Source organism: Halomonas borealis (genome assembly GCF_004798905.1).
Lineage (GTDB): Bacteria > Pseudomonadota > Gammaproteobacteria > Pseudomonadales > Halomonadaceae > Halomonas > Halomonas borealis.
Genome location: NZ_SDMO01000012.1, coordinates 1 through 57,671 on the forward strand (window position 1 = coordinate 1; position 57,671 = coordinate 57,671).

Consider the following 57,671-nt stretch of genomic DNA (forward strand, 5'->3'; position numbering starts at 1 on the left):
ATCTGGGTGCACGCCCAGAAGGACCTGGAACTGCTCACCGAGAACGACCGCACCGAGGAGATCCGCCGCGACAGCGATCTCAAGATCAAGCGCGACCGCATCGCAGAGATCGACCGCGACGACCATCTCAGCGTGCACGGCGAGCGGCGTACGAAGATCGACGGCGACGATCACCTGAGTGTCGGCCAGACCCGCCACGAGAAGATCGGCCGCTCCCAGCTCGTCGAGGCCGGCAGCGAGGTACACCACAAGGCCGGCATGAAGGTGGTGATCGAAGCCGGCGCCGAGATCACCCTCGAAGCCGGCGGCAGCTTCGTGAAGCTCGATCCCAGTGGCGTGACCATCGTCGGGCCCAGCGTGAAGATCAACTCCGGCGGCAGCCCCGGCAGCGGCACCGGGCAGAGCGTTCAGGCACCGAAGTTGCCGGGGGAGGCGACGGAGGAGCGTCACAAGGTGGTGGCGCCCATTCGGCGTCGTGCCCAGCTCACGTCGTTGCTGAAACAGCCGGCCAGCTGCGAGATTTGTGAGGAGACCAGCGGCCAGGGGAGTAGCGAGTGAGCGCGCCAAGTCACATCACCCATGTACTGGTGGATGGGGCGCGCTATCCGGATGCGCTCAGGCGTCTCTATGCGCGAGACGACCTGGCCGAGATCGAACCGCTCTATCTGCTGACGCGCTTCAAGGACCTTGCGGAGCAAGGCCCCATCCTGGTGGCGCCACGGGACCGGCGTTTCGTTGACGAGATCCTGGCCGAAGGCGACGGCGAGCGGACGCGTGCCATGTCATTACTCTCGAGCCCGGCTTCCACGGGATCCCTGAGCGACCACTTGTTGGGTTTTGTGGAGATCGAAAGCGAGGGGGCGCCCCGGCTGCTGAGATTTGCCGACCCCTTGGTGCTACGGCATTGGTTGGCGAGTCATGGGGAACGCGTGCCGGTCGATATAATGGGCCCCATCCGTTCCTGGCGCGTGGCGCATTGGGCGCCGGCCTGGAACGAAGAGGGCGAGCCGGCCTGGCAAGCGTTCGAGGCGGCCGAGCACCCGACGCCGGGAAAAGAGCAAGCATCGAAGGCGCCCGCCATGCTGGCGGCGCCTCAGCGCGATGCCCTCGACGCGGTGGCCCGTTGGCAGTTCAAGGAACGTTTGTCGGCACATTTCGAGCGGAATGCGGCGGTGCCATGGTCGAGATTGGCTTCTGCCATGCGCGGTGACTGGCTGGAGGCCCGCCTGGATGATGCGCTCGTCTGGGGGGCGCAGACGGAGCGGCAACTCGCTATTTGGGCAGAGCTGGCTCTGCATTGGGGGGCCGATTTCGTAACGGCGACGGATGGTCCTTATGCCCGCTGGGTGGCGGGTGACGCCTCCCGTGGCAGGCTGCCACGCCAGCAACAGTTGTATACACTCGATGACTGGTGCCGCTCGGGTAAGGCGCACCAGGAGAATGGACACCGGACCACAAGGACGTCATCCCATGTCTGATCGACACGCCCAGCAGGATGCGCGTGATGCCGAGTTCGACGAGACGCCGTTCAGCTCGGCCGGCATGTGCCCGTTGAATATCGAAGCCGCCATCTTTCCGGTGCGCTACGCGATTGATGAAAGTGCCGGTAAACAAGGTGCTGACACACGGGGGGCCGATGACCCGAGTACACCCGACGAGGAAAAGGCGCAGGGGCCGCATCCCTTGCCGGAAAGCTGGCAGGGGGCTTCACATCCCGAGCTCCATACTCGCGATTATTGCCTGCGCCAACTGCGTGATGGCTGGCTGTACGTCTGGGACGAGACCGACGAAACCTTTCATGAATACCGTATCGAGGGGCATCAGTTTACTCGTATCTCCTGGTCAGGAGACGTGGGCACGCAACAGCCCGATGAACGGACTGACGAGGGCGAGACCAGGCCTTATCTGCTTTATCCGTGCCGTAACCGCCTCTGGCTCGCTTATTCATGCGTCCAGTGGACATGGCGCATCTGTGAACACATGCGCTCGAGTGCGTCTTCCCGAGACCGCTTCATGCGGCCACTCAGTGTTCGTGCGGCCATCGAAGCTCCCGAGTCCACGTCCCATGTCGGCCCACTGACCGAACTGGGCTCGCACGTGGCCGACATCAGCCCTCAAGGGGTGGTTCGCGACTTCGAATCCACCACGGTGATGACGCGCGCACTGACCGAAGAAGAGCAGGAAGGGGGCGAGACGTCGGCCTACACCACTCTGGCCTTTAAGCCCGAGATCAGCCAGGACGCGGTGCTGGCCAAGGTGCCCAACAAGGATGAGGCGCTGTTCGTGGCACTGGATGATGACCTGGGCATGGTCAATGACCTGACCATGCAACTACTGGGCATTGAGGCGGCTTACGAGATGTTCGAGGACGAGCATGGCCATCGCCTCAAGACCGCTCTGATGGTGCAGCGGCTGTGCGGCATCAGCGAAAGCGAGCTTCCCGCGGCGGTACGTGACGACCCGGATCAGCAACGTCAGGCCATCGAACGACTCGGCGATTACTACGATCTAACCCGGGCTAGCCGCACCAGTGGCATGGGCCCGGGGCCCAACCCTGTCCCTGAGCAACTGGACGCTCTGGAGGCCGAGCTCCGGGAGCTGGGGGTCGATCCCGAAGCGGATACAGACCTCGAGGCCTGGCAGGACAAACTGGTGTGGCGCAACGATGTACGGTATGACGAGGCGCTGGCCTATATCCAGACTCATCAGCCTGAACTCGAACGGCTGGAGCAGCAGCGCGAGCAATGCCGCGAAGACCTGACCACTTGGCTGGAACGTCTACCGCTCTCGGCTCAGGAACTGTGCTTCGATGGCTGCAATGTGCGCCAGACACAGGCGCTGATCGAGTTCTCCGAGCTGGTCGCCAACGCGCTGGGTGCCAGTGAGGCAGGACAGCAATGGCTCACCGAGCGTGGGCGCGAGCGAGACCATCTCGTCGGCCTGGCGTTGTTCAACTTTTCGCCCGAGTTGGCGGAAGCCCTGACCACTATCGCCGGCAACTTTATCGAGACCGGCCAGGCGGATGGACTGGAGGGGGCGAGCGCGACGAGCCTGGCCGCAAGGGCCAGCGAGGTCAAAGCGGTACTGGAGCTCGATCACGTCAAGGAAAGCCGTCTCTACCAGGCCCTGGCGCCCCACGTCAGAACCTTCCAGGATGTGTTGATCGCCGCCGTGAAAGAGCCAGCTAAGCTGGCCTGGGAGAAGGTGGCCTACCAACTGCTCGCGGCGACAGGGTCGGGGGCCAATGTGAGTGAAGCGCCTCTGGCACGCGGGATGTCTCAGAGCCTGCAGGTGGCGTTTCTCCACCCCGATAATGCCGCCCGTAGTACCCAGCTGGTGCGCACGGGCGGCTATGACACCCATCATCGCCAATGGCAGGGCAAGATGTTGCGCCTGCAGAATCGTATTGATGGGCTACGTCAGACGCTGCAGCGCCCGGCGTCGCCGCAGGATCGTGCCGCCCAGATCCGCAACCTCAACAAGGAGCAGCAAGCGCTGGAGGAGCTGACGACCCGCCTGCCCAAACGGATCGTGGCGCAACAGCCAGGCAGCCCTGGTGGCCCCGCCGAAACCCTGGGCTTGGATGAAATCCGCGAACAGAACCGCCTGAAGCTGGAGCAGGGCGCCGCTGCTGCCAAGGCCCGCATGAGTCACTGGATGAACCGCTACGGCGGCGGCTTACCGCTGCTGGTTGCCGGGCTCAACCTGCTGAACGTGGGTGCCACCGTGCTGACGATTGAGCGTGAGGGCCTGAATGACGACAACGCCCAATCGCTGACCAGCTCGCTGGCCTACACCACCAGCGCCGTGATAGCGCTCTGGGTGACGCCCTATTGGAATAAGCATGCAACGCGAGTGGGTTCCTTGGGTAAAGGAACGGCTGAGTTGGCTAGAAAAGGGGTCAGTGAATGGAGGGTGGCCAGTAATACTGCTTTCGCCCGCACCGCCGCCAAGCTCACCACCCGAGTGGCGGGAATGGCCGCCTTTGGTGCGATTGGGGGGGCAGTAGAGGCTTGGCAGGTTTTTGGTCAGTTAGGCAGTGCCACTAGCTCGCAAGAGCAAGCTGCGTTGATTAGTAAAGGTCTAGCTTCTGCGGTGCCAGCCGGGGTCTTTACCGCTCAAATGGGAGGTGCTCTGGTTGGTCGGCTTCTCAATTATGGTTTTGCCTGGATCATGGCGCCCTGGATTGCCTGGGTATTCTTCATTGCCGGGGTGGTTTATCTCTTTTCCTCCTACTTTGCAAGTTACTTTCACCGCGAGGGTATCCGTCTCTGGCTGTATCAATGCCATTGGGGCAATGCGCCAAGATGGCTGAAAACGGATGAAGGCCAAACCGATGAGTGGCGAGCCTTGATGGAAGCACTCAGCCAGCCTTCGGTCCGCCTCGAGCCGGTAACCAAGCTCGGATACGAAGGTCGGGCACAGACTCTGATCCATCAGGGGTATTGGCTCAAGATTGCGTTGCCTTCGATGCTGGCGGGAGAAACCATCCGGCTATCCACTAACGCGGGCCGTGGCTTCTGGGCGCCGGCGTCGAGTTTCACAGAGCGCGCCGTGCATTCCGCAGGCAAGCTGCCATCCTCGACAGCATATGAGGCGCAGGAGTCGCGTATATGGCAAGCTTGGCTACCTGCAGATGCACAAGCACCCGATGCACCTTTCTCACTATCGGTCGATTATCCAGACTCGTTTCTGGCGTCTCCCGGCAGTGCAGACTTTGTCTTTTATAAAGACGAGGCAGGTGAAGGCGATTATAGCCCTGATTTTTCGGAAGGTTTGTCAATTAGCCATCCAAAAAGCAGTTTTCTGAAGTTAACGGTTCCTGGATGATATCGCCGATTGTGATGTTTTGGAATGATGCTTTTCATATATAAGGTGTTGGAAGCGATGTGGTTTATACAGCCGGAAAAAAACTATGCTCCTGAAATGCCATGGGGGCGCACCGATGAGTCGGAGTGCATGAGCTGGCAGGTTCGGGTCAGGGATTATAACACAGCAGGAGCGAATGCTCTTTTTATTGTTGTTTTTTGTATTTATATGATTTTTTTTTATAGCCTTTTGTTTTTTGCTAGCGATTATTATAGTAATTGGCTGGCGGTGGCTACATGTATAGGTTTTTTTGTTTCGACTTTTGCGTTGATGGGTATGACCCACCAGACCTCCATTATCGTCTATCGCTTGACGGATAAAGGTTATGAGAAAATCTCGTGGAAGCCGCAGATTGATGCGGTAAAGCCGGTGATGAAATGGACCGCCATTGTGTCAGGCGTCGCGGTGTTTGTTGCCTCACTGTATGACCCTTCCTTCCTGCTCGGTTTGGTCGGTCCGGCTGGTTTTGGCTTGATGGCATTGTTGATGGGAAATTCCAAAGGGTACCAGGAATTAGTTCGTAATGCGCAACATGAGACTTACGATTGGGATGAGGTGGAGGAAATCGCATATTGGGGTAAACGCCGTCTCGTAGGGTTGAAAATGAGCTATGAAAGTGATGAAGGTGACCCATACTCCATTTATCAAAAGCTTTATTTTAAGCGTGATAACATGGCTGATTGCCTGAGTTTTATCCGCCAGAAGGCCTCTTCCGTTGAATATGTGGAAAGAAAACTCAATGTTTATGAATCCTTTGCTACCTGATCATCAATGATTCATCACGCTCCACTGTGACGTCACGGCAAGGACGCCGACTGACCATTTCTCACTGACTCCGCCAGGGAAGGCTTGCTGTGTCTTCCCCGGCGGTAGCGTGCTCAACAACCGGCTGAACGAACATGGCCACCGTCTCAAGACCGCCCTGGTGGTGCTGCGGTATCTAGGGCTCCTGAATATTCCTCTGGTGCAGGGTCCCGGATGATCGCCTCGCCTATAGAAATTATCCTCTTCTTTGGCCTGCGGTTGCCCGATAAGTGGCACCGTATGGGCGTGCCCACGGTACCAGGATTCGGCGATGTGCCCGCCGACTGGCTCGTGGCCAACCAGGCGGGTTTCCACCATGAACCGGACTTTCAACGCGCTTACCATCGCGGAGAGTCGCTGGTACGCCTGAGCCTGGAAGACGTCGAGGGTAAGGGCAGTATTGAGTACTGGGACTCCGCCGAGCGCAAGCATCGAGAATTGGATGGCCGGGTCAGCCTGCTGGCGCAGCCGGCGACCCTGACCTGGCCCTGGGACAAGCAAGGAGGCAGGATATGAGCGACGCTGCGAAGCTGGAAGATCAGGAGGGGTACGAGGAGACGGCCTTCACGGCCGAGAGTATCCCTCGCCAGGCGCCGCCGCCCCCCAAGGGCAAGCTCGGTAAGCTGGGTGACGCCTTCGATATGGCGCGCCTTCCATGGGGACATTATATTGGCGTCAACCCTTCTCAGTTCGAATATGAGTATTCGGAGTCCTGGTACATGCCTTATGAGTATATGGGGGGGGCTTTCATGACTACAATATGATCAACGAGCTGCGTTGGTCAAAGTTTGTCGATGAAGATATTAGTTTGATTTATCGATTCTTTCGTTTCTGGTTCGTTTTCTGGACGCATCTTTTAAGTTTTGTTGGGGGCGGGCTGGTTTGTTACTGGTGTAGTGGCTGTTTGTACTATCTTGTTTCTATTTGCCGCAGATACCATTCTGGCCGCGTTAACGCCTCTAGCCATCGTGGTGGGGGTTTGCGGAGTTTGTACTGTGCTGAGAAGGCTCTTCGAAACTCAAAGCATTCGTTTCTACAAGAGCAACAAGAACTGGTCGGACGATGTCGCCTTCTGTCGGCGTTCCGGCCTGGTCAAGAGCTTTCAGGGCAACTTCCCCTTCTATGAGTTCGATGCCTTTATCGAGATGGCGGCGGACATGAAGGGTAACCAGCGCCACACCCTCAAGGTGCGTCATCGCTATCCGCAGTTCAGCAAGGACAAGCGCAACGGCCTGCCGCTGGAATTCACCTTCCCCACCGGTACCGGCAGCATCGCCGAGCGCTATGCCATGTGGGACATGCTGGGCCGCTTCATGGATGTCAGCCAGCCGCTGCCGGACATTCCCCGGCTGGAGCCGTTTCGTCATCTCGACCCGACCACCCGGGCCTTCGACGAGGCCGGCAAGCGTGGCCGTCCGGCCACCTACTGGCGCGATCTCTACGCGAAGGTGGATGAGAAGGAACTGAATCGGCTTCGTGACGAACATCACGCGAAGGTGAACGCCGCCCCCTGGGGCAGCCGTCCTGACTTGATGGCCCAGTCGGTGCCGGGCTATGAGGACAGCTACACCGCCGAACCCGAAGACGTGAACGCCTACGCGCATGCGCCCACCAAGGATGTGCGCTTCGTGGAGCGGCCTCGTGCGGTCTCATCGAATGGCGCTGCAGAACAGCAGGATCATCGGGACTAGCGTACTTCTGTAACCAACGACGTCACCGGGCATGACACCATCAAGGGACAGGCACACCGTCCCCATATCACCTCGCCAGGGAAGGCGCGTCGTCGTCTCCTTGGCGGTAGCGTGCCAGAGAAGTCTTATGACCACCCAAGCCAAGGAACAGGACGCTGCCGCCATGGCGCTGCGCGCCGGTGAGCATCTGACGCGCGGCGCCAATGAGCTTTATGCCCTAAGCCCTAGGCCCATTCCCCTGGGGCCTACGGCGGGTGTCGGGGCGGATGTAGGCCGCCTGGTTTATCGTCGAGACAAGGCGACGCTGGACCTGCTGCATAACGTCAGCCGCAACGGCATGTTGGCTTGGGGGGGGGGAGTAGTAGGTATGTTCCTCTTCTTGATGTTTGTTTGGGCTTCGGCCGTCTTTATGGTCTTTTATGGGGGCTTTACTTGGGGTAATGCTTTGGGGATATGGGGGGGGGGGCTATGCGATGCTGTTGTTTTTTGGCGCCTTGCTTCTGCTTCCCGATCTCGCCATACGCAGCACTGCCCCGGTACGCTTCCATCGCCAGCGCCGCGAGGTGGCCTTCGTGGTGGAACACCCTGGACGTAGGGTCTTCTTGCCGTCCCCCAGCGCGGATTTGATGTATGGGTTCTGGTTTGCGCTGTTTTCCATTAGTGGTGCCGTCGCGTTAGTTGGTCTCGGCTTTTTGGAGGCAGAGGAGAAATTTCTGGGGCCAACTGGCATTACCTGGATGGCAATGCTTCACCTGGTGGTCTTGCCGGCTTTAGCCGTCGGCTATGTGGCGCTGTATCGCGGAATTCGCCGCCTGGCTGGCTGGCGCAAGGAAACCGTCTTCGTGCCCTGGGAGGACGTGGTGGCGGTGGCCACGCGCAATATGGCGGTGACGGTTGGTGGTCCGGCGGGTATCGGCTGGCAGCTGCATATCCTGCCGCCGGACCCGGAGCGCCCGGGCTATAGCCTGGCGGGGGCAGGCATCGAGGTCGGCGTGACCGGCCTGCAGATGGCCTTGATGCAATGGGAGCAGATTCGTCGCTATATGGAAGAAGGCTCTGAGGCGGTGCCCGAACGCGCCGATGACTACAGCGTGGCCTGGTACAAGGACGAGATGGCTCGGCAGAGGCGGCGCCACGAGCGGGAGGGCAAGCCGTTCTGGCGCTACCGCCTGGGCCGCTGGATGGAGCTTGGCTACTTCGCCAGCTGGTACACCGAGTACCGGGTCAACCACGTGCTGCCCAAGGCCATCCCCAAGGGGTGGATACAGGAGTGGTCCAAGTCGCTGCCCAAAGAGGACTGGGCGCAACCTTCCGAAGACCTTAGCGAACTGAGCCGTCAGGTAACGGCCGCCTACGAGCGTGGCGAGACCTTCCTCGACCTGGGACCGGTGGAGGAACGTTTCGGTCACGCGAATGCCGGCGAGACGCCTAAGCCCGCCTATCATAGCGTGCCTTTTGCCGCCCACGTGGGATGAAGCTTGGTTGGCGTGCTGGTGGAGGCATATGCGTGAGCTGCAGTGGTGTGGCGATCGTTTTCTCCTACGAGGAGGCGCCTCTCGCTGCGCCACAACTCTCGGATCTTCCAGCGCGTCTCGCCGCTGACCATCCTCAACACCCTGTGCGAGGAACGCGGCCTCACCGACGTGGCCTTCGCGGTGACCCGCGAGACCGACCTCGCGTTCGTCGAGCGGCTGGCCGCCGAGGAAGGGCTGTTCTACTTCCATGAGTTCGAGGACACCGAGCGCGGCGCCCACCGGCTGGTGTTCGCCGACGACCCGCAGGTGTTCATCGGGCTCGGCGAACGCGCCTACCAGCGACTCGAATCGATGCCGCCAGATGCATTCTTCCTTTAAGGATCGGAAGAAGTGCTCGACGAGCTCGTTTCGCTCTGGGGTGTAGGGCGTCGTGAACTCTTGGGTGAGACCGTAGGCCTACACCGTTGTCGTGTAGTGACGGCTGGGTGTCGTTTCGCCGAGGCCCTGAAGCATCGAAGGTGCATCGCGCCTTTCCTGGGGGCCTTGCCCGGGAAGGTGCGCTAATTCGCCCAGGTAGCCGCGCATGGAGGCCCCGGAATTAGCCAAGAGGCAGGCGTTGTGCAGCAGGCAAGCTGGGGGTGTTCGCCATCCTCATCGATAAGGCCGGGCACAAGTGCCTGCTGGGGGAGCTTCGCGGAAGAGTGCTTGCCGCTTTATCGCTCCGAGCGGGTCAGTTCTCTGCTGGGATCACCGAGCCGTTGATGCGAAAAGGCCGTTACAATGGGGCCGGTATTCATATCCTGGAAGGTGCATCATGAAAGATTCGGGTATCAAGGTCGCCACCTATACCTGCCCGGCCTGTGAGGAGCGGGTCGGCCTCCGGCATCGCCATGTGCAGCGGCTGTTGCGCGACGAGGCGGTCCAGTGCGCCAAGTGCGGCGCGGATGACCTCGTGGCGGGGGAGTCGCGGGAGACGCTGGGGCGCCACCTTGGCCAGATGGAGGAGGCGGCGAAGAAGTATTCTCGTGTGGTGCTGGTGACGGTGCCGATCATCCTGGCCACCCTGGCGCTGCACTTCTTCGGGAAGATTCCGACGTCGGTCTTCGCGGTGATCTTCCTGATCGCCATGGGCGTTCAGGTGCTGGGCAAGCCGAACAGGGCCGTGCGTGCACCGGTCGAGGTCGAGCTGGAACGCTCGAACTGAAACCGTGGCGGGCCTCGTTGGCTCGGCGGCCAGCTAGGCGCCGGCGATCACGGTACCCGCCGGCTCGCCTTGAGTCGCTCGACACACAAGGGCCCACTCCTCGGAGTGGGCCCTTCGCGTCTTACCGCAGCGCGCTGTGGCGGGTGAGCTTAATCGACATCGCCGAGCCGTTCGCCCATCTGCACTTTCTGCTCCGGCGTCAGGGCGTCGAAATCCATGGGCTCGGCGAAGGCCATCACCACGGTGGAACCGAGCTTGAAGCGGCCCATCTCCGCGCCTTTCTCGAGGAGCACCGGGGTGTCGAAGCGAATGCGCTGCACGCCGCCACGGGGCAGCGGCGTGATCTGGCCGGCCCATACGGTCTCGATGGCGGCGACGATCATGGCGCCGACCAGCACCAGTGCCATGGGGCCGTGTTCGGTATCGAAGTGGCAGACCAGTCGTTCGTTACGGGCGAACAGGTTGGGCACGTGGTGGGTGGTGGCGGCGTTGACCGAGAACAGCCGGCCCGGCACGTAGACCATCTCGCGGAGCGTGCCCGCCAGCGGCATGTGTACCCGGTGGTAGTCGCTGGGCGAGAGGTAGACGGTGGCGAAGCTGCCGTCCTGGTAGCGCTCGGCGGCCTCCGGGTCGCCACCCAGCAGGTCGGTGGCGCTGAAGTCGCGGCCCTTGGCCTGGATCAGCCGGCCATGCTCGAGGCGCCCGAACTGCGAGAGGGTGCCATCGGCCGGCGATACCAGGCCTTCGCCGATGGGACGGGCCGTGTCCTTCAGCGGGCGGGTGAAGAACGCGTTGAAGCTGGGGTAGTTGCTCGGGTCCGGATCGAGGGCCTCGCGCATGTCCACCCGGAACTGGCGGATGAAGGCGCGGATCAGGGCGTCCTTCAGCCATGGCAGGCGGCAGTCGGCGAGCCGGCCAACCAGCCGCGAGAGCAGGTGGTGGGGCAGGGGGTACTGGATCAGGGAGAACAGCTTGGCTAGGGTCACGAAGGAAGTGTTCCGGTCGGTGAAGGGAGGCACGGCTACGCCGCGATGAGAAGGAAGAGTGGTGCTTCGCACCCGGAAGAAGGAAGGCCGGCTTCGATCCTGGTCCTCCTTCTTCGCGCCTCCCTCCTTGTTCTTGCCGTCAGGGCTTCTCGACTGGCGTGTCGTCGCGGTTACCCCACTCCTTCCAGGAGCCGGCATAGGCGCGCATCTTCTCGAAGCCTAGCGCCTTGCCCACCAGCCAGGTGAAGCCGCTGCGGTGGTGGCTCTGGCAGTGGGTGGCCACCTCCATGTCCGGCGTCAGGCCCCGCGCTTCCAGTTCGGTGACCAGCTCCGCATAGTCGCGAAGGCGCAGGTCGCGCGCCTTGTCCATGGCGTCGGTCCACTCCAGGTTCACCGCGCCGGGAATATGGCCGAGGCGTCGATTGTCGCCCTTTTCACCGTCGTATTCGGCGCGGGAGCGAGCATCCCAGACCGCCAGCGTCGGGTCGTCCAGGCGTTCACTCAGCTCGAGGCGGTCGATGGCCACCTCGGGGTGGAGGATCTCGGCCTGATAGTCGCTGGGCGTGGGGGCTGTCGTCTCGGTGGAGGTCGGCAGCCCGGCGGCGCGCCAGGCGTGGATGCCCCCGTTGAGATAGGAATAACGGCGGTGGCCGATCAGTTCCAGGGTCCACAGCAGCCGGCCGGCCCAACCGCCGCCTTCGTCGTCGTAGGCCACCACATGGGTGTCACGGGTCAGCCCCAGCGATGAGAACAACGCCGACAACGCTTCGGTATCCGGCACCTCGTTGGGTACGTCGCCTGCGCCGTGCATCAGCCGCTTGAAGTCCAGGTAGACGGCACCGGGCACGTGGCCCTGTGCATGGCTCTCGGCCTTGAGCGGCACGTCGATGATCAGCAGCGACGGGGCCTCCCGCATCTCGGCGAGTCGTTCGGGCTCGACGATCAACGGCAGCAGATTATCTTCTGAACTCATGGGGCTCTCCTTGAATCCTGGCCTGAAGCGTTGTGGCCTGAATCATCCTGGCGCGGGAATTCCGTCGTTCTCTCAGCGCTCTTCGAGACTATCGACGATACGCCGGTAGCTGGTAAAGCGGTCGGCGTGGATATTGCCGTTATCCACCGCGGCGAGCAGCGCACAGCCCGGCTCGCGGCGGTGCCGGCAGTCGCGGAAGCGGCAGCGCCCCAGGTAGTCGCGAAACTCGATGAAGCCTTCGGTGACCTGCTGCTCGTCGAGGTGGGTCAGGCCGAATTCGCGGATGCCGGGGGAGTCGATCAACTCGCCGGGCTCGCTGCCCGTGTCGTTGGCGCGGGGCGCGAAGGCATAGAGCCTGGCGGTCGTGGTGGTGTGTCGGCCCTTGCGGGAATCCTCGGACAGCGCGCCGATGCGCAACGCCTCATCCGGCAACAGCCGGTCGATGAGTGAGGACTTACCCACGCCGCTTTGTCCGACGAAGGCCGAGGTGCGCCCGGCCAGTCGGCGATAGAGGGCATCCAGCCCGCCATCGTGGGCGGTGCTGGTGGTCACCACCGGATAGCCCAGCGCGGCGTAGCGTTCCAGCAGCGCGCGCAGGTCGCCGCCGCTGTCGGGCAGCAGGTCGGCCTTGTTGAGCACCAGCACCGGGGCGATGCCGGTGGCCTCGGCGGCTACCAGGTAGCGGTCGATGAGGTTGGCGTGGGGCTCGGGTTCCACGGCGAAGACGATCAGGATCTGGTCGATGTTGGCGGCCACCGGCTTGAGCTGGCCACGGGCGTCGGGGCGTTCGAGGACGCTTTCGCGCTCGCCGCGGGCCACCACCACGCCGCTGCCATCCTGGCCGGCGCGCCAGATCACTCGGTCGCCGGTGACCAGCCCTTCCAGGTTGGCGCGCAGATGGCAGCGCACCGGGGCGTCGTCGCCTTCGGGGCGCACGTCCAGGGTGCGGCCGAAGTGAGCGGTGACTCGCCCGGGCTGTTCGGCGCCGTACTCGCCGGCGTCGAGCTTGTCGGTATCCTGCTGGCCGCGTTTCTCGGCGCGCTGGGCCCGCTCGGCCTGGATCTTCTCGATGCGCCAGCGCTGCTGGCGACTCAACTTGCGTTTGCTCATGATGGCCCGAAGGTCGGTACAATGGCGGCATTGTACTCATCAACGGGGCCGGCTGTCGCCGGCCGCACGACGACCAAGGATTGTTCCCATGGCCACCAAGCAAGATGCCCAGGACCCCCGCACCCAGCGCCTGGTGTGGATCGACCTGGAAATGACCGGACTCGACCCCAACCGCGAACGCATCATCGAGGTGGCCACGCTGGTCACCGATGCCGAGCTCAACGTGGTCGCCGAGGGGCCGGTGATCGCCGTCCATCAGCCCGATGCCCTGCTCGAGCAGATGGACGACTGGAACCAGCAGACCCACGGCGCCTCGGGGCTGGTCGCGCGAATCAAGGCCAGCACCGTCGACACCGCCAGCGCCGAGCGCGAGACGCTGGCGTTCTTGCACGAGCACGTGGCGCCGGGCAGCTCGCCGATGTGCGGCAACAGCATCCATCAGGATCGCCGCTTCCTGGAGCGCGAGATGCCCGAGCTGCTGGCCTTCTTCCACTACCGCAACCTGGATGTCTCGACCGTCAAGGAACTGGCCAAGCGCTGGAATCCCGGGGCGCTGGTCGGCTTCAGCAAGCGCAATGCGCATCTGGCGATGGACGACATCAAGGAATCGATCGCCGAGCTGGCGCACTATCGTCAGACCTTCCTGCGCCTCGATGACGAGGACGGCGACGAGGAGGAATGACGCCGGTCGCCGGCGAGGCTAGGCCTCGACGGCGATCAGCCCGGCCCGCTTCTCTTCCTGCCGCGCCAGCGCCCAGCGTACGTGCTCGCGGACCAGGTCCGAGGGGTAGGCCAGCCGGGCGCGCAGCGCGGCTTCCACGGTCTCGCTCCAGGGGGCATTGCCGAGCCCTACCGCCAGGTTGCGCAACCAGCGTTCGTAACCGATCCGGCGGATGGGGCTGCCGGCGGTCTTGTCGAGAAACTCCTCCTCGCCCCAGGCGAACAGCGCGACCAGGTCGGCGCGGTCCAGGTCGTGGCGTGGCGCGAAATCGGCCTCGTTACTGGCCCGGGTGAAGCGGGTGAAGGGGCAGACCAGCTGGCAGTCGTCGCAGCCGAACACGCGGTTGCCCATGGCGGCGCGGAATTCCTCGGGAATCGCGCCGTGCAGCTCGATGGTCAGGTAGGAGATGCAGCGGCGGGCGTCGACCACCTTGTCCTCGACGATGGCATCGGTGGGGCAGGCGCTGCGGCAGGCGCTGCAACTGCCGCAGTGCTCCGCCTCGAAGGGCGCGTCGACCGGCAGCGGCAGGTCGGTGTAGAGCTCGCCGAGGAAGAACATCGAGCCGGCCTTGGGGTTGAGCAGCATGGCGTTCTTGCCGAACCAGCCGAGCCCGGCCTTGCGGGCCAGGGCGCGCTCCATCACCGGGGCGGAGTCGACGAAGGCACGATAACCGAAGGGCCCGACCTCGGTCTGGATCTGCTTGGCCAGCGTCGCCAGGCGCTTGCGCATCAGCTTGTGGTAGTCGCGCCCGGTGGCGTAGCGGGACACGTAGGCCTTCTCCGGCCGCGCCAGCATCTTGGTCGTCTCGACCTCCGGCGGCAGGTAGTCCAGGCGCACGCTGATCACGCGCACGGTGCCGGGCTCCAGCTCCGCGGGGCGGGTGCGCTTGGTGCCGTGCTTGGCCATGAAGCCCATCTCGCCGTGATGGCCGGCATCGAGCCAGCGCTGCAGGCGTGCCTCGTCCTCGGCCAGGTCGACGTCGGTGATGCCCACCTGCTGGAAGCCGAGCTCGCGGCCCCAAGTCTTGATGCGTTCGGCGAGCTGGGCGAGATCGGGGGTGTCACCCGTGGGAGACGGCTGGGTCATGATTGAGGAAACACCGTTCGGAAAGGGGCCGTGACGCTTGGCGTACGGCGGGGGACAGGACACACTCCATGGTAAAGCATCGTCTGCGAGGGAGACAGGGAATGACGGGATCGTTCGAGTCGTCCGGCCTCGCCGTGGGCCGCGCGCTGTATCGCGCCGAGCAGGTCCGCGAGCTGGATCGTCGTACCATCGCCGCCGGGACCGAGGGTTTCGCGCTGATGCAGCGCGCCGCGGCGGCGGCCTGGCGAGTACTGCGCGAGACCTGGCCTCAGGCACGCTCGCTGAGCGTGCTGTGCGGTGGCGGCAACAACGGCGGCGATGGCCATGTGTTGGCGGCGCTGGCCGCCGCCGAGGGTTGGACGGTACAGCGCGTGGCACTCAAGCCGGTAGAGAAACTCTCGGGCGATGCCCGCCGGGCCGCCGACATGGCTTCGGCGGCGGGCGTCGGCCTCGAGCCCTGGAATGAAGGGGTGCCGCTCGAGGGCGAGGTGGTGGTGGATGCGCTGCTCGGCACCGGGCTCGCCGGCGAGGTGTGCGGCGCCGTTCGCGAGGCCATCGCCGCGATCAACGCAAGCGCCCGGCCGGTGCTGGCCATCGACATCCCCTCCGGCATCCATGCCGACAGCGGCGCCGAGCTCGGCGTGGCGGTGCGGGCCACGCGGACCGTCACCTTCATCGGCGACAAGCTGGGGCTCTACACCGGCCGCGCCCCGGCGCTGACCGGCGAGGTGGTCCTGCGCGAGCTTGGCGCCCCCGAGGTGGCGAGCGACGAGTTGATGCCTGCGGCCGAGTTGCTGGACTCGACGCTGATCGCCGCGGCCCTGCCGCCACGCCCCCGGGATGCCCACAAGGGTGCCGCCGGGCATGCGCTGGTGCTCGGCGGAGCGCCGGGCTTCGGTGGGGCGGCGCTGCTGGCCGCCGAGCACGCCGCGCGGCTGGGCGCCGGCAAGGTCAGCCTGGCCACCGCGCCGGAGCATGTCACCGCCTGCCTGGTGCGTCGCCCCGAGATAATGGCGCATGGGGTGCGCGGCGCCGCCGATATCGACGGGCTGCCGAGCAAGGCCGATGTGCTCGTCGTCGGCCCGGGCCTGGGGCAGGGCAGCTGGGGCCAGGCGATGCTGCAGGCGGCGCTCGACGCCGGTCGGCCGCTGGTGGTCGACGCCGATGCCCTGAACCTGCTGGCCAGCCGCTTCGCCGGCCTGAAGCGGGACGACTGGCTGCTGACGCCGCACCCCGGCGAGGCCGCGCGCCTGCTGGGAATAGGCGCCGCCGAGGTCGAGGCCGATCGTCCGGCCGCCGCCGCCGAGCTTCGGCGCCGCTTCGGCGGGGTGGTGATCCTCAAGGGGGCCGGCAGCCTGGTGGCGGGGCCCTCGGGGTTGGCGGTCTGCCCCTACGGCAATCCGGGCATGGCCAGCGGCGGCATGGGCGATGCGCTATCCGGGCTGCTCGGCGCGTTGCTGGCCCAGGGGCTGTCGCCGGAAACCGCGGCCAGGGTCGGCGTCATGGTGCATGCCCTGGCCGCCGACGAGGCCGCGGCGGCGGGCGGTGAGCGTGGCCTGCTGGCCGGCGATCTGGCATCCTGTGCGCGAATTCTGGTCAACCCGACGATGGGCGAATGACGATGCAGCTGCGACTCGATGACGAAGACCGCCAGGTGGCCTTCGGCGAATCCCTCGGCCGGGCCCTCGACGGGCACGGCCGGCTTTATCTGGAGGGCGAGCTTGGGGCGGGCAAGACCACCCTGACCCGTGGCATCCTGCGCGCCTACGGGCATCGCGGTGCGGTCAAGAGTCCCACCTATACCCTGGTGGAGCCCTATGAGCTCGATGGTGTGCGGGTCAATCACTTCGACCTCTATCGGCTGGGAGACCCCGAGGAGCTCGAGTTCATCGGTGGCCGCGACCTGCTCGCCGACGATGCGCTGTGCGTGATCGAGTGGCCGGCGCGTGGCGAAGGCTGGCTGCCGGCCCCCGACCTGACGGTGAGCCTGACGCTGGACGGCACCGGCCGCCGGGCGAGCCTGAGTGCCGGCAGCGAGCATGGCCGCCGGGTGATCGAGTGCCTCGCCGCCGACGCATCGCTGGGCGTGGCGGCAAGCGGGCACGGTGGCGGCGCCTCATGAGCATCGGAATCTTGCCGCGCCGCCTGTTGGGCGGGCTATTGGCGTTGGGGATGCTGGCGCCGTCTTGTGCCCTGGCGGCCAGCGTCGACAACCTGCGCCTGTGGGCGGCGCCCGACCATGCGCGCCTGGTGTTCGACCTCTCGGCGTCGGCCGAGGCCGAGGTGTTCAGCCTCGACGATCCGCGTCGGTTGGTCATCGACCTCGCGGATACCCGGCTGAAGGCCGATGTCGATCGACTCAAGCTGGAAGGCAGCGCCATCCGCGAGGTGCGCACCGGCGTGCGCAACGGTGACGACCTGCGGGTGGTGCTCGAGCTCAACCGCGAGATCGAGCCCCGCGACTTCAGCCTGACGCCCAACGAACAGTATGGCCACCGCCTGGTGGTCGACCTCGAATACCCCGGCGAGAGTGCCGTGGAGGATCCGATCGATCCCATCGAGGCGATGATCCGCGATCAGGAGATCGCCGCCGACCGCGCCCAGGCCAAGGCCCAGGTGCAGGGCCAAGATCCGGCCGAGGTGACCCCGACCCGCGAACCTGCCCAGCCGCATCCCAGGCGCGACATCATCATCGCCGTGGATGCCGGCCACGGCGGTGAGGACCCTGGTGCCCTGGGCCCCAGCGGCGTGCGTGAGAAGGACGTGGTGCTGGAGATGGCTCAACGGCTGGCGCGCAAGGTCGATGCCACCGAGGGCTTCAAGGCGGTGATGATCCGCGACGACGACTACTACGTGGGGCTGCGCCAGCGCACCCGGATCGCCCGCGATCAGAAGGCCGACTTCTTCGTCTCGATCCACGCCGATGCCTTCCGTAGCCCGCGGCCCCACGGCAGCTCGGTTTTCGCGCTGTCCCAGAGCGGGGCGACCTCCGAGACCGCCCAGTGGCTGGCCGCGTCCGAGAACCGCGCCGACCTGATCGGCGGCGTGGACGGCAGCCTGTCGCTGGATGACAAGGACGAGGTGCTGCGCGGCGTGTTGCTCGACCTGACCATGACCGCGACCCTGAACGACTCGCTGACCATCGGCGGCCAGGTGCTCGATCGCATGGGGCGGGTCAACGACCTGCACAAGCCGCGGGTGGAGCAGGCCGGCTTCGTGGTGCTCAAGTCGCCGGACATTCCTTCGCTGCTGGTCGAGACCGGCTTCATCTCCAATCCCGACGAGGAGCGCCGGCTGCAAAGCTCGAGCTACCAGGACCGCATGATGAGCGCGGTGTTCGGTGGCATCCGGGCGCATTTCCAGCGCAATCCACCGCCGGCCAGCCTGCTGGCCTGGCAGCGCGACCAGGGCCGCGACACCGGCGGCGACGGATACCGCATCCAGCCCGGCGATACCCTGTCGGAGATCGCCGCCCGCCACGGCGTGCCGGTGGCCCAGCTACGTGCGGCCAACGAGCTCAACGGCGATGTGATTCGCGTCGGGCAGGTGCTGAAGATTCCCCATTCGTGAGCGGAGCACGGGAGCGTTATGAGCGATAGCCAGCATATCCACATCCTCGACCCGCGGCTGGCCAACCAGATCGCCGCCGGCGAGGTGGTGGAGCGTCCGTCCTCGGTGGTCAAGGAGCTGGTCGAGAATGCCATCGATGCTGGCGCCGGCCGCGTCGAGGTGGAACTCGAGTCCGGTGGCGCTCGGCTGATCCGGGTGCGTGACGACGGCAGCGGCATCGGCGAGGACGACTTGCCGCTGTCGCTGTCGCGCCATGCCACCAGCAAGATCGCCTCGCTGGAAGACCTGGAAGGCGTGGCGAGCCTCGGCTTTCGCGGCGAGGCGTTGGCCTCGATCAGCTCGGTATCTCGGCTCGAGCTGACCTCCAACACCTTCGACGACCCCACCGGCGGCTGGCGGGTGGTGGTCGAGGGGCGGCGCATGGAGCCGCGGGTCACGCCCTCGCCGCATCCGCGTGGCACCTCGGTCACGGTGCGCGACCTGTTCTTCAATACTCCGGCCCGGCGCAAGTTCCTGCGTACCGAGAAGACCGAGTTCGGCCACGTCGAGGAAGCCTTCCGGCGCCAGGCGCTGTCGCGGCTCGATGTCGGCTGGGTGCTGCGCCACAACCAGAAGACCATCCACCAGCTGCGCCCCGGCGGCGACCTGGTGGGTCACGAGCGGCGCCTGCAGTCGCTGCTCGGCAAGGCCTTCCTGGAAAACGCCCTGCACCTGGATCTCGAGACCGGCGGGTTGCGCCTGTGGGGCTGGGTGGGGCTGCCCACTCACTCGCGGGCCCAGGCCGACCAGCAGTACTTCTTCGTCAATGGGCGGGTGGTACGCGACCGGTTGGTGGCGCACGCCATCCGCCAGGCCTACCGCGATGTGCTGTTCCATGGCCGTCACCCGGTGTTCGTGCTCTATCTGGAGGTCGACCCGACGGTGGTCGATGTCAACGTCCACCCCACCAAGCACGAGGTGCGCTTCCGCGACGGGCGGATGGTCCATGACTTCCTGTTCTCCAGCCTGCATCGGGCGCTGGGCGAGGCCCGGGCCGGAGCGAGCGTGAATGGCGACCAGGAGCGGTCGGCGGAAGGCGAGCCGGTGGAGGCCTCGACGCCGGGTGGCGAGGTCCGCGAGGCCGCGCCCCAGAATGCCTGGCAGCAGCAGCCGATGGCGCTTCATGGCCGCGAGGAGGAGGGCGAGCGCAAGGTCTCGCCGGATCGCGTACGAGCCTTCATGGAAGGTTATCGGGCGCTGCACCCCGAGCACGAGGAGAGCCTGCTGACGCCGCAGCCCGCCGCGCCTGGCGCCGGTGGGGTCGCCGCCGAGACGGCGCTGGCCGAGCGCCAGGCCCCGCCGCAGGCTCCCTTCGGGGCTCAGCCCGCGCCGGCCGCCCCGCCCGAGGCCGTGGCGCGCCCGGCGATGCCCGAGGAGGATGCCACCAAGGCGCCGCCGCTGGGCTATGCCGTGGCCCAGCTGCATGGCGTCTACATCCTGTCCCAGACCGAGCGCGGGCTGGTGGTGGTCGACATGCATGCCGCCCACGAGCGGATCGTCTACGAACGAATGAAGACCCAGGTGCATGGCGTTGTCGAAGGCGATGCCGGCCTGCAGGCGCAACCGTTGCTGGTGCCCGTCTCGCTGGCGGCCAGCGCCGCCGAGGTGGCTACCGCCGAGGCCGAGCATGAGGCCTTCGCACGGCTCGGCGTGGAGCTCGATGTGGCCGGCCCCGAGACGCTGCTGGTGCGCCAGGTGCCGACCCTGCTGGTCGATGCCGACGTCGAACCGTTGATCCGTGACATGCTCGGCGATCTGGAGCGCTATGGTCGCTCGGATCGTCTGGAGGCGCGCATCAATGAACTGCTCTCGACCATGGCCTGCCACGGCAGCGTGCGCGCCAATCGCCTGCTCACGGTGGAGGAGATGAACGCCCTGCTGCGTGACATGGAGCGCACCGAGCGTAGCGGCCAGTGCAACCATGGGCGTCCGACCTGGACCGAGCTGGGCATGAAGGAATTGGACCGCCTCTTCCTCAGGGGGCAATGAACGACCATGCCCGACACCCGCCCCCCCGCGATCTTCCTGATGGGCCCCACCGCCGCCGGCAAGACCGACCTGGCCATCGCCCTGCACGAGCGGCTGGGCTGCGAGCTGGTCAGCGTCGACTCGGCGATGGTCTACCGTGGCCTGGATATCGGCAGCGCCAAGCCTTCCTCGAGCGAGCTGGCGCGGGCCCCGCATCGGCTGATCGATATCCGCGACCCGGCCGATCCTTACTCGGCGGCGGAGTTTCGCGACGACGCGCTGCGCGAGATGGCCGCGATCACCGCGAGCGGCAAGATCCCGCTGCTGGTCGGCGGCACCATGATGTACTTCAAGAGCCTGCTGGAGGGCGTGGCCAACCTGCCCGCGGCGGCCCCGGAGGTGCGCGCCGAGCTGGAGCGCGAGATGGCTCGCGACGGGCTTTCGACCCTGCATGACGAGCTGGCCCGGGTCGATCCGGAGGCCGCGGCGCGCATCCATCCCAACGATCCACAGCGCCTGATGCGGGCGCTGGAGGTCTACCGGGTCAGCGGGCGCGCCTTGACCGAGCTGTGGAATGAGCAGCGCCCGGAAACCTTTCCCTGGCGGCCGCTGTCGATAGGCCTCGCGCCTGCCAATCGAGGCGTGCTGCATGAGCGTATCGCTCGGCGTTTCGACGCCATGCTCGGGGCCGGCTTCCTCGACGAGGTGTCGGCCTTGAGGGCGCGCGGCGATCTGACGTCGGACCTCCCCGCGATGAAGAGCGTGGGCTATCGTCAGGGGTGGGAGTACCTGGCGGGCGACGTCGACCATGCGACCTTCCGTCAGCGCGGCATCGTCGCCACGCGTCAGCTGGCCAAACGACAGCTGACTTGGATGCGTCGCTGGCCGGGGTTGCACCGGGTCGATAGCCTGGGCGTCGACCCGTTCGCCGAGCTTCTGAAACTGGTGCGCGAATTCGGGACTTAGCGTAAGATGGTCGCTTCGAGCGGCCGTATGTACGAGCGGGCTCATCGGTTACCTTGTGTCGCCCCCGGACGGGGCGAGCACTGAATGATCAACTCTAGAAAAATTCAGGGAGAGCAACATGTCCAAAGGGCAGTCCCTTCAAGATCCGTACCTGAACATCCTGCGCAAGGAGCGCATTCCGGTGTCGATCTTCCTGGTGAACGGCATCAAGCTGCAGGGTCAGATCGAGTCCTTCGATCAGTTCGTGATCCTGCTGCGCAACACCGTCAGTCAGATGGTTTACAAGCACGCCATCTCTACCGTTGTGCCGTCGCGCAACGTGCGGCTGCCGGCTCCCGAAGGCGGAGCACAGCCGGAAAGCAATGTGTGAGGTATTGATTGTTTTTTGAACGTCCCGAAGCCGGTGAAACGGCGGTTCTCGTCCATGTAGACTTCCAGGACGAACAGGAGCGCGAGGACGCGGGGGAATTCCTCGAACTCGTGCGTTCGGCCGGCGCCGAGCCGGCCAACCTGCTGTCCGGCTCGCGCAACCGGCCCGATCCCCGTTTCTTTATCGGCTCGGGCAAGGTCGAGGAGCTACGCGAGGCCCTGCAGGTCCACAAGGCCGAGCTGGTGATCTTCAATCATGCGTTGAGCCCATCCCAGCAGCGTAACCTCGAGCAGTCGCTCAAGTGTCGTGTACTCGATCGTACCGGCCTGATCCTCGACATCTTCGCCCAGCGGGCGCGGACCCATGAGGGCAAGCTGCAGGTCGAGCTGGCGCAGCTCGAGTACATGTCGACGCGCCTGGTACGTGGCTGGACCCACCTGGAACGCCAGAAGGGCGGCATCGGCCTGCGCGGCCCGGGCGAGACTCAGCTCGAGACCGACCGGCGCCTGCTTCGTGGCCGCATCAAGGCGATCCACAAGCGCCTCGACAAGGTGCGCAGCCAGCGCAACCAGAACCGTCGTGCGCGTTCCCGCGCCGAGGTGCCAAGCGTCTCGCTGGTCGGCTATACCAACGCCGGCAAGTCGACGCTGTTCAACGCGGTTACCGCCGCGCAGGTCTATGCGGCCGACCAGCTGTTCGCTACCCTCGACCCGACGCTGCGGCGCCTGGAGATCGAGGATGTGGGGCCGGTGGTGCTGGCCGATACCGTGGGCTTCATCCGCCATCTGCCGCACAAGCTGGTGGAGGCCTTCCAGGCCACCCTGCAGGAGGCCGCCGAGGCCAGCCTGCTGGTGCACGTGATCGACGCGGCGGATCCCGACCGCGACCTCAACGTGAACCAGGTCGAAGAGGTGCTGGATGAGATTGGCGCCTTGGGGGTGCCGACGCTCAAGGTGATGAACAAGATCGACATGTTCGACAGCGCCCCGCGCATCGAGCGTGGCGTCGATGGCCGCCCCGAATCGGTCTGGCTATCGGCCCGTGACGGCAAGGGCCTGGAACTGTTCGAGCAGGCGCTCACCGAGTGCCTGGCCGATGATATCATCGACTTCGATGTCACCCTGGAGCCGCAGCAGGGCAAGCTGCGTGCCAGCCTGCATGACCTGGGGGCGGTGCGTGAGGAGCGCTTCGACGACATGGGGCGCACGCTGCTGGAGATCCGCCTGCCACGGCGCGACTTCCTGCAGCTGATGGCGCGCCTCGGCGAGCGCGCCGACGACTATCTGCCGGAGACCCTGCAGGATCGCCCCGTCTGGGAGCAGTGACACGCAGCAATGAAGAGTCGCCTTCGGGTGTCGGCACACCAGGGTCGGCACCACAAGGATCGCAACCGATGCCCGTCGTGCCGGAATGCACGGCGGAACGCAACGCAGAGTGGAGACGACGTATGGCCTGGAATGAGCCCGGTGGCGGCGGCAACCAGCACGACCCCTGGAAGGGGGGAGGGCGCCGCGGCGGTAACGGCGGAGATAACGGCGGCGGTGGTAACCGCGGCGGCAATAATCAGGGGCCGCCCGACCTCGACGAGGCCCTGAAGAAGTTTCAGGACAAGCTCAACGGCATGCTGGGTGGCCGCGGCAAGCGCGGCGGCAACGGTGGCAAGGGCGGCAAGGGCGGTGGCGGCAAGCCACGCAACGTCTTCGCGCTGCCGGGGCTGCTGCTGATCGTGGCCCTGGCCATCTGGGCCGCCTCCGGCTTCTATCTGGTCGACCAGTCCGAGCGCGGTGTGGTGCTGCGGTTCGGTAAGTTCCAGGAAGTGGTCACCCCCGGCCTGCAGTGGAACCCCCCGCTGATCGATGACGTGCGCATGGTCAACGTGACCCGGGTGCGCTCGGTCAGCCAGACCCAGTCGATGCTCACCCAGGACGAGAACATCGTCTCCGTCGAGATTTCGGTCCAGTATCAGGTCGCCGATCCGCGCGGCTACGTGCTCAACGTGCGCGACCCGGAGCTGTCGCTGGAGAACGCCCTGGACAGTGCGCTGCGCCACGTGGTCGGTGGCACCGACATGATCGCCATCCTGACCTCCGGGCGTGAAATCCTCGGCACCGCGGTGGCCAGCCGTCTGCAGTCCTACCTGGACAGCTATGGCACCGGCATTCGTCTGCAGACCCTGAACGTCGAGTCGACCTCGCCGCCCAATGCGGTACAGGACGCCTTCGATGACGTCATCCGCGCCCGTGAGGATCGCCAGCGCACCATCAACCAGGCCATGGCCTACGCCAATGCCGTGATTCCGGCCGCCCAGGGTCAAGCCCAGCGCGTCGTCGAACAGGGCCAGGGGTACCGTGAGTCGGTGGTCGCCGAGGCACGCGGTCAGGCCAATCGCTTCAATGCGCTGCTGACCCAGTACCAGACCGCGCCTGAGATCATGCGTGAACGCCTGTATCTCGATGCCCTGTCCGACGTCTACGGCGACACCGCCAAGGTGATGGTCGATGTGGACAATGACGCACCGCTGATGGTGTTGCCCATGGATCGCCTGAGCCGTGGAAACGCCGGTGCTGCCGGCAGCCAGGAAGTGTCGATGGACCCTCAGCTTCTCGAACGCCTGAGCGCCAGCCAGGCCAGTGGCAGCAGTGACGGCGGCAGCAGTGACAGCCGCAATGCGCGCAGCAATGGAATCAGCCGGGAGGGCCGTTAACGATGATCAATAACCGTTCCCTGCTCATCGTCGGCGGCCTGGCCGCCGTGGCCTGGCTGGCCAGCAACAGCCTCTACGTGATCGACGAGACCGAGCGCGCGGTGAAGCTGCGCTTCGGTGAGGTGGTCGAAGAGAACATCCAGCCGGGCCTGCACGTCAAGGTGCCGGTCACCCAGACGATCCGCAAGTTCGATACCCGGGTGCTGACGCTGGATACCGAACCCAGTCGTTACCTGACCCTGGAACAGAAGGCGGTGATCGTGGACTCCTACGTCAAGTGGCAGGTGGTCAATCCCACTCGCTACTACGAGGCTACCGCCGGTGACGAGATGCAGGCGGTGCGGCTGATTCAGCCGCGGGTCGACGAGAGTCTGCGTAACGAGTTCGGGCGCCTGAACCTGAAGCAGATCATCTCCGAACAGCGCGACAAGCTGATGACCGGGCCCACCGAGGATCTCGACGAGCGCCTGCGTGACACCCTTGGGGTGGCGGTCCTGGATATTCGCGTCAAGCGCATCGACCTGCCCGAGGATGTTTCCTCGGCGGTCTATGATCGCATGCGCTCCGAGCGTGAGCGTGAGGCTCGCGAGTGGCGTGCCCAGGGCCAGGAAGAATCCGAGCGCATTCGTGCTAACGCCGACCGGCGTCGTCAGGTGCTGTTGGCTCAGGCCCAGGAGCGTTCCGAGACCCTGCGCGGCGAGGGCGATGCCGAGGCCGCGGCCATCTTCTCGGAGGCCTACGGCAAGGACCAGGAGTTCTTCTCCTTCTGGCGTAGCCTGGATGCTTATCGCTCGAGCTTCCAGGGCGACGGCAACATGCTGGTGCTGGACCCCTCCAGCGACTTCTTCCAGTACCTCAAGGGGCCGACCGCCCAGAACGACGGGTGATGGTCGGCGGGGCGGTAGATGCCGCCCCGCCGCACCCTGCCAACGCATGGCAGGGTGGCTCGCGGCGCCAAACGTGATAGACTCCTGTAACCGGGCGTGCCCCGGTTTTTTTGTGGCCGTCCACTTCCCCGGCAAGCCCTTCTGGCGCCCCGCCAGGCGTATGTTCCGCCATGCTTCAATGCTTGCCGAAGGCCAATCATCGTCTCGCAGGAAGAACGACATGACCATCGCTGACCGCTGGTTGTTGCCCGACGGCATGGACGAGGTGCTGCCTCCTCAGGCCAACCGCATGGAGGAGCTGCGCCGGGCGTTGCTCGATCTCTACCATCGCTGGGGCTACGATCAGGTGATGCCGCCCCCCGTGGAGTTCCTGGACTCCCTGCTTACCGGTACCGGTACCGAGCTCGATCTGCAGACCTTCAAGCTCACCGATCAGATGACCGGGCGGATGATGGGCGTCAGCGCCGATGCCACGCCCCAGGTCGCGCGTATGGACGCGCACTCCCTGAAGCGCCAGGGCCCGGTGCGGTTGTGCTACTGCACCACCGTGCTGCGTGCCAAGGCCGACCCTCACCAAGGTGGGCGTAGCCCGGTCCAGGTGGGGCTCGAACTGTTCGGCCACGCCGGCCTGGAGGCCGACCTGGAAGTACTGCGCCTGGCGCTGACCAGCCTGCAGGTCGCCGGCGCCAGCGAGATTCACCTGGCGCTGGGGCATATTGGCATCTACCGTAGCCTGGTGAAGGCCGCCGAGCTGACGGCCGAGCAGGAGAAGGCGGTCTTCGCGGCCCTCGAACTGAAGTCGCCCGGCGAGCTGGCCGCGCGCGTCGCGGAAAGCGTCAGCGACCCGGCCATGGCGAGCATGCTGTGCGCCCTGGGCGAGCTGCATGGCGGCCCCGAGGTGCTCGAGCAGGCCCGCGAGGTCCTCGCCGAGGCACCTGCGGCCGTGGGCGAGGCCCTGGAGCGGCTGCGTGCCCTGCACGCCGGCGTGGTCGCCGAGCATCCCGATGTGGCGCTCTACTTCGACCTGGCCGAACTGCGTGGCTATCAGTACCACACGGGCATGATGTTCGCCGCCCACGTGCCCGGCTATGGCCAGGCGCTGGCCAAGGGGGGGCGTTACGACGATACCGGCCGCGCCTTCGGTCGCGCCCGCCCGGCTACCGGCTTCTCCCTGGAGCTCAAGCTGTTGGCCAGCCAGGTGACCGGCGAGCCCCCCCATGACGGCATCTGGGCACCGGTCGAGGGCGACGGCCTGGCCGAGGCCATCAAGGCCCTGCGTCAGCAGGGCGAGCGGGTCGTACAGGCGCTGCCCGAGCAGCATACCGGTCCGCAAGAACACCGCTGCCAGCGGCAGCTGATCCCGATCGACGGCGGCTGGCAGGTAGCGCCGCTGGCCGTAACCAGCGATCAGGCCTGACGCTCAGGCAGACACGATACCGGCACCGCCCGAGGCTGGCGGCGCAGCAACGAGAGACGAGGAAAATGGGCAAGAACGTAGTCGTACTGGGCACCCAGTGGGGTGATGAAGGCAAGGGCAAGGTCGTCGATCTGCTGACCGAGTCTGCCGATGCCGTCGTGCGTTTCCAGGGGGGGCACAATGCCGGCCATACCCTGGTCATCGATGGCGAGAAGACCGTCCTGCACCTGATTCCCTCCGGCATCCTGCGTGACGACAAGGCCTGCGTGATCGGCAACGGCGTGGTGCTGTCGCCGAAGGCGCTGCTCGAGGAGATCCGCGAGCTGGAAGCCAAGGACGTCCCGGTGCGCGAGCGCCTGAAGCTGTCGCCGGCCTGTCCGCTGATCCTGCCGTACCACGAGCGTCTCGATCAGGCGCGCGAGAAGGCGCGTGGCGTGGCCAAGATCGGTACCACCGGTCGCGGTATCGGCCCGGCCTACGAAGACAAGGTCGCGCGCCGTGGTCTGCGCCTGGGCGACATCCTGCACCGCGAGCGCTTCGCCTCCAAGCTCGGTGAGGTGCTGGACTACCACAACTTCGTGCTGACCAAGTTCCATGGCGAGGAGCCGGTGGACTTCCAGGAAGTGCTCGACGATGCCATGCGCATGGCCGACGAGCTGCGTGCCATGGTCTGCGACACCGTCAGCCTGGTGCACGATGTGCGTAAGGCCGGCGAAAACATCCTCTTCGAGGGTGCCCAGGGCTCGCTGCTGGACATCGACCACGGCACCTATCCCTACGTGACCAGCTCCAACACCACCGCCGGCGGCACCGCCACCGGTTCCGGCGTCGGCCCGCTCTACCTGGATTACGTGCTGGGCATCACCAAGGCCTACACCACTCGCGTCGGTTCCGGCCCGTTCCCCACCGAGCTGTTCGATGAGCACGGCCGTCACCTGGCCGAGAAGGGCCACGAGTTCGGTGCTACCACCGGTCGCGCGCGCCGCTGTGGTTGGTTCGATGCCGTGGCCCTGCGTCACGCCGTGCAGATCAACTCGGTGTCCGGCATCTGCCTGACCAAGCTCGATGTGCTCGACGGCCTGGAGAACATCCGTGTCTGCGTGGGCTATCGCAGCAAGGACGGTGAGTTGCTCGACACGCCGGTGGATTCCGAGGGTTATGAAGCCATCGAGCCGGTCTACCAGGACCTGCCGGGCTGGAACGAGTCGACCCTGGGCATGAAGAGCATCGATGAGCTGCCGGCCAATGCCCGTGGCTATATCCACTTCCTCGAGGAGCAGGTGGGGACCTCCATCGACATGATCTCCACCGGCCCGGACCGCAACGAGACCATCGTGCTGCGCAATCCTTTCGGTGAGTAAGTGCCACGGCGGGTAGGCCTTCGGGCCTTTCCCCCGAACGACGACGGGCCGGCAGGAAACTGCCGGCCCGTCGTCGTTTCTGGCTTGTCGGTATCAGCGCTCGGCCGGTGCCACCTGAAGCGCCTGCATGGCATCCTCGTCGGACAGTAGGTCATGCAACGTCTGGGCGGCCATCTCGCCGCTGCCGTCCATCACTTCGTCGAGCCATAGCAGCGCCTGCTCGCGGTTGGCGTTCTCGAGTCCGTTGGCGGTGAGATAGGCCTTGGCCAGTGCCAGGCGCGCGGTCTCGTGGCCCTGACGGGCGGCCTCCAGCAAGTAGTCGGCGCCTTGATGAAGGTCCTGACTGACGGTCTCGCCGCGCAGCAGCTCTCGGCCGAGGGTGGCCTGGGCGCCGGCATGGCCCTGCTTTGCGGCCTGCTCAAGCAGGCGGCGTCCCCGTGTGGCATCGACGCTCATACCGCCTTCCCCACGCAGTAGCGCGGTGCCGAGCAGCGTGCGTGCCGAGAGACTGCCGGCCTCGCTGGCCTGGGTGAGCCAGGTCTCGGCCTGTTGCGGATCGGGCTCGACGCCCTTGCCTTCGAGATAGACGGCGCCGAGGCGCTGGGCGGCATAGTCGTCGCCGGCCTCGGCGGATTCGCGCAGCAGCGCGATGCCGCGCGGGGTATCCTGCGCGACGTGCTTACCCTCGAGCAGGGCGTCGGCCAGCGCCAGTCGAGCGCCGCTGTTGCCGCGGGCGGCGGCCTGCTCGAGCAGGCGCATGCCGCGCTCGGGGTTGGCGCTCACGCCCTCGCCGGTGAGCAGCAGCTTGCCGAGGTCGCCGCGGGCACCGAGGTGGCCGCCGGCGACGGCGCGCTGCAGGTAGCGGGCGCCCTTGGCCGGGTCACGCGTCACACCCTTGCCCTCTAGGTACATCCGCCCTAGATCGGCGGCGGATCCGGGGTGGCCCTCGTTGGCAGCGCGCTGCAGCCAGATCCGGGCGTTGCTCAGGCTCTGCTGAACGCCGCGGCCGTTGAGGAAGGCTTCGCCGAGCCGCGCCATGGAACCAGGGTGGCCGTCTTCTGCGGCCTCCACCAGGGCCTGGATGTTGCCGGCCTTGCCCTGGTCATAGCGCAGCCGCGCCAGGGCATCCTCGGCCGAGTCGTGTCCGGCGTTCCGGGCGCGGTTAAGCCATTCACTGGCCTTGCCTAGATCGCGGGGCACGCCGTCGCCCTGGCGGTAGGCTCGGCCTAGTACCACCATGGCGTAGGCATCACCCTCGCGGGCGGCTTCTTCCAGCAGGGCGATGCCGTGAGCGGGTTGGCGCTGCCGGAGGGTGCCCTCGAGATAGCCGGCGCCTAGCGCCGTCTTGGCGGAAGCATCCCCGGCGTCGGCGGCCTGCTTCAGCAGTTCCTCGGCCTTCGACGGATGGTAGGGCAACACCTCCCCTTCTAGGTAAGCCTCGCCGAGCAGGCGTAGGGCGGCGGTCTGGCCTTGGTCGGCGGCGTCCTTCAGCAGGGCTTCGGCGCGCTGGCCGTCGGCCGGGACCCCGTTGCCTTCCAGGTACATCTTGCCTAGCTGCTGGGTAGCGTAGGGATGACCCAGCTCGTTCGCGCGCTCGAGGTAGCCGCGCGCCTGCATCGGCTGGCTGGCAAGGCCGTCATCGTCGAGGTAGTAGGCGCCGAGCAGCGCCAGCGCCAGGGCGTCGTCTTGCTCGGCGGCCTTCTTGAGCAGCTCGATGCCGCGGCGCGGATTGGCGGGCAATCCTTCACCGTCGAGCAGGGCGCGCCCCAGGGTGACCTGGGCATCCACCGAGCCTTGGGCGATGGCCGCGCTCAGCCAGTGCTGGGCGCGTTCCGGGCTGGCGGCCACGTTGGCGTTGCCTTCCAGCAGCAGCTTGCCCAGCGTTTCCATCGCCGACACGTTGCCGTCCAGGGCGGCCTGTTCCAGCATGGCTTGGCCGCGCTGGGGGGCGTTGCCTTCCACCAGCGAGCGGCCGGCCCGGCTCAGCGCGCCGGGATCGCCGGCCTCGGCGGCCTTGTTCAGCCAGTGCATGTGGCGCTGGGGCTGACTGCCGAGCAGGCCGTCTTCGGCAAACAGGCCGGCCAGCTGATTCATGGCGCCGACGTCGCCGGCGTTGGCGTCCTGTTCTAGCAGGCGCGCGTAGCGCTGGGCGTACTGGCTCGCCAGACCACGATCTTCGGCGAGCCAGCCTTCGGGGCCGTGGGCCTTGGCCAGGGCCTCGAGGGCGGTGCCGTTGTCGGCCTCGGCGGCGCGCTGGTAGAGCGCGGCGGCTTGTTCGGCGTCGGCCTTGACGCCGTCACCGCCCTCGACGAGTAGCTCGGCCATGGCGGCCTGGGCCCGGGGGCCGACCTCTTCCTCGATGGCCTGCTGGATCAGGTAGTAGGCGAGCGCGTCGTCGCGCTCGACGCCGCGCCCCTCGCGGTAGAGCTTGGCGAGGTTCAGCGAGGCGTTGCCGGTGATGTAGGAGGGCGTCTTGATGGCCTCGGAGTAGAGTCGTGCCGCACGCTCTGGGTCGGGCGACACGCCCTTGCCCTGATCGAAGATCTTGCCCATCTCGTAGTAGCCCTTGGGCAAGCCCTTCTGCATCAGCGTCTCGAGCTCGGCGATGGCCTGTTGGCTGCGGCCTTGCTCGAGCAGCTGGTGAGCCTTCTCCACGGTGTTCTTGTGCATCCATTCCAAGGGGCGTGGCTGACCGCCGTCGAACCAGTCCGCGTACTGTGGTGGCACGGGCGCGGTGACGTGGTCATCGGGCTGCGGGGTGGTGGCGCAGCCGCCGAGCCAGGCCACGAGGGTGGCCGAGAAGGCCAGCTTCAGCCCCGTGGGATGGCGAGTGGATGAGGTGTCGCGTGGAATCTGGATCATGATGTCGATTTGCCTCGAAGTGATGGATGAACGTCGGGGCGAGCGTTCACTGCTCGCTCAGGCCCTTGAACGCGGCGTCCTCGCGCTGGGTCTCATCCATGACGATGTTCTGCTGGGCATCGGGGGCCATGAAGTAGAGCGTCATGTAGCCGCCGGCACTGCGGTTGTAGATGGGACGCTGACGGCGGATGAAATCGGCGATCCGCGGGTCGTGGTGGCGGGACTGGTAGATCTCCATCCAGGCGAAGTACTGGCTGTCCTTGAGGAAGCCGGTGTACTGCTCGTGGGGGGCCATGTCGCCGAGGGCGGCCGGGTCCTCGAAGATATCCAGGGCGAAGTCGACGGCGTCGTGGATGCTGTGACTGTCCACTTCCAGGTCGAAGATGTCGTAGCCCTGGCGCTCGATGACGCGCATGTTGGTGATCAGGTAGAGCAACGCGTAGTTCTGGTAGTGGGTCGCGCGGCGTCCACGGGCGACCTCCATGGGCAGGGCACCTGCGTCGTTGATGTCGTGCAACGCGGAGTAGATGGCGCTGACGCCGAAGCGGAACAGGGCATTGTCCTCGGTCAGCACGCCGACCATGCTGGCGTAGAGGGCCCGGCGGTAGAAGTGGTTGTTGCAGCAGCTGTTGCCGGGCTGACCCTGGATGTCGGAATGCTGATGGGCCAAATCGTTGAGCCAGGCCTCGATCCGCTCGCGCTCCTCCTGCATGCCCTCGATCTCGGGGCGCACCACCGAGTAGGCCATGGCCGCGGCGAAGATCATCGACTCGGTGGCGAACCAGGCCTGGGGCTCCATGGAGTCGTAGTAGAAGTTGGTCAACGCCTCGTCCTGGGCCCACTTGTCGAGGAAGCGCACCAGGCATTCGGCGTAGTACTCATCGCCGGTGGCCACGTAGCTGCCGGCCAGGCGCGACACGTTGTCCTCGAACTGGAATAGCGGCTCCGATGCCAGCTCCCACTCCTTGGGGCTTGGGTAGTAGCCCGGGATTCGCATGCGGGTGTCGATCGGCTTGTACTGCAGCAGCTGTGAGCAGCTGGTACCCGCGGACAGCTGGTCGATCTCCTGCAACAGGATCGCGTTGTCGGTGTCCTTGAGCAGCGCCATGCGCGTCTCGACGTCGAAGTAGGAGGCGTCGGGGGCCGTCACCTCGTAGTGAGACAGGTCGAGCTCGGCACGTGCCTCGAGGGTCATGGCCTGGGCCGTGGACAGCCCTCCCGCGGCCAGCCCGGACAAGGCCAGGGACAGGCCGGCGAGCAGGCGATGGGGCAGGGCGACGCGGCGTGGGCCGGTGCAAGGGGACAGAGACATCGGGATTCCTCGGGATCAGGATCGGGGGGCATAGACGCGGAAGCCGGCGAAGTCGGCGTGCTGGTCGCGGGGTGTGCGCCATTCCTTGCCGTGCCCGCCAAAGAAGGTGGAGAACATCAGGCCATCGATGGTCACCGACTCGCTGGTGCGATAGACGATGCCGTCCTGTTCGAGGATCGGATGCCCGTCCACCCACACGCGGGCCATGCCGTTCTCCTGGCCGGGGTCGTTGAGGATGATCTCCTGTTCCAGGGTCACCCACTGCCCGGTGGGGAAGGTCCAGCGGCCGCGGCCGACCGACTTGCCGTAGTCTTCGTGCTGGTCGACGGCATATTCGTAGAGCTCGCCCTGGCCGTTGGCCCGCCACATGTAGCGCATCGAGAAGCCGTTCTTGCCGTTGGCCTCCTCGCCGCCGCTGGGCGCCTCGCCGCCGTACAGGCCGGGCAGCTTGCCGCCCTTGACGAAGTCGAAGCCCGGCTCGAAGCGAACCCGGTACTGGAGGCAGGCTCGCTCGGCGCCGGCCAGGGCGCTGGGGGCGGCGTAAAAACCGGCCCCGCCCTTCTCGGTATCGCCGGGCGACGAGGTGCCCTCGGGATAGTGGATACGCAGGCCGGCCTCATCGAGTCCGGTCTCTTCGGCCGCGAGGCGTTCGGCGTTCTTGGTGCCCCAGTCGCGCTGGGTAGCGAAGCCGTCTCGGATGGCGGCCTGGGCATCCTCGGCCTGCATGGCGGGGGAGGGCGCGGCGACCTGCGGATAGCGGGTCGAGCAGGTGGCCACGCTCGGGGACGTTATCGCGGGCCCCTTGCCCTCGGCGAGGGCCGGGGCGCTCAAGCCGGGCAGCAGGGCCAGCATCAGCATGGCCATGGGGCGCTTCGTCGGGATGATGTGTTGGGCTGACATATCGGGCTCCGGTCGGGGCGGCCGCGGGGCGGCCGGGGTGTCCTCGTGAAGGTCGCTCGAGCTTAGCTCGCCTGGCGCTCGCGGTCGGCGAGCGGCGTTTCGTCGTCGTTGGCGCCGGTGACGCTGTCGACCAGGCCACCGACCAGCTGGCCCACCGAACGGGCACCCTGCCAGACCCACTCGGCGGCGCTGCCGACCAGCGGTGTCTCGGTGAAGCGCACGTCCACCGGGGTGCCGACGGTGTCGGCCGGCAGTGGTTCCTCGGGCACCAGCAGCACGCTGGCGACGTTCTGCTGCTGACGCACCCAGCTGGGGAAACCGGCGCGTGGTTGGCGTTCGATGTCCAGCGCCACGCTGCGTACTCGGGCGCTGATCGGGCCGGCGGTGTTGGGGAGCGAGATGTAGGCCTGCTGGTCCGGGCCGATGCGATCGATATCGTCCATGTGCACCAGCGCCTCGACCATGATGTCGTTCTTGCCAGTGCGGATGAGCGTCATGATGCGTTCGCTCTCGTTGATGTAGGTGCCGTCGGAGCTGCTCAACGCCCAGGCCACCAGGCAGTGGCAGGGGCTGTAGACCTCGTTTTGCGACTGGCGCGCCTCCAGTGCGGTGATCCGCGAGCTCTGGAAATCGCGCGCGGTTTCGAACTGGTCGATGCGTGCCCGGGCAATCTCCGGCGGCACCGTCTCGAAGCTCACCGACTCGCCGTTGGCCGGGCGGGCGGAGTTGGCCAGGCTGATCTGGCCGTTGCCCGATTCGAGATTCTCCTGGAGGTTGTCGATCAGCTGGCTGTTATAGCTCTGGGCGGCTTGGGCCAGGATCAGGTTGGATTCCAGGTCGACGTTCTTGACGCTGGTCAGCTGCTCGTCGCGCTCGACCCGGTCGCCAGCCTTGAGATCATGGGCTTGCAGAATGCCCGGGCCCGGCGCACGGATGTCGATACGCGGCGCGGTCACCGCGGCGAAGTTCGGCTCGATCAGCATGAAATTGCGGTAGGCGGTGGCTGCCGCCACCAGGCCCAGCGCGCCGATGGCCATGAACAGCGCGACGTAGCGGCCCAGCGGCTTGGGTGGCCGCTGGGCCGGCTGCGGCTGGCCGCCGCCGCGCTTGCGCGGCGTCTGTGGGTCTTCACCAGCCACCAGGCCTTCCAGGTCCATCTCGCGGCCGCTCAGGCTGGCGCGGATCAGGCGGCGAAGCAGTTCCTGATGGCCGGGACTGATGTCGGTGAATTCGAAGCCGGCGGTGTGGCCCTGCTTGCTGGCCGTGCAGTGCCGGCACTCGGCGGACATGGGGACGGTCATCTCGGCGCCGCCGGCCTGCAGCAGCAATGAGGCCTTGACCTGGGCACCCACGCGGATCGGCCGTTGGCTGCGGATCGCGAAGCCGCCCTGGGACAGATCGGCACCGTCGAACACCTGGCCGTCGTCCATCCTGACCTGGAAGGCGCGTTTCACGCGGAGGTAGTGACGTTCGTCGCGGCGCTCGTGAGCGATGCCGGCACCGGGTGTCTGGCCGGCACCCTGGCTGCGGGCGCCGTGGCTGACCTGGTGCTGATCACCCAGCGTGGGCTCGCTTCGTTCGTGATGGTCGGCGTAGTAATCGGTCATGGGGAGTCTCTTTCCAAAGGGTGCCTCCTGGCGGCTGCCTGTGAGGTCAGGAGCGGTCGGGTTGCACGCTGATATTCAGGTCGACGAGGGCTACCTTGCGGCCGTTGATGTCGAGGGCGCAGCTTAGGGTCGTGTGGCAGGTCGCGCGCGGTGCGACGTCGAGCGGGCGACCGCTGGCATCGTGGACATGACGGGCCAGGCCGGGGCTGATCTCGAGCGTGGTCGGCTCGTCACCAGGCGCGCCGGTGAGGCGCTCGGTGCGCATGGGCTCGGTGGTGGCCACGACGTCCAGCAGCCCCTCGTCCAGCGACAGGCGTTCCGGCGGCAGGGTGACGTTGCCGCTGGGGGAGCCGTCGGCGAGGGTTAACGCCAGCCAGCGATTGGCCGTTCCGGTCTTTGCCTGGTCCTCGGTGGCGGGGTCATGGAGGATGGTCATGGCGGTGCGATCCGGTGGCTGTAGCACACCGGTGGCCAGCACCAGCACGTAGAGCATCCCCGCGATGAAGGTGCCGTGCAGCACGTGGCCCATGCGACGCTGACGGGTGACCGCGGCCGGGTCGTTCGGCTCGCCGGCGGATATCCCCTGGCGCGACCATTTTTGGCGGTTGAATCGGAAGCTGACATAGGTCTTGAGCAGGGCGCCGAAGACCTGGTTGTAGTAGATCAACGGGATCCACAGCAGGCTGAAGCGACCGCGCTGCCAGGCCAGGATCAATGTCGAGATGCTGCGTGTGAACAGGATCCACAGCGCGTAGGCGAAGATGAACGAGGGGCGCACGAACAGGGTCACCAGGATCGCCACCATGGGGCCGATCAGGGTCGTCCACATGGAGAGGCGTTGGTCGACCAGGCTCCACCAGGTGAACATGCCCATCGGGCGGGGCCCCAGGGCGATCGCCCGACCGCTGGTGCGTAGCATGTTGCCGTACCAGCGGCGCATCAGGTCGGTGGTTGACTTGAAGAAGCGGCGGCGGTCCGGCAGCTCCTCGAACCCGGTGACGTAGACGTCCGGCAGGTAGAGCATCCGCCAGCCGTTCTTGAGCAGCCAGTACCAGGTCGACTTGTCGTCCCCCGAGAGGAACTTGAAGTTGCCGAAGCGCCAGTGGTCGACGCGATCGTTTTCCACCAGCTCGATGAAACTCGTCTGGGTGGCAAGATCGAGGCGGAAGGCGCTGTAGCGGCCGGTCAGCACTAGCAGACGCCGCGATACCGAACCGGAGCTCATCACCAGGTGACGCTGGGCGTAGCGTAGGTCGTACCACTCCTTGGTGACATCGCCTCCGGTGACGATGGCGCTGTTGTTGGTGGTCAGCGCGCCCAGGTCTTCGTTGGTACGGAAGAACGATAGTGAGCGCTCGAGGGTGTTGGGCTCGAGCAGGATATCGCCGTCCATCGAGACCAGCAGGGCGTCCGGGGCTGGGGCGCGGCGGGAGATGGCACGCAGCACTTCCGCCATGGCGGAGCGCTTTCCGTCCCCCTTCTGGAACATGTAACGCAGCTCGACGTTGCTCGGCCAGCCGAGGTCGTCCATCACGTGGGTGATGATGTCGACGTCGGTGCGGTCGGCCAGCGAGGCGAAGACGGTAGTGGGGACGCCGTAGTCCCGGACCTCGCGCACCAGCGCTTCATAGACCCGATAGCTGACGTCGGCATCGATGCGGAACGAGGTGCACAGCACGTACAGCTCGCTGGGCTTACCGGCCTCGCCGGCGGCGTCCGCCGCGGCGCGCAGCCGCGGGAAGACGCGCCGGTTGTACCACACCGAACGCAGCGCCTGGACGAACCACCAGGAGTAGCGCCAGGCGCCGATGGCCCCGATGGCGAAGAAGAAGCTCTTCGACGCCGGCGAGAAGACCTCCGACGGCAGCTCGGAGAGCAGCAGCACGAGCAGGGCCAGCATCAGCAGCAGGGCGGTGGCCTCCGTCACCTTGCTGGCGACGGAGGTATGGTTTGGGAGCTTCGACATGGCGAGGCCTCAGGCTACGACGGGGCGGACGGAAGCGCCTCGGCCGATGGCGTAGTAGGTTAGCCCCGCCTCTCTGGCGCTCTCGGGCGAGAAGAGGTTGCGGCCGTCGATCACCACCGGCTCGATCAGACGCTCGCGCAGCCCGGTGAAGTCGACGGTGCGGAAGGCCTTCCACTCGGTGCAGATGACCAGTGCATGGGCGCCCTCGAGGGTCTCGTCGCGGCGCTCGGTGAGGTTCAGGTCCTCACGGTTGCCGTAGATCCGCAGACACTCCTCGGTGGCTTCGGGATCATGAGCCTGGACCCGGGCACCGGCCTGCCACAGGGCTTCCATCAGCGCGCGACTGGGGGCCTCGCGCATGTCATCGGTGTTGGGCTTGAAGGAAAGACCCCACAGCGCGATGGTTTTACCGGCCAGATTGCCGTTGAAGGCGTCGCAGAGCATCTCGAACAGGCGGCTCTTCTGGCGCGCGTTGACCTTCTCGACGGCGTTGAGAAGCTGGGCCGGATGGCCGGCGGCCTCGGCGGTGTGGGTCAGCGCCTTGATGTCCTTGGGGAAGCAGGATCCGCCGTAGCCGCAGCCTGGATAGATGAAGTGGTAGCCGATGCGCGGATCGCTACCGATGCCGTGGCGCACTTCCTCGATATCGGCCCCCAGGCGTTCGGCCAGGTTGGCCATCTCGTTGATGAAGCTGATCTTGGTCGCCAGCATGGCGTTGGCGGCGTACTTGGTCAGCTCGGCGCTGCGTACTCCCATGAACATCAGCTTGTCGCGCTGGCGGTTGTAAGGGGCGTAGCACTCGCGCATGACCTGGCGGACGCGTTCGGACTCGGTACCCACCACGATGCGCGAGCCGCGCGAGAAGTCCTCGATAGCGGCGCCTTCCTTGAGGAACTCGGGGTTGGAGCAGACGTCGAATTCGATATCCGCGCGGCGACCCTCGAGAGTGGCGGCCAAGGTGCGCTCCACCTTGCTGGCGGTGCCGACCGGCACCGTCGACTTGTCGACGATGATGCGGTACTCAGTCATGTGAGTGGCGATGGTCTCGGCGACCTTGAGCACGTGACGCAGGTCGGCGCTGCCATCCTCGTCGGAGGGTGTGCCGACGGCGATGAATTGCAGCAGGCCGAATTCGACCGCGGCCTTGGCATCGTTGGTGAAGTGCAGGCGGCCGGCGGCCAGGTTCTGATGGATCAGCGTCTCGAGGCCTGGCTCGTAGATCGGCACCTCGCCCTGGCTAAGACGGGCCACCTTGTCGGTGTCCACATCGACGCACATCACTTCATGCCCGACTTCGGCGAGGCAGGCGCCGGTGACGAGTCCTACGTACCCGGAACCAAAGATGGTGATCTTCATGGGCGTCTTGCTCCTGGTCATGGTCGGAAACGAACGTCATGTCTCAGGCTCCCGGTGGGGAGCGAGAGTCACGGACGCTCGTGGATCTGTCCTAGTCAGAAGCAATTTTCGGGCCGTATTATAAAAAACCTTTAATATCAGGTATCTGTTTTTGTCAGTGGCAAGGTTTGGCCGTGTGGTGAGTCGTTTTGGGCGTATCAGGAGGGGGAAACGTCGCGACCAGGCAACAGAATGTCGTGTCGCTCGGTGGAGGAGGGGCGAGGTGCCATCAGCTGGGGCTGTCGCGCTTCGGTCTCGTGGACGTGAAGTGGCGCAAAGGCACGGCCTGCGTATCATTGGGCGACAGGCGTACAACATCATATTGGCAAATGCCGATGCCAAGATGTTGCAGAGCATCGACACCCGGCACGGAATGACGCCATGGTGTGACGTAAGGGCCTGACGCCCTAACGAAAAAGGCGGCCCTAAGGCCGCCTTTTGCGTCGAGCTCGAGGTATCTGTCAGTTGCCCCTCGGCTCGCTCATCAGGGCCTTGATCAGCGCGTAGCAGCCGACCAACAGCACTAGCGTGAAGGGCAGGCCGGTGGATACCGAGGCTGTCTGCAGGGCCGTCAGGCCGCCGCCGAGCAGCAGGGCGATGGCGATGGCGCCCTCGATGATCGCCCAGAAGATGCGCTGCGGCTTGGGAGCGTCGACCTTGCCGCCGGCGGTGATGGAGTCGATGACCAACGACCCGGAGTCGGAAGAGGTCACGAAGAACACGATCACCAGCACGATGCCGACGAAGGAGGTGATGGAGGCCAGCGGCAGCTCACCGAGCATGGCGAACAGCTTGATCTCCAGCGCAGCGTCCTGGACGCCCTGGAAGCCGTTGGTGATCACCTGATCGATGGCGGTGCCGCCGAAGGCGGTCATCCACAGCACCGAGACCAGGGTCGGCACCAGCAGTACCGCGGTCAGGAACTCGCGCACGCTGCGGCCGCGGCTGACGCGGGCGATGAACATGCCGACGAAGGGAGACCAGGAGATCCACCAGGCCCAGTAGAAGGCGGTCCAGCCCTGAACGAAGTTGGCGTCTTCACGACCGAAGGGATTGGACAGCGCCGGCAGGTTGACCGCGTAGGCGGCCAGGTTCTCGAAGAAGCCGGTGGCGATCAGCATGGTCGGGCCGACGATGATCACGAAGGCCAGCAGCAGGAAGGCCAGCATCATGTTGAGCTGCGACAGGCGCTGCACGCCCTTGTCGACGCCCAGCATGATCGAGCACAACGCCACGGCGGTGATGCCCATGATCAGCAACACCATGGTGATGTTGGAGTTGGGCACATCGAACAGGTAATTCAGGCCGGCGGCCGCCTGCGAGGCACCGAGCCCCAGCGAGGTCGCCAGGCCGAACAGGGTGGCGAACACCGCGAGGATGTCGATGAGGTGCCCCGGCCAGCCCCACACGCGCTCTCCCAGAATCGGGTAGAAGATCGAGCGCATGGTCAGCGGCAGCCCCTTGTTGAAGGAGAAGATGGCCAACGCCAGGCCGACGACGGCGTACGCCCCCCACGGGTGCAGGCCCCAGTGGAAGATGGTCGCGGCCATGCCCAACCGGTGGGCGGCTGCCTCGTCACCGGCGGCGGCGCCCAGCGGTGCCCAGTCGGTGCGCATGCCGTCTTCCATGCTGGTGCCACCCAGGGCGGTGCCGAAGTGGGTCAGCGGCTCGGAGACGCCATAGAACATCAGGCCGATGCCCATGCCGGCGGCGAACAGCATGGCGAACCAGCCGGCGTAGCTGAAGTCGGGCTTGGCATGGGCGCCACCGATGCGCACCTTGCCCAGCGGCGATAGCACGATGCCAAGGCTGACCAGCACGAAGATATTGCCGCCGAGCAGGAAGACCCAGCTCAGGTTGCCGGTCAGGAAGGAGAAGATGGCATTGAAGACGGGTTCGATCTCGGACTGCAAGGCCAGCGTCAGGATCACGAACACCAGGATCAACAACGACGAAACGGTGAAGACCTTGCCGTGCAGGTCGACGTCCAGGCCGAACTTGTTGGCGGTGATGTTGTCCTGACCGATCACATAATCGGTATCAATGAGGTTGGCCGGCCCCTCCGGGGCGGGGATGCCCTCGTCGGGCGCCGCCTCAGGGGGCTGCTTATTATCGTTCGTCACGGGACTACTCCTTGTGGATGTCGAGGAACGAGGTGGGAGAAATCAGGTCTGGGGACGCACCAGGAACACCGAGGCTTCGGTATGCGTGGCTACCTTGCCACCATGCGATGGAATCACGGCGTCGAGATGCTTCGGCGGATGGGTCGGCATGATCACCAGGTCCGCGTCGGCCTCGTCGATGGCATCGACCAGAACGTCGTCCAGATCGGCGATGGGGTCCGGGGTGGTGATGACACGGGCGCTGACCGGCTGGCCGTGGACCTTGGCGCGCTCCTGGGCGAAGGCCTCGAGCTTCTGCTGATGTTCCTCGGGGGTGCGTGCCACCGATCCCGGGGTCGTGGCGGCGACCGCCACATAGCAGACCTCCGCGCCATAGTGCTTGGCCTGCTCGGCGACGACCTGCAGCGATGGCTCGATCACCTCGATGTGGGCCAGGTCTACCGGCACCAGGATCTTCTTGAACATGCCTGCGCTCCTTATGAAGGTGTGTCTGCGGCTGACACCCTTGAGTGTGGCCGTTGGGCGACGATTCTGGGAGCCCGCGTTTCAACGCGGCTCGGCCAAGAGCGCCACCGATGTTGCACCCTTCCTGTGTCGTGTTGTGCTCACAGATGGCGTCTCGGGCCACCTCGGATAAGTGATTCTAATAAAAATTCGACTTGTTGATAACAGTTGCTTAGCAAACTCTGTGCATATGCTGTCGCTGTGCGGCAGGCGACATGGCCATGTCATCGTGAGACAGGGCGTCATGCGAGGGGAAAGCGTTGACGGCGAGGGCATGCGCGATGCCGCCTGATCCACGTAGCACCCGAAAAAAAGGGGAGACGCCCGAGGCGTCTCCCCCTGGCGGGTGGCGCGGGAGCCGATATGGCCTCAGGAGGCTTCCGGCAGCCACTCCTGGACCAGGTCCTGGTTCTCTTCGACCCACTGCTTGGCGTTGGCGTAGGGATCGGAATCTTCTTCCTGGTTCATGAGCATGACCTCACCCATGGCTTCGGGCGTCCACTCGAAGGCGTCCAGGATGGCATAGGCCCCCGGCATGTCGTCCTCGAAACCATCGCGCACGATGGTGTGGATCTGCTCGGCACCGCCATAGACGTTCTTGGGGTCTTCCAGGTACTTGAGATCCCAACGGGCGAACATCCAGTGCGGGGTCCAGCCGGTCACCGCGATGTCTTCCTGGTTGTTGATGGCGCTCTGGAGGGCCGCGGTCATGGTGGCGCCGCTGCCGCTCTGCAGGTCGAGGTCGAGGTCGTATTCCTCGACGACCTTCTCGGTCAGGCTCATGATGCCGGCGCCCGGATCGATGCCGGTGAGCTTGCCGTTGAAGTCGTCGGCGTGCTCGTTCAGGTCGGCGATGGAGTCGGCGTCGCTGTAGGCCGGAACCACCAGGCCGAGCTTGGTGCCCTCGAGGTTCGGGCCCAGGTCGTCAACCTGATCACCGACTCGCTCGAGATAGTCGGCGTGGGTCGTCGGCAACCAGCCGGCGACGATGCCATCGGCATCGCCGGAAGCCACGGATTGCCACATGGCGGCGGCGGATAGCGAGGTGAGTTCTACCTCGTAGCCGGCCTGCTCCAGCACGGTGCGCATGACGTTGGTGGAGGCGACTTCGGACGCCCACTCGACGTAAGCCAGGTGCACGGTGCCCTTGTCGGCGGCTTGGGCAGTGGCGGCGGTGAGGCCAGCACCGGCGATCAGGGTCAGGCCGGCGAGACGCATCGGTTGCTTGTTCATCGAATTTGCCTTTGTTGGTAATGCGAGTTCGAGGATGCAGGGGCTACCCGTCGGTTGCAACCGACGGGTAGCCCCGCGGGATCAAGCCTTGCCTTTCTTGCGCAGCGACTGAGTGAGGCGGTCGAGCAGCATGGCCAGTATTACCACGGCGATGCCGGCTTCGAAGCCGTCACCCGGACGCAGGCGCTGGATGGCGCGCCACACTTCGCTGCCCAAGCCGTCGGCGCCGATCATGGCGGCGATCACCACCATCGACAGCGCCAGCATGATGGTCTGGTTGATGCCCGCCATCACGGTGGGCAGCGACAGCGGCAGCTGCACCTTGAGCAGTTTCTGGCCGCGGGTCGCGCCGTAGGCATCGGCGGCCTCGACCAGATCGCCGGGCACCTGGCGGATGCCCAGGGTGGTGAAGCGGATCGCCGGCGGCATGGAGAAGATCACGGTGGCGAAGATCGCCGACACCGAGCCGATGCCGAAGAACGGGATGGCCGGGATCAGGTAGACGAAGGCCGGCATGGTCTGCATGAAGTCCAGAATCGGCATGATCGTCTTGTAGAGGCGATCCGAGAGTGCGGCGGCGATACCTACCGGCATGGCGATGACCACCGCCACCAGGGTCGCGATCACCACCAGGGTCAGGGTCTCGATCATCGGATCCCAGAGGCCGAGATCCATGATCAACGCCAGACCGACGACGGCACCGATGGCCAGTCGCGTGTTGGCCAACCACCAGCACAGGCCGACGATGATCACCAACAGCGACCAGTCGGGCAGCCACATCAGGGCGTCGTTGAGCCCGTCGATGCCGGACTGCGTGATGCGCGAGATGCCGCGGGTCACACCCGAATACTCGCTGGTCAGCCAGTTCAGGCCGCTCTCGATCCAGTCACCCAGCGGGATGCGCGGAAATTCGATAGCCATCAGTGGTCTCCTGCCTGTGCGAGTTCGTCGAGGACGGCGCCTTTCACGACCACGCCTTGCAGTACCTGCTCATCGTCCACCACCGCGATGGGGAAGCGGTTCTCGCTGAACATGGCGAACAGGTTATGCATGGGTTCGTCGCGGGTGACCTTGCGGAAGTCCTGGGTCATCGAATCGGTGACGCGTTCCATACCTGCTTCCAGCGCCTGGCTGGCGGCGTCGGCGTCGATCAGGCCGACCAGGCGGCGATCGCGGTCGAGGATGTAGATCGAATCGAGGCTGTGATCGCGCATCTTGCGCAGCGCGGTGCGCGGACCATCGGTGTCGCGCACCGTGGAGCGCACCTTGCGCATGGCGCTCTCGGCACTGAGGATGCGCGACTTGTCGACGCCCTCGATGAAGCGACGCACGTAGTCGTCGGCGGGCTTGGTGAGGATTTCCTCAGGGCTGCCGATCTGCACCACCTCGCCGTCCTTGAGCAGCACTATGCGGTCACCGATGCTCAATGCCTCATCGAGGTCGTGGGTAATGAAGACGGTGGTCTTCTGCATGCGATGCTGGAGCTGCAGCAGTTCTTGCTGCATGTCGCCGCGGATCAGCGGGTCGAGCGCCGAGAAGGCCTCGTCCATCAACAGCACGCTTGCGTCGTTGGCCAGCGCGCGAGCCAGGCCGACACGCTGCTGCATGCCGCCGGACAACTGCCGGGGCAGGGCGTCCTCCCAGCCATCGAGGCCAACTTGCTTGAGGGCGTTACGCGCGATCTCGCGACGCTCGCCGGCATCGACACCGCGAATTTCCAGGCCGAACTCGGCATTCTCCTGGACCGTGCGGTGAGGGAACAGTGCGAAATTCTGGAACACCATGGAGAAGTGGCGGCGGCGGCATTCCAGCAGCTCCTTCTCCTTGAGGCTCGGGATGTTCTGCCCGTCGATGACGATCTCGCCCTCGGTGGGGTCGATCAGCCGGTTAAGACAGCGGATCAGGGTCGACTTACCGGAACCGGACAGCCCCATGATCACCAGCAGTTCCCCTTCGTAGACATCGAAGTCGATGTTGGAAAGGCCCAGGGTCTGGCCGGTCTTGTCGAGGATTTCGGGGCGCTTCAGCCCCTGGTCGCGCAGTTCCAGCGCCTTCTTCGGCTGGCTGCCGAAGACCTTGCTGAGGTTGCGGACCCGAATCTTGACGTTTCGGTTGTCACTCATTGGCGGTGCCTTGGTCGGCGCCCGGCCCAAAGTGGCAGGGACGGGAATGGGTTGTCGGGATGACGCGTCGCTTTAGCATGCCACTCGGCAGCGTTGACGCAAATCGGAAGCGCCATACCCTAGCGTTTATTGAATGGTTGTTCAAACTGTGGCGAACGCCGTCGAAAAGCGGTTTTTTCGGCATCGCATGGGAGAATTGGCGATGTCGGGCATTAGCGACAAGCGCCAGAGGCTACCGTTGGTCGTCGCATTCAGCAAGTCGGCGAGTTAGAACGAGGAGGGGCGAAGCGGGAAAAATCGGCGGCCAAGCCAGGTGGGAAAAGCCTCGCCTAGGGGCGGCGGCGCGACCGGTAAACCGGGCTCACGCCTAGATCAGCAGTGCCAGCAACAGCGGCAGGTAAAGCAGCGACAGCAGGGTCGAGCAAAACACCAGGCTGGCCACGTATTCCGGATCGCGACGGGCCTTCTGGGCGAACAGGTAATTGAACACCGCCACCGGCATGCTCATCTGCAGTATCAGGATGGCATGGGCCATGGGCGGCAGGTCGAGCAGCGTGCCGACGCCCCAGGCCAGGCCCGCGGCCAGCGGCAGGCGCAGCAGGCAGAAGCCCAGGCCGGAGCGCAGGTTGGTGGCCCGGATATTGGCCAGCGAGACGCCGAGGGTGATCAGCATCAAGGGGACGGTGAAGCCCGAGATCAGCTCCACGCTGTTGGCCAGCCAGGCCGGCAGGGTGGTGTCGGTGAGCAGCAGCGCCAAGGAGATCAGGATGGCGTACACCGTGGGCGTGGTGGCGAGGATCTTGAACGGGTTGCCGCGCCCGGCCATCAACGAGCCCAGGGTGAACTGGAAGAGCGTCACCGTGACCATCACCGTGATGCCGAAGGCGAAGCCCGCCTCGCCGAAGGCATAGAGCACCACCGGCAGCCCCATGTTGCCGGTGTTGGGGTACATCATCGGCGCCAGCAGCACCCGCCAGTCATGCTTCAGCAGGCGGGCCGTGACGAAGGTGGCCGCCGCCATGGCGAGCAGTACCAGGCTGGTGGCCAGCATGGTGCGCCCGAAGCCGCCGGCATCGATCTCGGCGTTGGCCAGTGAGGCGAGTACCAGGGCCGGGGTGCCGATGTTGAACACCAGGCGGGTGATGAAGGCGACCGGGTAGTCGTGGCCGAGCCGAACCCAACCGAAGCCCAGGCCGGCACCGGCGATGACCGGCGCCATCACGGCGAAGAGTTCGGCGAACATGCGTTATCTCCTCGGAAATATAGGTGAAAGGCGACAGGGCGCATGTGGCTTCTCATCGGGCCTCGGCGGTGTCGGCGAGCGGGCCCACTTGGTGGCGAGAGGCTTGAGCCCGCTGGGCCTGACGCTCCAGCGAGAGCGCCAGTCGTTCGACCAGCCCGGCGAGCAACGCATGATGGCGCTCGGTCAGTGCGGGATGTCGGCCCACGGCCGCGATCAGGGTTTCGCCGGCCGCCTCCACCCCTTCGGGCGAATGGCCCCGGGCGCTGTCGGCGTAGGCCTGGGCCAGGGCGTCGAAGAAGCGTCGCTTGGCACGATGCAGCGCCTCGTCCGGCAGGTCATCGAGGCGCCGGCGCATCTGCAGGCAGGCATAGCCGATATCCAGTCCGGTCAGGCCCAGGGTGAAGAGGTGACGCTGATCCTCGGGCAGCACGTCGTCATGCTTGGCCAGGTGCAGCAAGCGGTCGGCCATGCCGCCGACGAAGCGGGACTCCGCCTCGTGGATGGAGGGCGTGGTCAGTCGGCGCAGATCGCCGGTGATGGCACCGACCAGCCGGCGCTTGCGCAGGGCCGAGCCGAAGCCGGGCAGCAGCCGGAAGCCGGTGACCACCGCGGACAATCCGATTATCACCGCGATGGCACGGTTGATGAAGCTATCGAAGGAGAAGTCCATGCCGTTGCCGGGCATGGTCAGCAGGATGTTGCCGATGATGAAGGCCAGGCAATAGCCCATCAGCCGTGGGTTGGCCACGCCCAGCAGCCCCAGGAACAGCGGGGTGAGGAAGATCATCGCCAGCATCGGAAAGCCGCTGGCCTGGGCCAGCAGCACATGGCCGAACAGGAAGGCGCTGGGGATCGCCGCCAGCATGCCCTTGGTGAACATCATGCAGATCACGACCGGGTTGTCGCGGGTGGCGAAGAAGGCCGAGAACAGGGTGCCGAGCAGCATCGCCACCTGGCCGTTGTTCCAGGCGGTCGCCAGCCAGAAGCTGGCGAGCAGGCCGAAGATGAGGCCGGCGCGCAGGGCGTTGAATCCGGCGACCAGGTGATCGCGATGCCAGGCCAGGGCCACGCCGCGTAGACGCATCTGGCCGGGCCGGGTGATGGCGTCGCGGGCGTCGAGCATCACCACGGCATGGCCCAGCGCCTCGCGCAGGCCCTGCAGGCAGCGTTGCTCGAGCGGGCTCAGCGATGCTTCGGGGCAGTCCTTCACCCGGTGGCGAAGCGCATGCAGGCGACGCTGGGCCGGGGCTACCCCATGGGCCTCCGCCGACTCGCGGAAGCCCTCCGCGATCTCGCCGGCCAGCCGGTGGATCGTGGGCGACAGTCGGTCGCCGTAGTGGTGAATCAGCTGCTGCAGGGCGTGCAGGGTGGCCATCAGGCGCAGGGTACGGCGGGTCAGCACGTGGCTGGCACGGATCCGGCCTGGGCCTTCCGGGCCCTCGTAACGGGCGGCCTGGCTGTCGGTCTCGAGCTGGGTGAGCGGTTCCAGGCTGCCGGTCAGGGTGCGCTGCAGGTCGCCGAGATCGTCGGCGTCGGTCAGTCGCTGCGCGGCGTGCTGGAAGGCCTGATTGACGACCTCGTCGGCCTGCCGACCCAGGTGGTCACCGACCTTGATCGGCCATAGCAGCGCGCTGACCAGGGTCGCGCAGACCGCGCCCAGCGACAGTTCCGACAGACGCGCCACGGCGATGGAGAAGATGCCGTCGGGCTGGCCGGCGCCGATCACCACGATCAGCATGGCCGTGACGGCGCCCATGATGCAGCCGTAGGAGGCGTTGTTGCGCAGCAGCGAGCTGCCATAGGTGCACAGCATGATCCATAGCGTCAGGGTGACCAGCGCCGGAATGGGATTCTGGGCGAACAGCGCCATGATGGCGATGCCGATGCCGCAACCGACCAGGGTGCCGCTGATCTGGCTGATGCCCTTCTCGATCACCATGCCGCTCATCGGGCGGATCTGCAGGAAGGCCGCCGAGATCAGCGCCCAGTAGGGGCGCTCCAGGTCGCACCACAGCGCGGCATAGAGCGCCAGCAGCATGGCCAGGGTCGCCTTTATGGCGAACTTCACCGCCTCGCTGCTGGGGGTGAGATAGGCCTGTAACCAGGGCGACATGCGCGCCTACTCCGTCGGCTCGACGTATACCGAGGCCGTCATGCCGGCGCTCAGGGTCACACCCTCGGGGATCGCGTCCAGCGCGATGCGCACCGGGATGCGCTGGGCCAGGCGTACCCAGCTGAAGGTGGGTTGCACCTGGGGCAGCAGCTGGCTGTTGGGCGCGGTGTTGGGGTCGGCGATGGCACGCCCGATGCTCTCGACATGGCCCTCGAGCTCGGTATCGCCGCTCATCAGGATGACCCGGGCGGCGTCGCCGACCTCGAAGCTCGGGGTCTTGGTCTCCTCGAAGTAGCCGGTGACGAAGTAGGAATCGGCCTTGATCAGGGCCATCACCGATTCGCCGGTGCCGACGTAGTTGCCTTCGCTGAGCTGCAGGTTGAGGACATGCCCCGCCGATGGTGCCGCGACCGTGGTGCGTTCGAGGTCGAGCCGCGCGCTGTCGAGTGCGCTGCTGGCCTGCTCGAGCAAGGCGTCGGCCACCTGGCGGTTGGTGCGTGCCGTCTCCTGGCCTTCGGCGCTGATCGCCTGGCGGCTCAGGCGGCTGCGGCGCGAGGCCTCGTCCTGGCTCTGCTGGAGTTCGGCCCGGCGCTGGGCGACCACCGCTTCGGCCTTGCTCACCGCCGTCTGGTAGCGCTCGGAATCGATCTGGAACAGCGTCGCGCCCGCGTCGACGCGTTGATTGTCGCCCACCGCGAGCGACACCACACGCCCGGAGACGTCGGGGGCGATGGTGATCACCTCGGCCCGGACCCGGCCATCGCGGGTCCAGGGGGTGTACAGATAGTAGTGCCATAGCCACAGGCCGGCGGCGATGGCCAGGGCGACGATGACCAGGGTGACGAGGCTGCGTAGCAGGGTGCGCATGTTCAGACGTTCCCGGTGGCGGAAGAGAAATAGGCGATGGCGGCGGTGCAGATCACGAACAGGGCGGTATCGAACCAGGCCTCGAACCATAGGCGATTCGCGCCCAGCAGCCGATAGAGAGCCGCACGGATCAGCAGGGTAGCGCCGAGGCCGAGCAGGACATAGAGCAACAGGGGGGAGAGGTAGAGGCCACCGACGGTGATTTCACGAAGTCCCATGCTCGCTCCTTGAGCGTCGTCGTTAGCCCCCCATTCTAGCAACCGCGGACGCAGGAGGCATCACGGCCACTCGGGCCGCCTACCTCGGGCGCTGTGGCCCAGCCGGCGGGGCAGGCGCCGCGCAGGAACTCGAGCAATGCCGAGACCTTGCGCGGCCGGTGACCGTGCGGGTAGAGCAGGCTGACCGGCGTCGCCGTGGCCTGCCAGTCGGGCAGGCAACGCACCAATTGGTCCGGATGAGCCGCCCGGCGGCGTTCGGCCATCCATACCGGCAGGATGCCCAGGCCGTGGCCGCGCACGATGGCGTCGGCGTGTAGCAGCAGATGATCGACGCGGAGCCGTGAACCCGGCGGGCGGACATCGTGCTCCCCCTCGCGCGCATGGCGCAGTGTCAGGCCGCGTTCGGCCTCGCCGAGCAGGTCGATCCAGGCATGGCCATCCAGGTCGTGAGGATGGGTCGGCGTGCCGTGGCGGGCCAGGTAGTCGGGGTGGGCGTAGAGCCCGCGGGGCAGTCGGGTGAGTGTTTCCTGGCGCAGCGATGTCTCGCCGACCTCACCGTACCACACCACCACCGAGTTAGCGTCGTGTGGCAGCCGCTCGCGCGTGCGCAGGCTCAGTCTTATGCCGGCATGGCGCGCCAAGAACTCATCCAGGGCCGGCCCCACCCAGTTGCGTGCCAAGGCCTCGTGGACCTCCAGGGTCAGTTCGCCGCTGATGTCCTCGCGCAACTCGTCCAGGGCCTGGCGGCCCTGGTCAGCCAAGGCGATCAGGCGCAGGCAGTAATCGTGGAAGACACGCCCCGCCTCGGTAGGAGCCAGGCGGTTCGACTGGCGTCGCATCAGCGGCTGGCCGAGCTGCGTCTCCAGCTGCTGGAGGCGCCGGCTGAGGGTCGACTTGGCCACGCCCAGCCGTTGGGCGCTCAGCGTCAGGCTGCCGCTGTCCATGACGTCGGCGAAGGCGAGCAGTTCATCGGCGTCATGCATAGGAATAAGCCGTAGGCCGCTAACGGGAGGCGCATCGTACCAAGCCTTTGGTTGAAAATCATTATCGTTGTCATTGGTCGTTGCGCATTCCGCAACGCGGTGTGCGATGACGCATGAGGGAGAATGTGGAAGAATCTTAATGATAAAAATTCCTATTCAATGAATGGTCGGTCCATCGAGGCCGACGGGATCTTCAGGAGTCGCCCTACATGTCGTTCCCCTCTCCCCGAACCGCCCTCGCGTCGCTGGTCACCAGCCTGGCGGCCTCCGCCGCCATGGGCCAGGAGACGACCGAGCTCGATGCGGTCGTGGTCACCGCCGCCGGTTACGAGCAGCAGATTCAGGATGCCCCGGCCTCGATCAGCGTCATCGACCGCGAGGATCTGGAAGGCCGCGCCTATCGTGACATCACCGATGCGCTGCGCAACGTGCCGGGCGTGACCGTCACCGGCGGCGGGTCGTCCCAGGACATCAGCATCCGCGGCATGGGGGCCAAGTACACCCTGATGCTGGTCGACGGCAAGCGCCAGGGCTCGCGAGAGACCCGGCCCAACAGCGATGGGCCGGGCATCGAACAGGGCTGGCTGCCGCCGTTGTCGGCCATCGAGCGCATCGAGGTGATCCGCGGGCCCATGTCGTCGCTGTATGGCTCCGATGCGCTGGGCGGGGTGATCAACGTCATCACCCGCAAGGTGCCGCAGGAGTGGGGTGGCGAGGTCTCGACCAGCCTGACGCTCCAGGAAGACGCTGATTCCGGCGACGCCCACAACAGCCGCTTCCACGTGGCCGGCCCGTTGGTCGACGAGCGGCTCGGCCTGCAGGTCTACGGCCAGTACGACCAGCGCGACGAGGACGCCATCGTCGATGGTTATGCCGATCAGCGCCTGGCCAGCGGCACCGCGAAGCTGACCTGGACGCCCGACGAGATCCACGAGCTCGGCCTGGAGGCGGGCTACAGCCGGCAGCGTCGTATCACCAATCCCGGGGAGTCCGTCGCGCTGGCAGGGAGACGGGGGCCGAACGAGCGATCCGAGCAGGAATACGATCGTCGCCACGTCGCGCTCAGCCACGATGGGCACTTCGATGCCGGCAGCACCACGAGCCATGTGCAGCACGAAGAGGTCGACAACCCCTCGCGCGACATGAACTACCAGAGCAGCGTGGCGGATACCAAGATGGTGCTGCCGCTGGGGGCCCACATGCTGACCCTGGGGGGGCAGTACGAAAACCAGCGCCTGGAGGACGGCGGCAACCAGTCCAGGACGTCTAGCCTGAGCGAGCTGGAACGCTATCGCTGGGCGCTTTATGCCGAGGACGAGTGGCGAATGACCGAGGCCTTCTCGCTGACCGGTGGCGTGCGCCTCAACGAGGACGAGAAGTACGGCAGCCACTGGTCGCCGCGTCTCTATGGCGTGTGGCAGCTGGACGATCGCTGGACCCTGAAAGGCGGCGCCTCCTCCGGCTTCCGAGCACCGGACCTGCGTCACACCAGTCCCGGCTGGGTCCAGGTCAGCCGCGGTGGCAACATCTACGGCAATCCGGACCTGGAGGCGGAGACCTCGCTCAGCCAGGAGCTGGGCCTGCACTATGCCGGCGACGACGGCCTGATGGCCGGCTTGACCGTCTTCCATACCGACTTCGAGGACAAGATCACCCGGATCACCTGCCCGGGGGCCATATGCACCGACGGCGTCAATCAGTTTGGTTCCGATCCCACCTACCGGGTCAACGTCGATGAGGCGGTCACCCAGGGCGTCGAGTTTTCCCTGTCCACGCCGCTGGCCGACACCCTGGACCTGAACACCAGCTATACCTACACCGACTCCGAGCAGAAGAGCGGCGAGTACGAGGGTGATCCGCTCACCCAGCTGCCCAAGCACCGGGTCACGGCGTCGCTGGACTGGCAGGCCACCGAGCGCCTGAACCAGTGGACCCGCCTGACCTATCGCGGCGAGGAGAGCCAGCCCACCACCGGCCCTTCCCAGAGTGCCATCGTCGCCCCGTCCTACACCTTCGTGGATGCCGGCCTCGGTTACCGGCTGACACCGCAGACCACCGTCAACGCCGGTCTCTACAACCTGTTCGACGAGGACATCACCGGGGACGAGTACGGCTATGTCGAGGATGGCCGCCGCCTGTGGCTGGGGGTCAACGTCGAATTCTGATCGTCGCTATCGAGCACGCCATAACGCCGCGGTCGGGCTCAGGTCGGGCCGTGACAATGGCTGATCCATGAACGAGCCACAGGAGAGCATGATGACGACGAACTGGATGCGGACGGCCGTGATGGTGGGTGCCTGCGCGGCGCCGATGATGGCCCAGGCCCATCAGGTAGAAGGCGAGACGCGGGCCCCCGAGGTGGTCAGCTTCGACTGGGGTGCCGCGGATACCCTGGCGGCCCTGGGGCTGGCGGATCGCCTCGTCGGCGTGCCGCATCAGCCGGCGCCGGCCTACGTGGCGCACCTGGTGGAGGGGCGTGCCGATGTGGGAGGGCTCAAGGTGCCCGACGCCGCGGCGGTCGCCGAGGTGGCGCCGGACCTGATCCTGGTCACCGGTCGCCAATCCGACTCGCTGGAGGCGCTGCGGGCGGTGGCCGAGACTCGAGACGTGACCCTCGGCGAGGGCGATTACTTCGCGGCGCTGAGCGACAAGGTGCTGGGGATGGCCGCGCCCTTCGGCGCCGAGGCGCAGGCGCGCGAACGTCTCGAGGCCCTGCACGCCGATATCGAAGCGGCCCGCGAGAGCCTGCCCGACGACCTCGAAGCGGTGGTGGTGATCCATAACGACGGCCACTACTCGTTGCGCCAGGCGCCGGTGGTCGACGAGCTGTTGGAGATCGCTCAGCCGGCGGTACCGGCGTCCGTCGAGCCGGTGAGCCGCGGTACCCGCACCTTTCATCCGCTGACGCCGGCCGCCATCGCCGAGATGGCCCCGGATGCGCTGTTCGTGGTCGATCGCAGCGCGGCCATCGGCGAGACCCCGCTGGACGTCGTCTCGCTCGAAGCGGCGCTGGCCGACGAGGGTGGCGAGGCGATCGAGGTGACGGCGCTCTCGCCGGGGCTCTGGTACCTCGCCGGCGACGGCCTGCAGAGCGTGCGTGCCCAGCTGGAAGAGATCACCGGCAGCCTATGAGCCGGCGCCTCCCCACGTGACGGGCGAGCCGACGTTGCGAAACCTCGAACGAGGCGTTGCCGGTCCCGAGGCTGAGGCTTTTCTTGATATTGATTATCATTAGTCATCGTTTTTCATCGCCGGTCGCCCAGGCGCCCGGCGAGCCAAGGAGATTCCATGTCGCTTTCTTTGCCCAAGACGCCGCTGCTGGCCGGTGCCTGCCTGGCGACGGCGCTGGCCGTCGCGGTCGGCTCGGCCCAGGCCCGCACCCTGGACACCGCCCAGGGTAAGCTCGAGGTTCCCGACGCCCCCGAGCGGGTAGTGACCCTCTACGAGGGGGCCCTGGACGCCTCCCTGGCGGCCGGCGTGATGCCGGTGGGCGCGGTGACCACCCGTGGCGGCGATGACGTGGCCCGCTACCTCGAGGCGTATCTCGACGAGGCGCGGCCGGCGGTCGTCGGCGTGGTCCGCGAGATCAACATGGAGGCGGTGGTCGGCGAGCGCCCGGATGTGATCCTGGCCGGGCCGAGCCTCGCCGATGCCCAGTATGCGTTGCTGTCGAAGATCGCACCGACGGTGGTGCCGCAGAGCCCGGGCGTCACGCCGCAGGCCTGGAAGACCGAGGCCCGTCAGTATGGTCAGGCGCTGGGGCGTGAGGACGCGGTGAACGCCGCCATCGATGACGTCGAGGCCCGTGCCGCCGAGCTGGCCGAGCGCGTGGGCGTGGCCGATATCGGTGCCACCGCTAACCTGGTGCGCTGGATGCCCCAGGGGCCGCTGGTGATGTCCGACCGCCTCTTCTCCGCCGGGCTGCTCGCCGCCGTGGGGCTCGAGGTCGACGACGCCGGCCTGATCAACGGGCGTGGCGCCCACAGCGATCCGCTGAGCCTGGAGAACCTGTCCAAGCTGCAGGGTGACTGGCTGTTTTTGGCCACCCTCAACGAGGAAGGCGAGGAGGCCCTGGTGTCCGCCAAGGACTCCCCGGCGTTCGCCCGCCTGCCGGTGGTCGAGAACGACCGGGTGGTGCCGGTGGACGGCCAGCTGTGGACCAGTGCCAACGGCCCGCTGGCCGCCGAGGCGATCCTCGACGACATCGAAGCGGCACTCGTGCCCTGATGTCGAAGGCCACCACCGTCAACACCGAGCCCCGCCCATCGGCGAGGCTCTCCCGCGTCGTGCTGACGCTGTCCGGGCTGCTGGTGCTGGCGGCGCTGGCAAGCCTGCTGTGGGGCGCCGGCGAGGTCGGCCCGGCCCGCGCCCTGGCGGCGCTCGCCGGGCACGGCGACGAGGAGGCGCGCTTCGTGGTCGGGACCCTGCGCCTGCCGCGCACCCTGATCGGCATCGCCGTGGGGTTGGCGCTGGGCGTGGCCGGGGCGCTGCTGCAGGCGGTGTCGCGCAATCCGCTGGCCGAGCCGGGGCTGCTCGGCGTCAGCGCCGGGGCCGCCTTCGCCGTGGCCGTGGCGCTGTGGCTGGGGGCCAGCGCGGCGACCCTGCGCGTCGCCGTGGCCCAGCTCGGCGCCCTGGTGGGCTGTGTCGGCGTGATGAGCGTGGTGCGCCTGCGCGGCTTGGGCGACGACCCGGTACGCCTGGTGCTGGCCGGGGCCGCCTTCTCGGCGCTGCTGGCCTCGCTGACCTCGCTGCTGCTGCTGTTCGATCAGCGCACCGCGGACGAGATCCGCTTCTGGGTGGTCGGTAGCCTGGCCGGCCGCCGCCTCGACGACCTCGTCGCCGTGCTGCCGAGCCTGGCCCTGGCGCTCGCCGTCACCGGCCTGATCGCCCGGCCGCTGGCGGCGCTGGCGCTGGGCGAGCGGGTCGCCTCGGGGCTGGGTCATCGTCCCGGTCGGGTGCGGGCCCTGGTGGTGGTCGCGGTGGCGCTGCTGGTGGGCGGTGCCACCGCCATCGCTGGACCGATCGCCTTCGTCGGCCTGGTGGTGCCCTTCGCCGCCCGTGCCCTGGCCGGCCCCGACATCCGCCGTACCCTGTGGCTGTGCCTGCCGCTGGGCCCGCTGATGGTGCTCGCGGCCGACGTGGTCTCGCGCCTGGTGGTGGCGCCCTCGGAACTGCCCTTGGGCGTGCTCACCGCACTGGTCGGCGCCCCGGTGCTGGTGGCCGTGGTGCGGGCCCGCCGACTACCGACCCTGTGAGCCGGAGACCCGCATGTCCGATACCCTCTCGATGCCCCATCGCGACGACGCCGAGCGCCTCGGGGCGCCGGTCGGCGAACGCGTCGCGCCGCCGCCCGGTTGCTGGCGGCTGGCCCGGGGCGAACGGCACCTGTTGATCGAGCGTCGCGCGCTGGGCGTCGGCCTGCTGCTGTTGGCCGTGCTGCTGGCGGCGTCGCTGGCCTACCTGTGCCTGGGCCAGCAGTCGCTGTCGCCCGCCGGTGCCTTCTCGGCGCTGCGCGGCGAGGGCGATGCCATGGCCGTCTTCGTGGTCCAGGAGCTGCGCCTGCCGCGCCTGCTGGCGGCCTGGCTGACCGGCGCCGCCTTCGCGCTGGCCGGCTGCCTGATGCAGACCCTGGCCCGCAACCGCCTGGCCACGCCGGGCATCATCGGCATCGACAACGGCGCCACGGCCTTCTCCGTGGCATCCGTGGTGGGGCTCGGCGTGTCGCTGGCGCCGCCGGCCATGGCGATGGTCGGGGCCGCCACCGCGGCGGCCATCACCTTCGGCGTGGCCAGCGGCGGCGACACCCGCGGCTACCGCTTCATCGTCGCCGGCATCGGTATCGGCGCGGTGTTCGGCGCCGTCACCCAGTTGTTGCTGGCCCGGGTGGACATCGACACCGCCAACGCCGCCTATCCCTGGACGGTGGGCACCCTCAACGCCCGCTCGAGCGGGGCCGTCACGGGGCTCGCCCTGGGCCTGGCCCTGGCTGGGCCGCTGGCCATCGCGCTTGCCCGCTCGCTGTCGTTGATGCGCTTCGGCGACGCCGTGGCTCGTGGGCTCGGCGTCGAGCTGCGCCGCCGGCGCGTCCAGGTGCTTGCGCTCTCGGTGCTGCTGACCGCCTTGGCGGTGGCGGTGGCCGGCCCGGTGGGCATGGTGGCGCTGATCGGCCCCGAGATCGCCCGCTCGCTGGCCTCGCCCCGGGGCGTGCCGTTGACCGCCTCGGCCCTGGCCGGCGCCCTGGTGATGGTGCTGGCCGACCTGACGGGGCGGCTGTTGCTGGCGCCCATCGAACTGCCGGTGGGTATCGTCACCGCCGTGGTCGGCGGCCCCTGGCTGCTGTGGATCCTGCTGCGTACCGCCAAGAGGACATCGCCATGACCCCGTCCCATCGCCTAGAGACCCGCTCGTTGAGCCTGGCCTATGGCCGTACCCCCATCATCGAGGAGCTGGCCGTCGCGCTGCCGCCGGGCAAGGTGACCGCCATCGTCGGCCCCAACGGCTGCGGCAAGTCGACCCTGCTGGCCGGGCTGGCGCGGTTGCATGCGCCGAGCGCCGGGGCGGTGCTGCTCGACGGCGAGGACATCCGGCGCCTGCCGACCCGTGAACTCGCCCGGCGCCTGGCGCTGCTGCCCCAGGAGGCCACGGCGCCGGAGGGGCTGACCGTGGGCGAGCTGATCCGCTTCGGCCGCCAGCCGCACCAGGGCTGGTGGCGCCAGTGGTCCGGCGACGATCAGCGGGCGGTGGAGGCGGCGGTGGTCGCGGCGGGGCTGGAGGCGCTGGCCGAGCGGCCGCTGGAGGCGCTCTCCGGCGGCCAGCGTCAGCGTGCCTGGATCGCCATGACCATCGCCCAGCAGACCCCGCTGCTGCTGCTCGATGAGCCGACCTCGGCGCTCGATCTGGGCCACCAGCTGGAGGTCTTCGAACTGGTGCGGCGGCTGGCCGCCGATGGGCGGACCCTGGCGCTGGTGCTGCACGACCTGGCCAGCGCCTGCCGCTACGCCGATCACCTGATCGCCATGCGCGACGGGCGGATCGTCGCCCAGGGGTCACCGGCCGAGGTGGTCACCGAGGCCCTGGTGCACGAGCTGTACGGGGTAACCTGCACGCTGATACCGGACCCGGCCAGCGGGGCCCCGCTGTTGGCCGACCTACGCCGGGCCTGAACGCGAGACGCCCCGGCGAGGGCCGGGGCGTCTGAAGGGAAGGGAAGAGTGAAACGGGAAGTGTCGTGTGGCGCGTTATTCGGCGGCCTTCTGGGTCTCGTCGCCGGCCTCCTCGAGGGCGGCACCGGCGCGGGTCAGGGCGCTGGATGTCGCGGCCTTGGTGTTTTCCCAGGCGCTGTTGGCGCCTTCCTTGGTGTCTGACCAGGCTTCGCGGGTGCTCTGCTTGGCTTCGCTCCACCAATTGTCGGTGTATTCCGGCTGCTGAGTGATTTCCTCTTCGCTCAGGGCGACATGGACCACGTATTCCACGTCCTCGAGGCTTTCCCCGTTATGGGTCTCGACGGTGAAGTTGCCGGTCTCGATCACGTACTGCTTCTCGCCCAAGTCGAGCAGGTCGCCGGTGTCGATCACCAGGGCGCGCACCTGCATGTTGTCGTCGAGCAGCACGTCTTCCACTTCGCCGATATCCTGGCCGGGGTCGGCCTGGGTGACGACGTCGGCGTCGGTCAATTCGTCGGCGGAGTAGAGACCCTGGGGGGCGGCCAGTGCGGTGCTACCGGCACCGAGGCCACCGACCAGGAGTGCGCCGAGCAGAGCCGAGTTAAGCGGTTTCTTCAGAGTCATGTGATCGCTCCTTTGAGAAAGTCCATCTTGCAATGGCTCGATACTACGCCACATGACTAGACATTAGGGACCACGGGGGCGATTTCAAGGGGTGCGTGATGCAGAGGTGTTGTGAGCCCCATCAATCGATCCGCGTGGCCCGCCAGACGCGGCTCGGCGTCGGCGGGCCCGCGTCGGCGTCCGAGCAGGTATCGTGGCGGATCAGCTCGCTCTCGAGGCAGCTCACCACCAGTC

Annotated in this window: 49 protein-coding genes and 1 pseudogene (1 of these 50 running past the window's edge); 28 read left to right on the forward strand and 22 right to left on the reverse strand. The window is 66.4% G+C overall.

What is annotated here, in order from left to right:
• From ETC07_RS11950 to ETC07_RS11995, 10 genes and pseudogenes are all read left to right on the forward strand, one after another.
• A partial coding sequence (locus ETC07_RS11950) for a bacteriophage T4 gp5 trimerization domain-containing protein (RefSeq protein WP_438590664.1) occupies window positions 1-558 on the forward strand: 558 nt, incomplete at its 5' end.
• Entirely contained in the window at window positions 555-1,478 is a 924-nt protein-coding gene (locus ETC07_RS11955) for a DUF4123 domain-containing protein (RefSeq protein WP_136248752.1), read from the forward strand. The genes ETC07_RS11950 and ETC07_RS11955, both read left to right, overlap by 4 nt.
• Window positions 1,471-4,830, forward strand: coding sequence for a T6SS effector BTH_I2691 family protein (locus tag ETC07_RS11960; RefSeq protein ID WP_136248753.1), 3,360 nt, complete (start codon window positions 1,471-1,473; stop codon window positions 4,828-4,830). The genes ETC07_RS11955 and ETC07_RS11960 overlap by 8 nt, the downstream gene beginning before the upstream one ends.
• A 24-nt stretch (window positions 4,831-4,854) precedes the next feature.
• On the forward strand, window positions 4,855-5,634 hold the full coding sequence (locus tag ETC07_RS11965) for a hypothetical protein (protein WP_136248754.1): 780 nt from the start codon (window positions 4,855-4,857) through the stop codon (window positions 5,632-5,634).
• A 312-nt stretch (window positions 5,635-5,946) separates the two neighbouring features.
• The gene (locus ETC07_RS11970) at window positions 5,947-6,189 is read left to right on the forward strand and encodes a hypothetical protein (protein ID WP_136248755.1); all 243 of its coding nucleotides are present in this window, start codon (window positions 5,947-5,949) and stop codon (window positions 6,187-6,189) included.
• Window positions 6,186-6,437: a hypothetical protein gene (locus tag ETC07_RS11975; protein ID WP_136248756.1), complete on the forward strand. Its 252-nt coding sequence runs from the start codon at window positions 6,186-6,188 to the stop codon at window positions 6,435-6,437. Before ETC07_RS11970 ends, ETC07_RS11975 begins: the two co-directional genes overlap by 4 nt.
• Window positions 6,438-6,668: 231 nt before the next feature.
• A complete protein-coding gene (locus tag ETC07_RS11980) occupies window positions 6,669-7,364 on the forward strand; it encodes a hypothetical protein (RefSeq protein ID WP_136248757.1) in 696 nt (231 codons plus the stop codon).
• A 737-nt stretch (window positions 7,365-8,101) separates the two neighbouring features.
• Complete coding sequence (locus ETC07_RS11985) at window positions 8,102-8,839, forward strand: hypothetical protein (RefSeq protein WP_136248758.1); 738 nt, start codon at window positions 8,102-8,104, stop codon at window positions 8,837-8,839.
• A gap of 63 nt (window positions 8,840-8,902) precedes the next feature.
• Window positions 8,903-9,175 (forward strand): annotated as a pseudogene (locus ETC07_RS11990) (contractile injection system protein, VgrG/Pvc8 family); the annotation flags it as partial.
• A 478-nt stretch (window positions 9,176-9,653) separates the two neighbouring features.
• Window positions 9,654-10,043 (forward strand): hypothetical protein, encoded by a 390-nt coding sequence (locus tag ETC07_RS11995; protein WP_136248759.1) that lies wholly within the window; start codon window positions 9,654-9,656, stop codon window positions 10,041-10,043.
• A 149-nt stretch (window positions 10,044-10,192) separates the two neighbouring features.
• On the opposite strand, the gene asd is transcribed toward ETC07_RS11995, so the two are convergent.
• The 3 genes from asd to rsgA form a co-directional block, all read right to left on the reverse strand.
• Complete coding sequence (asd, locus tag ETC07_RS12000) at window positions 10,193-11,029, reverse strand: archaetidylserine decarboxylase (protein ID WP_136248760.1); 837 nt, start codon at window positions 11,027-11,029, stop codon at window positions 10,193-10,195.
• 139 nt (window positions 11,030-11,168) lie between these two features.
• Window positions 11,169-12,002: a sulfurtransferase gene (locus tag ETC07_RS12005; protein ID WP_136248761.1), complete on the reverse strand. Its 834-nt coding sequence runs from the start codon at window positions 12,000-12,002 to the stop codon at window positions 11,169-11,171.
• A 72-nt stretch (window positions 12,003-12,074) separates the two neighbouring features.
• Complete coding sequence (gene rsgA, locus ETC07_RS12010) at window positions 12,075-13,112, reverse strand: small ribosomal subunit biogenesis GTPase RsgA (RefSeq protein ID WP_136248762.1); 1,038 nt, start codon at window positions 13,110-13,112, stop codon at window positions 12,075-12,077.
• A gap of 88 nt (window positions 13,113-13,200) precedes the next feature.
• On the opposite strand from rsgA, the gene orn reads away from it, so the two are divergent.
• Window positions 13,201-13,794, forward strand: coding sequence for an oligoribonuclease (orn, locus tag ETC07_RS12015; RefSeq protein WP_136248763.1), 594 nt, complete (start codon window positions 13,201-13,203; stop codon window positions 13,792-13,794).
• Between the two features lie 18 nt (window positions 13,795-13,812).
• Here orn and queG read toward each other — a convergent pair whose 3' ends face one another.
• Entirely contained in the window at window positions 13,813-14,919 is a 1,107-nt protein-coding gene (gene queG / locus ETC07_RS12020) for a tRNA epoxyqueuosine(34) reductase QueG (protein ID WP_136248764.1), read from the reverse strand.
• 101 nt (window positions 14,920-15,020) lie between these two features.
• On the opposite strand from queG, the gene ETC07_RS12025 reads away from it, so the two are divergent.
• The 11 genes from ETC07_RS12025 (at window position 15,021) to ETC07_RS12075 (ending at window position 28,201) form a co-directional block, all read left to right on the forward strand.
• Window positions 15,021-16,538 (forward strand): NAD(P)H-hydrate dehydratase, encoded by a 1,518-nt coding sequence (locus ETC07_RS12025; RefSeq protein WP_136248765.1) that lies wholly within the window; start codon window positions 15,021-15,023, stop codon window positions 16,536-16,538.
• Window positions 16,539-16,540: 2 nt separating this feature from the next.
• Window positions 16,541-17,041, forward strand: a complete 501-nt coding sequence (gene tsaE, locus ETC07_RS12030) for a tRNA (adenosine(37)-N6)-threonylcarbamoyltransferase complex ATPase subunit type 1 TsaE (protein ID WP_136248830.1) — start codon at window positions 16,541-16,543, stop codon at window positions 17,039-17,041.
• Entirely contained in the window at window positions 17,038-18,489 is a 1,452-nt protein-coding gene (locus tag ETC07_RS12035; protein ID WP_136248766.1) for an N-acetylmuramoyl-L-alanine amidase, read from the forward strand. Before tsaE ends, ETC07_RS12035 begins: the two co-directional genes overlap by 4 nt.
• Before the next feature lie 18 nt (window positions 18,490-18,507).
• Window positions 18,508-20,517 carry a DNA mismatch repair endonuclease MutL gene (gene mutL / locus ETC07_RS12040; RefSeq protein ID WP_136248767.1) on the forward strand — a complete coding sequence of 670 codons (2,010 nt, stop codon included), beginning with the start codon at window positions 18,508-18,510 and terminating at the stop codon, window positions 20,515-20,517.
• 6 nt (window positions 20,518-20,523) lie between these two features.
• Entirely contained in the window at window positions 20,524-21,462 is a 939-nt protein-coding gene (miaA, locus tag ETC07_RS12045) for a tRNA (adenosine(37)-N6)-dimethylallyltransferase MiaA (protein ID WP_136248768.1), read from the forward strand.
• Between the two features lie 118 nt (window positions 21,463-21,580).
• Complete coding sequence (gene hfq, locus ETC07_RS12050) at window positions 21,581-21,832, forward strand: RNA chaperone Hfq (protein WP_136248769.1); 252 nt, start codon at window positions 21,581-21,583, stop codon at window positions 21,830-21,832.
• A gap of 8 nt (window positions 21,833-21,840) precedes the next feature.
• The gene (gene hflX / locus ETC07_RS12055) at window positions 21,841-23,157 is read left to right on the forward strand and encodes a ribosome rescue GTPase HflX (RefSeq protein WP_136248770.1); all 1,317 of its coding nucleotides are present in this window, start codon (window positions 21,841-21,843) and stop codon (window positions 23,155-23,157) included.
• Window positions 23,158-23,279: 122 nt separating this feature from the next.
• Entirely contained in the window at window positions 23,280-24,536 is a 1,257-nt protein-coding gene (gene hflK / locus ETC07_RS12060; protein WP_136248771.1) for an FtsH protease activity modulator HflK, read from the forward strand.
• A 2-nt stretch (window positions 24,537-24,538) separates the two neighbouring features.
• Window positions 24,539-25,423, forward strand: a complete 885-nt coding sequence (hflC, locus tag ETC07_RS12065) for a protease modulator HflC (RefSeq protein WP_136248772.1) — start codon at window positions 24,539-24,541, stop codon at window positions 25,421-25,423.
• Between the two features lie 220 nt (window positions 25,424-25,643).
• The gene (locus ETC07_RS12070) at window positions 25,644-26,840 is read left to right on the forward strand and encodes an ATP phosphoribosyltransferase regulatory subunit (protein ID WP_136248773.1); all 1,197 of its coding nucleotides are present in this window, start codon (window positions 25,644-25,646) and stop codon (window positions 26,838-26,840) included.
• Window positions 26,841-26,905: 65 nt separating this feature from the next.
• Window positions 26,906-28,201 carry an adenylosuccinate synthase gene (locus tag ETC07_RS12075; RefSeq protein WP_136248774.1) on the forward strand — a complete coding sequence of 432 codons (1,296 nt, stop codon included), beginning with the start codon at window positions 26,906-26,908 and terminating at the stop codon, window positions 28,199-28,201.
• 93 nt (window positions 28,202-28,294) lie between these two features.
• On the opposite strand, the gene ETC07_RS12080 is transcribed toward ETC07_RS12075, so the two are convergent.
• From ETC07_RS12080 to ETC07_RS12155, 16 genes are all read right to left on the reverse strand, one after another.
• Window positions 28,295-31,063, reverse strand: coding sequence for a tetratricopeptide repeat protein (locus ETC07_RS12080; protein WP_136248775.1), 2,769 nt, complete (start codon window positions 31,061-31,063; stop codon window positions 28,295-28,297).
• A 46-nt stretch (window positions 31,064-31,109) separates the two neighbouring features.
• Window positions 31,110-32,375, reverse strand: a complete 1,266-nt coding sequence (locus ETC07_RS12085; protein ID WP_240724634.1) for an alginate lyase family protein — start codon at window positions 32,373-32,375, stop codon at window positions 31,110-31,112.
• 15 nt (window positions 32,376-32,390) lie between these two features.
• Entirely contained in the window at window positions 32,391-33,275 is an 885-nt protein-coding gene (locus ETC07_RS12090; protein WP_136248776.1) for a polysaccharide lyase, read from the reverse strand.
• Window positions 33,276-33,337: 62 nt separating this feature from the next.
• On the reverse strand, window positions 33,338-34,882 hold the full coding sequence (locus ETC07_RS12095) for a PilZ domain-containing protein (protein WP_136248777.1): 1,545 nt from the start codon (window positions 34,880-34,882) through the stop codon (window positions 33,338-33,340).
• A gap of 46 nt (window positions 34,883-34,928) precedes the next feature.
• Window positions 34,929-36,848: a glycosyltransferase gene (locus ETC07_RS12100; RefSeq protein WP_136248778.1), complete on the reverse strand. Its 1,920-nt coding sequence runs from the start codon at window positions 36,846-36,848 to the stop codon at window positions 34,929-34,931.
• Window positions 36,849-36,857: 9 nt separating this feature from the next.
• Window positions 36,858-38,204: a UDP-glucose dehydrogenase family protein gene (locus ETC07_RS12105; protein ID WP_136248779.1), complete on the reverse strand. Its 1,347-nt coding sequence runs from the start codon at window positions 38,202-38,204 to the stop codon at window positions 36,858-36,860.
• Window positions 38,205-38,704: 500 nt separating this feature from the next.
• Complete coding sequence (locus tag ETC07_RS12110; RefSeq protein ID WP_136248780.1) at window positions 38,705-40,366, reverse strand: BCCT family transporter; 1,662 nt, start codon at window positions 40,364-40,366, stop codon at window positions 38,705-38,707.
• A gap of 42 nt (window positions 40,367-40,408) precedes the next feature.
• Window positions 40,409-40,831, reverse strand: a complete 423-nt coding sequence (locus ETC07_RS12115) for a universal stress protein (RefSeq protein WP_136248781.1) — start codon at window positions 40,829-40,831, stop codon at window positions 40,409-40,411.
• A 408-nt stretch (window positions 40,832-41,239) separates the two neighbouring features.
• Window positions 41,240-42,103, reverse strand: coding sequence for a glycine betaine ABC transporter substrate-binding protein (locus tag ETC07_RS12120; protein ID WP_136248782.1), 864 nt, complete (start codon window positions 42,101-42,103; stop codon window positions 41,240-41,242).
• 81 nt (window positions 42,104-42,184) lie between these two features.
• Window positions 42,185-43,018 carry an ABC transporter permease gene (locus ETC07_RS12125; RefSeq protein ID WP_136248832.1) on the reverse strand — a complete coding sequence of 278 codons (834 nt, stop codon included), beginning with the start codon at window positions 43,016-43,018 and terminating at the stop codon, window positions 42,185-42,187.
• A gap of 5 nt (window positions 43,019-43,023) precedes the next feature.
• Window positions 43,024-44,226: a quaternary amine ABC transporter ATP-binding protein gene (locus ETC07_RS12130; RefSeq protein ID WP_136248783.1), complete on the reverse strand. Its 1,203-nt coding sequence runs from the start codon at window positions 44,224-44,226 to the stop codon at window positions 43,024-43,026.
• Between the two features lie 367 nt (window positions 44,227-44,593).
• Window positions 44,594-45,469, reverse strand: a complete 876-nt coding sequence (locus ETC07_RS12135) for an AEC family transporter (protein WP_136248784.1) — start codon at window positions 45,467-45,469, stop codon at window positions 44,594-44,596.
• Between the two features lie 52 nt (window positions 45,470-45,521).
• Window positions 45,522-47,582: an FUSC family protein gene (locus tag ETC07_RS12140; protein ID WP_136248785.1), complete on the reverse strand. Its 2,061-nt coding sequence runs from the start codon at window positions 47,580-47,582 to the stop codon at window positions 45,522-45,524.
• 6 nt (window positions 47,583-47,588) lie between these two features.
• Window positions 47,589-48,449 carry an efflux RND transporter periplasmic adaptor subunit gene (locus ETC07_RS12145; protein ID WP_136248786.1) on the reverse strand — a complete coding sequence of 287 codons (861 nt, stop codon included), beginning with the start codon at window positions 48,447-48,449 and terminating at the stop codon, window positions 47,589-47,591.
• 2 nt (window positions 48,450-48,451) lie between these two features.
• A complete protein-coding gene (locus ETC07_RS12150) occupies window positions 48,452-48,667 on the reverse strand; it encodes a DUF1656 domain-containing protein (RefSeq protein WP_136248787.1) in 216 nt (71 codons plus the stop codon).
• Window positions 48,668-48,702: 35 nt separating this feature from the next.
• A complete protein-coding gene (locus tag ETC07_RS12155; RefSeq protein WP_136248788.1) occupies window positions 48,703-49,650 on the reverse strand; it encodes a LysR family transcriptional regulator in 948 nt (315 codons plus the stop codon).
• Window positions 49,651-49,859: 209 nt separating this feature from the next.
• On the opposite strand from ETC07_RS12155, the gene ETC07_RS12160 reads away from it, so the two are divergent.
• The 6 genes from ETC07_RS12160 (at window position 49,860) to ETC07_RS12185 (ending at window position 56,813) form a co-directional block, all read left to right on the forward strand.
• A complete protein-coding gene (locus ETC07_RS12160) occupies window positions 49,860-51,815 on the forward strand; it encodes a ligand-gated channel protein (protein WP_136248789.1) in 1,956 nt (651 codons plus the stop codon).
• A 91-nt stretch (window positions 51,816-51,906) separates the two neighbouring features.
• Entirely contained in the window at window positions 51,907-52,782 is an 876-nt protein-coding gene (locus ETC07_RS12165; RefSeq protein WP_168709221.1) for an ABC transporter substrate-binding protein, read from the forward strand.
• A 156-nt stretch (window positions 52,783-52,938) separates the two neighbouring features.
• A complete protein-coding gene (locus ETC07_RS12170) occupies window positions 52,939-53,877 on the forward strand; it encodes an ABC transporter substrate-binding protein (RefSeq protein ID WP_136248791.1) in 939 nt (312 codons plus the stop codon).
• Window positions 53,877-54,905, forward strand: a complete 1,029-nt coding sequence (locus tag ETC07_RS12175) for a FecCD family ABC transporter permease (RefSeq protein ID WP_240724635.1) — start codon at window positions 53,877-53,879, stop codon at window positions 54,903-54,905. Before ETC07_RS12170 ends, ETC07_RS12175 begins: the two co-directional genes overlap by 1 nt.
• Before the next feature lie 31 nt (window positions 54,906-54,936).
• A complete protein-coding gene (locus ETC07_RS12180) occupies window positions 54,937-56,028 on the forward strand; it encodes a FecCD family ABC transporter permease (protein WP_240724642.1) in 1,092 nt (363 codons plus the stop codon).
• Window positions 56,025-56,813 (forward strand): ABC transporter ATP-binding protein, encoded by a 789-nt coding sequence (locus ETC07_RS12185; protein WP_136248793.1) that lies wholly within the window; start codon window positions 56,025-56,027, stop codon window positions 56,811-56,813. The genes ETC07_RS12180 and ETC07_RS12185 overlap by 4 nt, the downstream gene beginning before the upstream one ends.
• 75 nt (window positions 56,814-56,888) lie before the next feature.
• Here the strand turns inward: ETC07_RS12185 and ETC07_RS12190 are convergent, their stop codons facing one another.
• Window positions 56,889-57,437: a PRC-barrel domain-containing protein gene (locus tag ETC07_RS12190; RefSeq protein ID WP_136248794.1), complete on the reverse strand. Its 549-nt coding sequence runs from the start codon at window positions 57,435-57,437 to the stop codon at window positions 56,889-56,891.
• Between the two features lie 121 nt (window positions 57,438-57,558).
• Window positions 57,559-57,671 carry the 3' end of a ferredoxin family protein gene (locus ETC07_RS12195; protein ID WP_136248795.1) on the reverse strand. It continues 856 nt past the right edge of the window, so 113 of the gene's 969 nt are visible here — the last part of the coding sequence; its start codon lies beyond the right edge, outside the window; it ends in the stop codon at window positions 57,559-57,561.

Excerpts from the sequence above, each read along its gene's own strand:
- ETC07_RS12140 (WP_136248785.1), bottom strand. The coding sequence starts at position 47,582 with ATGTCGCCCTGGTTACAGGCCTATCTCACCCCCAGCAGCGAGGCGGTG.
- ETC07_RS12145 (WP_136248786.1), bottom strand. The coding sequence starts at position 48,449 with ATGCGCACCCTGCTACGCAGCCTCGTCACCCTGGTCATCGTCGCCCTG.
- ETC07_RS11960 (WP_136248753.1), top strand. The coding sequence starts at position 1,471 with ATGTCTGATCGACACGCCCAGCAGGATGCGCGTGATGCCGAGTTCGAC.
- ETC07_RS12175 (WP_240724635.1), top strand. The coding sequence starts at position 53,877 with ATGTCGAAGGCCACCACCGTCAACACCGAGCCCCGCCCATCGGCGAGG.
- ETC07_RS11965 (WP_136248754.1), top strand. The coding sequence starts at position 4,855 with ATGATGCTTTTCATATATAAGGTGTTGGAAGCGATGTGGTTTATACAG.
- ETC07_RS12165 (WP_168709221.1), top strand. The coding sequence starts at position 51,907 with ATGACGACGAACTGGATGCGGACGGCCGTGATGGTGGGTGCCTGCGCG.
- ETC07_RS11975 (WP_136248756.1), top strand. The coding sequence starts at position 6,186 with ATGAGCGACGCTGCGAAGCTGGAAGATCAGGAGGGGTACGAGGAGACG.
- tsaE (WP_136248830.1), top strand. The coding sequence starts at position 16,541 with ATGCAGCTGCGACTCGATGACGAAGACCGCCAGGTGGCCTTCGGCGAA.
- ETC07_RS12025 (WP_136248765.1), top strand. The coding sequence starts at position 15,021 with ATGACGGGATCGTTCGAGTCGTCCGGCCTCGCCGTGGGCCGCGCGCTG.
- ETC07_RS12150 (WP_136248787.1), bottom strand. The coding sequence starts at position 48,667 with ATGGGACTTCGTGAAATCACCGTCGGTGGCCTCTACCTCTCCCCCCTG.
- hflC (WP_136248772.1), top strand. The coding sequence starts at position 24,539 with ATGATCAATAACCGTTCCCTGCTCATCGTCGGCGGCCTGGCCGCCGTG.
- mutL (WP_136248767.1), top strand. The coding sequence starts at position 18,508 with ATGAGCGATAGCCAGCATATCCACATCCTCGACCCGCGGCTGGCCAAC.
- ETC07_RS12090 (WP_136248776.1), bottom strand. The coding sequence starts at position 33,275 with ATGTCAGCCCAACACATCATCCCGACGAAGCGCCCCATGGCCATGCTG.
- ETC07_RS12120 (WP_136248782.1), bottom strand. The coding sequence starts at position 42,103 with ATGAACAAGCAACCGATGCGTCTCGCCGGCCTGACCCTGATCGCCGGT.
- ETC07_RS12160 (WP_136248789.1), top strand. The coding sequence starts at position 49,860 with ATGTCGTTCCCCTCTCCCCGAACCGCCCTCGCGTCGCTGGTCACCAGC.
- ETC07_RS11995 (WP_136248759.1), top strand. The coding sequence starts at position 9,654 with ATGAAAGATTCGGGTATCAAGGTCGCCACCTATACCTGCCCGGCCTGT.
- ETC07_RS12155 (WP_136248788.1), bottom strand. The coding sequence starts at position 49,650 with ATGCATGACGCCGATGAACTGCTCGCCTTCGCCGACGTCATGGACAGC.
- rsgA (WP_136248762.1), bottom strand. The coding sequence starts at position 13,112 with ATGAGCAAACGCAAGTTGAGTCGCCAGCAGCGCTGGCGCATCGAGAAG.
- ETC07_RS12085 (WP_240724634.1), bottom strand. The coding sequence starts at position 32,375 with ATGTCTCTGTCCCCTTGCACCGGCCCACGCCGCGTCGCCCTGCCCCAT.
- ETC07_RS12130 (WP_136248783.1), bottom strand. The coding sequence starts at position 44,226 with ATGAGTGACAACCGAAACGTCAAGATTCGGGTCCGCAACCTCAGCAAG.
- ETC07_RS12070 (WP_136248773.1), top strand. The coding sequence starts at position 25,644 with ATGACCATCGCTGACCGCTGGTTGTTGCCCGACGGCATGGACGAGGTG.
- ETC07_RS12075 (WP_136248774.1), top strand. The coding sequence starts at position 26,906 with ATGGGCAAGAACGTAGTCGTACTGGGCACCCAGTGGGGTGATGAAGGC.
- ETC07_RS12105 (WP_136248779.1), bottom strand. The coding sequence starts at position 38,204 with ATGAAGATCACCATCTTTGGTTCCGGGTACGTAGGACTCGTCACCGGC.
- ETC07_RS12170 (WP_136248791.1), top strand. The coding sequence starts at position 52,939 with ATGTCGCTTTCTTTGCCCAAGACGCCGCTGCTGGCCGGTGCCTGCCTG.
- orn (WP_136248763.1), top strand. The coding sequence starts at position 13,201 with ATGGCCACCAAGCAAGATGCCCAGGACCCCCGCACCCAGCGCCTGGTG.
- ETC07_RS12100 (WP_136248778.1), bottom strand. The coding sequence starts at position 36,848 with ATGTCGAAGCTCCCAAACCATACCTCCGTCGCCAGCAAGGTGACGGAG.
- ETC07_RS12115 (WP_136248781.1), bottom strand. The coding sequence starts at position 40,831 with ATGTTCAAGAAGATCCTGGTGCCGGTAGACCTGGCCCACATCGAGGTG.
- ETC07_RS12190 (WP_136248794.1), bottom strand. The coding sequence starts at position 57,437 with ATGACTCTGAAGAAACCGCTTAACTCGGCTCTGCTCGGCGCACTCCTG.
- ETC07_RS11985 (WP_136248758.1), top strand. The coding sequence starts at position 8,102 with ATGGCAATGCTTCACCTGGTGGTCTTGCCGGCTTTAGCCGTCGGCTAT.
- hfq (WP_136248769.1), top strand. The coding sequence starts at position 21,581 with ATGTCCAAAGGGCAGTCCCTTCAAGATCCGTACCTGAACATCCTGCGC.
- ETC07_RS12035 (WP_136248766.1), top strand. The coding sequence starts at position 17,038 with ATGAGCATCGGAATCTTGCCGCGCCGCCTGTTGGGCGGGCTATTGGCG.
- hflK (WP_136248771.1), top strand. The coding sequence starts at position 23,280 with ATGGCCTGGAATGAGCCCGGTGGCGGCGGCAACCAGCACGACCCCTGG.
- queG (WP_136248764.1), bottom strand. The coding sequence starts at position 14,919 with ATGACCCAGCCGTCTCCCACGGGTGACACCCCCGATCTCGCCCAGCTC.
- ETC07_RS12080 (WP_136248775.1), bottom strand. The coding sequence starts at position 31,063 with ATGATCCAGATTCCACGCGACACCTCATCCACTCGCCATCCCACGGGG.
- ETC07_RS12095 (WP_136248777.1), bottom strand. The coding sequence starts at position 34,882 with ATGACCGATTACTACGCCGACCATCACGAACGAAGCGAGCCCACGCTG.
- ETC07_RS12185 (WP_136248793.1), top strand. The coding sequence starts at position 56,025 with ATGACCCCGTCCCATCGCCTAGAGACCCGCTCGTTGAGCCTGGCCTAT.
- ETC07_RS12005 (WP_136248761.1), bottom strand. The coding sequence starts at position 12,002 with ATGAGTTCAGAAGATAATCTGCTGCCGTTGATCGTCGAGCCCGAACGA.
- ETC07_RS12135 (WP_136248784.1), bottom strand. The coding sequence starts at position 45,469 with ATGTTCGCCGAACTCTTCGCCGTGATGGCGCCGGTCATCGCCGGTGCC.
- miaA (WP_136248768.1), top strand. The coding sequence starts at position 20,524 with ATGCCCGACACCCGCCCCCCCGCGATCTTCCTGATGGGCCCCACCGCC.
- ETC07_RS12180 (WP_240724642.1), top strand. The coding sequence starts at position 54,937 with ATGCCCCATCGCGACGACGCCGAGCGCCTCGGGGCGCCGGTCGGCGAA.